The organism is Methylobacterium frigidaeris, assembly GCF_022179185.1.
Classification (GTDB): domain Bacteria; phylum Pseudomonadota; class Alphaproteobacteria; order Rhizobiales; family Beijerinckiaceae; genus Methylobacterium; species Methylobacterium frigidaeris.
Map to the genome: position 1 here is coordinate 146,279 of NZ_BPQJ01000003.1, position 55,076 is coordinate 201,354.

At 71.0% G+C, this 55,076-nt stretch carries 55 protein-coding genes and 1 pseudogene (2 of these 56 running past the window's edge); 25 read left to right on the forward strand and 31 right to left on the reverse strand.

All coding sequences use genetic code 11. The features are described from left to right. Both zwf and pgl read left to right on the forward strand, forming a co-directional pair. On the forward strand, positions 1 to 31 hold the 3' portion of the coding sequence (zwf, locus tag MFF64_RS04220) for a glucose-6-phosphate dehydrogenase (RefSeq protein ID WP_099899314.1). It extends 1,502 nt beyond the left edge of the window; 31 of the gene's 1,533 nt are visible here — the last part of the coding sequence; its start codon lies beyond the left edge, outside the window; it ends in the stop codon at positions 29 to 31. Positions 32 to 42: 11 nt separating this feature from the next. After that, positions 43 to 762 carry a 6-phosphogluconolactonase gene (gene pgl, locus MFF64_RS04225; RefSeq protein ID WP_099899316.1) on the forward strand — a complete coding sequence of 240 codons (720 nt, stop codon included), beginning with the start codon at positions 43 to 45 and terminating at the stop codon, positions 760 to 762. A gap of 56 nt (positions 763 to 818) precedes the next feature. Here the strand turns inward: pgl and MFF64_RS37790 are convergent. The 3 genes and pseudogenes from MFF64_RS37790 to MFF64_RS04240 all read right to left on the reverse strand — a co-directional run. Then, positions 819 to 1,045, reverse strand: a pseudogene (locus MFF64_RS37790) (methyl-accepting chemotaxis protein); the annotation flags it as partial. A gap of 249 nt (positions 1,046 to 1,294) precedes the next feature. Continuing rightward, positions 1,295 to 2,380 (reverse strand): 2'-deoxycytidine 5'-triphosphate deaminase, encoded by a 1,086-nt coding sequence (locus MFF64_RS04235; RefSeq protein WP_099899318.1) that lies wholly within the window; start codon positions 2,378 to 2,380, stop codon positions 1,295 to 1,297. Between the two features lie 60 nt (positions 2,381 to 2,440). Then, the gene (locus tag MFF64_RS04240) at positions 2,441 to 2,959 is read right to left on the reverse strand and encodes a hypothetical protein (RefSeq protein ID WP_099899320.1); all 519 of its coding nucleotides are present in this window, start codon (positions 2,957 to 2,959) and stop codon (positions 2,441 to 2,443) included. Positions 2,960 to 3,091: 132 nt separating this feature from the next. Here MFF64_RS04240 and apaG point away from each other — a divergent pair, with 132 nt between their 5' ends. The 3 genes from apaG (at position 3,092) to argE (ending at position 6,376) form a co-directional block, all read left to right on the forward strand. Beyond that, positions 3,092 to 3,484: a Co2+/Mg2+ efflux facilitator ApaG/CorD gene (gene apaG, locus MFF64_RS04245; protein WP_099899322.1), complete on the forward strand. Its 393-nt coding sequence runs from the start codon at positions 3,092 to 3,094 to the stop codon at positions 3,482 to 3,484. 457 nt (positions 3,485 to 3,941) lie between these two features. Then, a complete protein-coding gene (locus tag MFF64_RS04250; RefSeq protein WP_238189760.1) occupies positions 3,942 to 4,739 on the forward strand; it encodes a class I SAM-dependent methyltransferase in 798 nt (265 codons plus the stop codon). Between the two features lie 452 nt (positions 4,740 to 5,191). Further along, positions 5,192 to 6,376, forward strand: coding sequence for an acetylornithine deacetylase (gene argE, locus MFF64_RS04255; RefSeq protein WP_099905194.1), 1,185 nt, complete (start codon positions 5,192 to 5,194; stop codon positions 6,374 to 6,376). Positions 6,377 to 6,404: 28 nt separating this feature from the next. Here the strand turns inward: argE and MFF64_RS04260 are convergent, their stop codons facing one another. From MFF64_RS04260 to MFF64_RS04280, 5 genes are all read right to left on the reverse strand, one after another. Next, entirely contained in the window at positions 6,405 to 7,016 is a 612-nt protein-coding gene (locus MFF64_RS04260; RefSeq protein WP_099905196.1) for a LysE family translocator, read from the reverse strand. A 68-nt stretch (positions 7,017 to 7,084) separates the two neighbouring features. Next, a complete protein-coding gene (locus MFF64_RS04265) occupies positions 7,085 to 7,636 on the reverse strand; it encodes a PRC-barrel domain-containing protein (RefSeq protein ID WP_099905197.1) in 552 nt (183 codons plus the stop codon). Positions 7,637 to 7,754: 118 nt separating this feature from the next. Further along, the gene (locus MFF64_RS04270; protein WP_099905199.1) at positions 7,755 to 8,756 is read right to left on the reverse strand and encodes an Hsp33 family molecular chaperone; all 1,002 of its coding nucleotides are present in this window, start codon (positions 8,754 to 8,756) and stop codon (positions 7,755 to 7,757) included. 372 nt (positions 8,757 to 9,128) lie between these two features. Beyond that, a complete protein-coding gene (argF, locus tag MFF64_RS04275) occupies positions 9,129 to 10,076 on the reverse strand; it encodes an ornithine carbamoyltransferase (RefSeq protein ID WP_099905201.1) in 948 nt (315 codons plus the stop codon). Further along, a complete protein-coding gene (locus MFF64_RS04280; protein WP_099902049.1) occupies positions 10,076 to 11,269 on the reverse strand; it encodes an aspartate aminotransferase family protein in 1,194 nt (397 codons plus the stop codon). The genes argF and MFF64_RS04280 overlap by 1 nt, the downstream gene beginning before the upstream one ends. Before the next feature lie 313 nt (positions 11,270 to 11,582). On the opposite strand from MFF64_RS04280, the gene MFF64_RS04285 reads away from it, so the two are divergent. Together MFF64_RS04285 and MFF64_RS04290 are read left to right on the forward strand one after the other, a co-directional pair. Then, positions 11,583 to 12,056: a RidA family protein gene (locus MFF64_RS04285; RefSeq protein ID WP_099902051.1), complete on the forward strand. Its 474-nt coding sequence runs from the start codon at positions 11,583 to 11,585 to the stop codon at positions 12,054 to 12,056. Between the two features lie 3 nt (positions 12,057 to 12,059). Then, a complete protein-coding gene (locus MFF64_RS04290; protein WP_238189762.1) occupies positions 12,060 to 12,815 on the forward strand; it encodes a glycerophosphodiester phosphodiesterase in 756 nt (251 codons plus the stop codon). A gap of 45 nt (positions 12,816 to 12,860) precedes the next feature. Here MFF64_RS04290 and MFF64_RS04295 read toward each other — a convergent pair whose 3' ends face one another. The 4 genes from MFF64_RS04295 to MFF64_RS04310 all read right to left on the reverse strand — a co-directional run bounded on the left by MFF64_RS04295 (position 12,861) and on the right by MFF64_RS04310 (position 17,186). Continuing rightward, a complete protein-coding gene (locus tag MFF64_RS04295) occupies positions 12,861 to 13,109 on the reverse strand; it encodes a hypothetical protein (protein ID WP_207768250.1) in 249 nt (82 codons plus the stop codon). A 289-nt stretch (positions 13,110 to 13,398) separates the two neighbouring features. After that, the gene (locus MFF64_RS04300; protein WP_099908023.1) at positions 13,399 to 13,629 is read right to left on the reverse strand and encodes a hypothetical protein; all 231 of its coding nucleotides are present in this window, start codon (positions 13,627 to 13,629) and stop codon (positions 13,399 to 13,401) included. Positions 13,630 to 13,782: 153 nt separating this feature from the next. Next, positions 13,783 to 14,670, reverse strand: coding sequence for an MBL fold metallo-hydrolase (locus MFF64_RS04305; RefSeq protein ID WP_099908021.1), 888 nt, complete (start codon positions 14,668 to 14,670; stop codon positions 13,783 to 13,785). A 497-nt stretch (positions 14,671 to 15,167) separates the two neighbouring features. Beyond that, a complete protein-coding gene (locus tag MFF64_RS04310) occupies positions 15,168 to 17,186 on the reverse strand; it encodes a protein meaA (RefSeq protein WP_099908019.1) in 2,019 nt (672 codons plus the stop codon). A gap of 185 nt (positions 17,187 to 17,371) precedes the next feature. Here MFF64_RS04310 and ccrA point away from each other — a divergent pair, with 185 nt between their 5' ends. The 3 genes from ccrA (at position 17,372) to MFF64_RS04325 (ending at position 20,771) form a co-directional block, all read left to right on the forward strand. Then, entirely contained in the window at positions 17,372 to 18,667 is a 1,296-nt protein-coding gene (gene ccrA / locus MFF64_RS04315; RefSeq protein WP_099908017.1) for a crotonyl-CoA carboxylase/reductase, read from the forward strand. 124 nt (positions 18,668 to 18,791) lie between these two features. Continuing rightward, a complete protein-coding gene (gene leuD, locus MFF64_RS04320; RefSeq protein WP_099908015.1) occupies positions 18,792 to 19,394 on the forward strand; it encodes a 3-isopropylmalate dehydratase small subunit in 603 nt (200 codons plus the stop codon). A gap of 177 nt (positions 19,395 to 19,571) precedes the next feature. Beyond that, entirely contained in the window at positions 19,572 to 20,771 is a 1,200-nt protein-coding gene (locus MFF64_RS04325; RefSeq protein ID WP_099908013.1) for a lytic murein transglycosylase, read from the forward strand. Between the two features lie 46 nt (positions 20,772 to 20,817). Here the strand turns inward: MFF64_RS04325 and MFF64_RS04330 are convergent, their stop codons facing one another. The 13 genes from MFF64_RS04330 to MFF64_RS04390 all read right to left on the reverse strand — a co-directional run bounded on the left by MFF64_RS04330 (position 20,818) and on the right by MFF64_RS04390 (position 32,701). Then, entirely contained in the window at positions 20,818 to 22,038 is a 1,221-nt protein-coding gene (locus MFF64_RS04330; RefSeq protein ID WP_238189765.1) for a CynX/NimT family MFS transporter, read from the reverse strand. Between the two features lie 137 nt (positions 22,039 to 22,175). Continuing rightward, positions 22,176 to 22,601 (reverse strand): helix-turn-helix domain-containing protein, encoded by a 426-nt coding sequence (locus MFF64_RS04335; RefSeq protein WP_099908009.1) that lies wholly within the window; start codon positions 22,599 to 22,601, stop codon positions 22,176 to 22,178. Further along, positions 22,598 to 24,298 (reverse strand): apolipoprotein N-acyltransferase, encoded by a 1,701-nt coding sequence (gene lnt, locus MFF64_RS04340; RefSeq protein ID WP_099908008.1) that lies wholly within the window; start codon positions 24,296 to 24,298, stop codon positions 22,598 to 22,600. The genes MFF64_RS04335 and lnt overlap by 4 nt, the downstream gene beginning before the upstream one ends. Positions 24,299 to 24,453: 155 nt before the next feature. Continuing rightward, complete coding sequence (locus tag MFF64_RS04345; RefSeq protein ID WP_238189767.1) at positions 24,454 to 25,494, reverse strand: hemolysin family protein; 1,041 nt, start codon at positions 25,492 to 25,494, stop codon at positions 24,454 to 24,456. A 33-nt stretch (positions 25,495 to 25,527) separates the two neighbouring features. Further along, a complete protein-coding gene (gene ybeY, locus MFF64_RS04350) occupies positions 25,528 to 26,013 on the reverse strand; it encodes an rRNA maturation RNase YbeY (RefSeq protein ID WP_099902294.1) in 486 nt (161 codons plus the stop codon). Then, positions 26,010 to 27,140 (reverse strand): PhoH family protein, encoded by a 1,131-nt coding sequence (locus MFF64_RS04355; RefSeq protein WP_099902292.1) that lies wholly within the window; start codon positions 27,138 to 27,140, stop codon positions 26,010 to 26,012. The genes ybeY and MFF64_RS04355 overlap by 4 nt, the downstream gene beginning before the upstream one ends. Positions 27,141 to 27,151: 11 nt before the next feature. After that, entirely contained in the window at positions 27,152 to 28,528 is a 1,377-nt protein-coding gene (miaB, locus tag MFF64_RS04360; protein WP_238189771.1) for a tRNA (N6-isopentenyl adenosine(37)-C2)-methylthiotransferase MiaB, read from the reverse strand. A gap of 67 nt (positions 28,529 to 28,595) precedes the next feature. Then, positions 28,596 to 29,465 (reverse strand): lysophospholipid acyltransferase family protein, encoded by an 870-nt coding sequence (locus MFF64_RS04365; RefSeq protein WP_099906361.1) that lies wholly within the window; start codon positions 29,463 to 29,465, stop codon positions 28,596 to 28,598. Between the two features lie 114 nt (positions 29,466 to 29,579). Next, positions 29,580 to 30,002: a hypothetical protein gene (locus MFF64_RS04370; protein WP_099906359.1), complete on the reverse strand. Its 423-nt coding sequence runs from the start codon at positions 30,000 to 30,002 to the stop codon at positions 29,580 to 29,582. An 87-nt stretch (positions 30,003 to 30,089) separates the two neighbouring features. Continuing rightward, complete coding sequence (locus MFF64_RS04375) at positions 30,090 to 30,572, reverse strand: GNAT family N-acetyltransferase (RefSeq protein ID WP_099906357.1); 483 nt, start codon at positions 30,570 to 30,572, stop codon at positions 30,090 to 30,092. Positions 30,573 to 30,583: 11 nt separating this feature from the next. Continuing rightward, positions 30,584 to 31,282 (reverse strand): tRNA (adenosine(37)-N6)-threonylcarbamoyltransferase complex dimerization subunit type 1 TsaB, encoded by a 699-nt coding sequence (gene tsaB / locus MFF64_RS04380; RefSeq protein ID WP_099906355.1) that lies wholly within the window; start codon positions 31,280 to 31,282, stop codon positions 30,584 to 30,586. 216 nt (positions 31,283 to 31,498) lie between these two features. Continuing rightward, entirely contained in the window at positions 31,499 to 32,065 is a 567-nt protein-coding gene (locus MFF64_RS04385; protein ID WP_099906353.1) for a NifU family protein, read from the reverse strand. A 132-nt stretch (positions 32,066 to 32,197) separates the two neighbouring features. Continuing rightward, a complete protein-coding gene (locus MFF64_RS04390) occupies positions 32,198 to 32,701 on the reverse strand; it encodes a universal stress protein (RefSeq protein ID WP_099906351.1) in 504 nt (167 codons plus the stop codon). Positions 32,702 to 33,157: 456 nt separating this feature from the next. Between MFF64_RS04390 and MFF64_RS04395 the strand changes: the two genes are divergently transcribed. The 4 genes from MFF64_RS04395 to MFF64_RS04410 are packed head-to-tail and all read left to right on the forward strand — an operon-like array spanning position 33,158 to position 36,712. Beyond that, complete coding sequence (locus MFF64_RS04395) at positions 33,158 to 33,712, forward strand: SiaB family protein kinase (RefSeq protein WP_099906349.1); 555 nt, start codon at positions 33,158 to 33,160, stop codon at positions 33,710 to 33,712. Between the two features lie 11 nt (positions 33,713 to 33,723). Next, positions 33,724 to 34,110 (forward strand): DUF1987 domain-containing protein, encoded by a 387-nt coding sequence (locus MFF64_RS04400; RefSeq protein WP_099906347.1) that lies wholly within the window; start codon positions 33,724 to 33,726, stop codon positions 34,108 to 34,110. Next, positions 34,107 to 35,039, forward strand: coding sequence for a GGDEF domain-containing protein (locus MFF64_RS04405; protein WP_238189774.1), 933 nt, complete (start codon positions 34,107 to 34,109; stop codon positions 35,037 to 35,039). The genes MFF64_RS04400 and MFF64_RS04405 overlap by 4 nt, the downstream gene beginning before the upstream one ends. Beyond that, on the forward strand, positions 35,036 to 36,712 hold the full coding sequence (locus MFF64_RS04410) for a SpoIIE family protein phosphatase (RefSeq protein WP_238189776.1): 1,677 nt from the start codon (positions 35,036 to 35,038) through the stop codon (positions 36,710 to 36,712). Before MFF64_RS04405 ends, MFF64_RS04410 begins: the two co-directional genes overlap by 4 nt. A 49-nt stretch (positions 36,713 to 36,761) precedes the next feature. On the opposite strand, the gene MFF64_RS04415 is transcribed toward MFF64_RS04410, so the two are convergent. Continuing rightward, the gene (locus tag MFF64_RS04415) at positions 36,762 to 37,058 is read right to left on the reverse strand and encodes a GCG_CRPN prefix-to-repeats domain-containing protein (protein WP_099904472.1); all 297 of its coding nucleotides are present in this window, start codon (positions 37,056 to 37,058) and stop codon (positions 36,762 to 36,764) included. Positions 37,059 to 37,322: 264 nt separating this feature from the next. Between MFF64_RS04415 and rplS the strand changes: the two genes are divergently transcribed. Further along, the gene (gene rplS, locus MFF64_RS04420) at positions 37,323 to 37,721 is read left to right on the forward strand and encodes a 50S ribosomal protein L19 (RefSeq protein ID WP_093567864.1); all 399 of its coding nucleotides are present in this window, start codon (positions 37,323 to 37,325) and stop codon (positions 37,719 to 37,721) included. Between the two features lie 74 nt (positions 37,722 to 37,795). Here the strand turns inward: rplS and MFF64_RS04425 are convergent, their stop codons facing one another. Beyond that, positions 37,796 to 38,608 carry a WecB/TagA/CpsF family glycosyltransferase gene (locus MFF64_RS04425; RefSeq protein WP_099904474.1) on the reverse strand — a complete coding sequence of 271 codons (813 nt, stop codon included), beginning with the start codon at positions 38,606 to 38,608 and terminating at the stop codon, positions 37,796 to 37,798. Positions 38,609 to 38,856: 248 nt separating this feature from the next. Between MFF64_RS04425 and MFF64_RS04430 the strand changes: the two genes are divergently transcribed. From MFF64_RS04430 to MFF64_RS04455, 6 genes are all read left to right on the forward strand, one after another. Continuing rightward, entirely contained in the window at positions 38,857 to 39,348 is a 492-nt protein-coding gene (locus MFF64_RS04430) for an acyltransferase (protein ID WP_273557138.1), read from the forward strand. Beyond that, positions 39,345 to 40,376 (forward strand): Gfo/Idh/MocA family protein, encoded by a 1,032-nt coding sequence (locus MFF64_RS04435; RefSeq protein WP_238189779.1) that lies wholly within the window; start codon positions 39,345 to 39,347, stop codon positions 40,374 to 40,376. Before MFF64_RS04430 ends, MFF64_RS04435 begins: the two co-directional genes overlap by 4 nt. Then, positions 40,376 to 41,491 carry a DegT/DnrJ/EryC1/StrS family aminotransferase gene (locus MFF64_RS04440; RefSeq protein ID WP_099903675.1) on the forward strand — a complete coding sequence of 372 codons (1,116 nt, stop codon included), beginning with the start codon at positions 40,376 to 40,378 and terminating at the stop codon, positions 41,489 to 41,491. Before MFF64_RS04435 ends, MFF64_RS04440 begins: the two co-directional genes overlap by 1 nt. Further along, entirely contained in the window at positions 41,475 to 42,500 is a 1,026-nt protein-coding gene (locus tag MFF64_RS04445) for an NAD-dependent epimerase/dehydratase family protein (protein ID WP_099903677.1), read from the forward strand. Before MFF64_RS04440 ends, MFF64_RS04445 begins: the two co-directional genes overlap by 17 nt. After that, on the forward strand, positions 42,497 to 43,657 hold the full coding sequence (locus MFF64_RS04450) for a DegT/DnrJ/EryC1/StrS family aminotransferase (RefSeq protein WP_238189781.1): 1,161 nt from the start codon (positions 42,497 to 42,499) through the stop codon (positions 43,655 to 43,657). The genes MFF64_RS04445 and MFF64_RS04450 overlap by 4 nt, the downstream gene beginning before the upstream one ends. An 859-nt stretch (positions 43,658 to 44,516) precedes the next feature. Beyond that, positions 44,517 to 45,278: a response regulator transcription factor gene (locus tag MFF64_RS04455; RefSeq protein ID WP_133123430.1), complete on the forward strand. Its 762-nt coding sequence runs from the start codon at positions 44,517 to 44,519 to the stop codon at positions 45,276 to 45,278. Positions 45,279 to 45,703: 425 nt separating this feature from the next. On the opposite strand, the gene MFF64_RS04460 is transcribed toward MFF64_RS04455, so the two are convergent. After that, positions 45,704 to 46,843 (reverse strand): hypothetical protein, encoded by a 1,140-nt coding sequence (locus MFF64_RS04460; RefSeq protein WP_133123727.1) that lies wholly within the window; start codon positions 46,841 to 46,843, stop codon positions 45,704 to 45,706. Positions 46,844 to 47,109: 266 nt separating this feature from the next. Between MFF64_RS04460 and MFF64_RS04465 the strand changes: the two genes are divergently transcribed. Further along, positions 47,110 to 48,183, forward strand: a complete 1,074-nt coding sequence (locus MFF64_RS04465; protein ID WP_165795875.1) for a glycosyltransferase family 4 protein — start codon at positions 47,110 to 47,112, stop codon at positions 48,181 to 48,183. A 204-nt stretch (positions 48,184 to 48,387) separates the two neighbouring features. Here MFF64_RS04465 and MFF64_RS04470 read toward each other — a convergent pair whose 3' ends face one another. After that, the gene (locus MFF64_RS04470) at positions 48,388 to 49,587 is read right to left on the reverse strand and encodes a glycosyltransferase family 2 protein (protein WP_099908126.1); all 1,200 of its coding nucleotides are present in this window, start codon (positions 49,585 to 49,587) and stop codon (positions 48,388 to 48,390) included. A gap of 77 nt (positions 49,588 to 49,664) precedes the next feature. After that, complete coding sequence (locus MFF64_RS04475; RefSeq protein WP_238189793.1) at positions 49,665 to 50,408, reverse strand: exopolysaccharide biosynthesis polyprenyl glycosylphosphotransferase; 744 nt, start codon at positions 50,406 to 50,408, stop codon at positions 49,665 to 49,667. A gap of 404 nt (positions 50,409 to 50,812) precedes the next feature. Between MFF64_RS04475 and MFF64_RS04480 the strand changes: the two genes are divergently transcribed. Beyond that, positions 50,813 to 52,198 (forward strand): polysaccharide biosynthesis/export family protein, encoded by a 1,386-nt coding sequence (locus MFF64_RS04480; protein ID WP_099908130.1) that lies wholly within the window; start codon positions 50,813 to 50,815, stop codon positions 52,196 to 52,198. Positions 52,199 to 52,349: 151 nt separating this feature from the next. Here the strand turns inward: MFF64_RS04480 and MFF64_RS04485 are convergent, their stop codons facing one another. Next, positions 52,350 to 52,730, reverse strand: a complete 381-nt coding sequence (locus tag MFF64_RS04485; RefSeq protein WP_425324418.1) for a hypothetical protein — start codon at positions 52,728 to 52,730, stop codon at positions 52,350 to 52,352. A gap of 113 nt (positions 52,731 to 52,843) precedes the next feature. On the opposite strand from MFF64_RS04485, the gene MFF64_RS04490 reads away from it, so the two are divergent. Next, positions 52,844 to 54,064, forward strand: coding sequence for a GNAT family N-acetyltransferase (locus tag MFF64_RS04490; protein ID WP_099908132.1), 1,221 nt, complete (start codon positions 52,844 to 52,846; stop codon positions 54,062 to 54,064). Positions 54,065 to 54,149: 85 nt separating this feature from the next. Beyond that, positions 54,150 to 55,076, forward strand: the 5' portion of a protein-coding gene (locus tag MFF64_RS04495; protein WP_099908134.1) for a serine hydrolase domain-containing protein. It continues 435 nt past the right edge of the window; the window shows 927 of its 1,362 coding nt (coding positions 1-927); the start codon lies at positions 54,150 to 54,152; the stop codon falls past the right edge of the window.

Below are 55,076 nucleotides of genomic sequence, written 5' to 3' on the forward strand. Positions count from 1 at the left end.
CGCATGGCGCTCGCTGGAGCATCAGCCATGAGCGCAGTAGCCATGAGCGCAGTCCCCGCAGGCCATCAGGTGCTGCCCGATGCAGACGCCGTCGCCCGGGCGGCGGCCGAGAGGCTGGTCGCGGTTGCGTCCGCGAGGCAGGGGCGGCTCGGGATCTGCCTGTCGGGCGGCTCGACCCCGAAGCTCCTCTACCGGCTGCTCGCCGGGCCGGAGTTTCGCGAGGCCCTGCCGTGGGAACGCCTGCACTGGTTCTTCGGCGACGAGCGCATCGGCGACGGGCCGGAGGCCGGCAGCAACCGGCGCCTGGCGGAAGAGGCATTCGGGGATCTCGTACCAGGAGGCCATCTGCATCCGATCCCGACCGACCGCACACCGCAGGCCTGCGCCGAGGCCTACGCGGCCGAGCTCGTGTCCTGGTACGGCGCCGACCAGCTCGACCCGGCCCGGCCGCTCTTCGACCTCGTGCTCCTCGGCCTCGGCGAGGACGGACACACCGCCTCGCTGTTCCCGGGCAAGCCCGAGGCGCAGGAGACGGAGGCGTGGGTGGTGGCGGTGCCGGAGGCCGGCCTCGCCCCCTTCGTGCCGCGGGTGAGCCTGACCCTGCCGGCACTGGAAGCGACTCCGCTCGCCCTGTTCCTGGCGACGGGGGCGGGCAAGCGCGCTCCCCTCGCTCGCCTCGCCGCCGGCGAGGACCTGCCGGCGGGCCGGGTGCGGGCCCGGGGCGAGACGGTGTGGCTCCTGGACGCCGGTGCGGCGGGGTAGGCGCCGCGAGCCCCTTCCCTCTCAGGCGGTCCGGGCCGAGCGGTCTGGGCAGAGACTTGGCCGGTGACGCCCTGGACTTGCGCGATCGGCTTCGCGATCCGGTCGGGCGCCCGGGAGGTCTGGCTGGCGGGCTCCGTCATCCCCGCCCCGCCGTCATCACCGCGGAGCCGCGCCCGGCCTCGCCGGCCCGGGCGGCCGCGATCGTGGCGTCGAGCGCCAGCAGGTTGATCTGCCCGGCGATGGTCGAGATCAGGCCGACCACGTCGCCGATGCGGGCGGCGGCCTGAATATGGGCCGGATTGAGCGAGATCAGTGCGGGGCCGACAATCCAGGCCCGGCCACGCACCAGGCAGGAAACCGCAATCGTTGTCCCCGTGGGACGGAATTACCGGCGCGCCAGGCCTCCGAACGCGAGCGGCCTCGGCCGTCGCTACGGCACGTGACATCGCGCGACCCGAGGACCGGTGCGGCCGCCCGGTATCTGTGGCGTTTCGATCCGGACGAGACCTGTCCGGATCGAACGGCGATTCCGTCAGACGAAATGCTTCGAGAGCTTCAGCCCCTGCGCCTGGTAGTTCGAGCCGGCGGCGCTGCCGTAGAGGGCCGTCGGCCGCTGGGCCATGCGCTCGTAGACGAGGCGGCCGACGATCTGGCCGTCCTCCAGCATGAACGGCACGTCGCGGGAGCGCACCTCCAGAACCGCGCGGGCGCCGGTGCCGCCGGCCTCGGCATGGCCGAAGCCGGGATCGAAGAAGCCGGCATAGTGGACGCGGAACTCGCCCACCAGGGGATCGAACGGCACCATCTCGGCGGCGAAGTCCGGCGGCACCTGCACCGACTCCTTCGAGGCGAGGATGTAGAACTGGCCGGGGTCGAGGATCAGGGTGCCGGAGCCGTCGGCCCGCAGGGGCTCCCAGAATTCCGAGGCCGGGTAGGACCGCGGCCGGTCGACGTCGACGAGGCCGGTATGGCGCTTGGCGCGGTAGCCGATCAGGCCGTCGAAGCCGGAGAGGTCGACCGAGACCGCGACGCCGCCCTGGAACGACGGGTCGGCGGCGTCGACCAGCGGCGTCGTCGCGTGCAGGCGCGCCAGGGCGATATCGTCGAGCCGCACCGCGCCGCGGCGGAAGCGCAGCTGCGACAAGCGCGATCCGGTGCGCACCAGCACCGGAAAGGTGCGCGGCGAGATCTCGGCGAAGAGCGGTCCGGCATAGCCGGCCTCGACCATGTCGAATTCCCGCGCCTGGTCGGTGATCACCCGGGTGAACACGTCGATGCGTCCGGTCGAGCTTTTCGGGTTGGCGCTGGCGGCGAGGTCCGGTGGCAGGGCCAGACCCTCCTGCAACTCGGCGATGTAGACGCAGCCGGTTTCGAGCACGGCGCCCTGGCGCAGGTCGATCTCGTGCAGCTTGAGCTTGTCGAGGCAGGCGGCGACGTCGCGGGTGCGTCCCGGCAGGAAGCTCGCCCGCACCCGCCAGGCCCGGGCGCCGAGGCGCAGGTCGAGGCTCGCCGGCTGGATCTGGTCGTCCGCGAAGGCGGCGGCGGGCCGGATCACACCGGCGGCGGCGAGCGCCGCGATGGCCTCCGCCGATTGAATCCCGTCCTCGAGCTTCACCATGACCTGTCCATCCTCGGTGGGCTAGTGTCCTAGGCCAGGGTTTCGACGAGGTGAAGAGGATCAGGCCTCGTCGCGGATGCCCCTGACGACGGCGAGGGCGAGGCTCGCCCGCGCGATCGCCCCCATGGCGGTGAGGCCGGCGAGCGCGCTGGCGATCAGCGGCAGCCGGTCCGGCCACAGGATCAGGGCGGCGAAGGCCAAGGCTGCGACGATGTCCGCAGCCCGTCCGCCGGCGAGAATCAGCGAGTGCAGGTCCGGGCCGGGAAGCGTGGCTCCGGTCCGGGCAGCGGCGAGAGCCGTCAGCCGCGCCACCGCGATCTCGAGGAGGAGCGCCGCGGCGAACGCCGCTGCCGGCCCGCCGGGCGCCCGCCAAGCCAGCGCGAGGGCCAAGGCGACGCGGATCCAAGGTCCTCCCGATCCTCCCAGCGCTCCCTCCCCGGTCGCGTCCCGCCGTATCGCGAGCAGCGCCAGCCCGCACCAGAGGGCGAGCAGGACGAGGGCGGCCACGTCGGCGTGGAGCGCCAGCGCCGCGGCGGCGGCGAGCCCCGCGACGGCTGTGGACGAGCGTAGAAGCCTCATGGCGGGGATGGATGCGCCTCGTGCAGGATTACCGACCGTGATCGCCGGTGATTGACGATCCGGGAGGCCGGACGTACCACGACCCCCGTCGGCCGTCGCGCTTGCCCGCGGTCCGCCAGCGGAGGTTCCCTGATGTACAAGGCCGAGACCCGCGGCATCAGCGTGTCCGTGCAGCCGCGCTTCGTCGAGGAGGAATCCTCGCCCGATAGCGGCCGCTACTTCTTCGCCTATACGGTGGAGATCACCAACAACGGTGACGAGCAGGTGCAGTTGCGCTCCCGCCACTGGCGCATCGTCGACGGCCGTGGCGAGATGCAGGAGGTGCGCGGCGCCGGCGTGGTCGGCAAGCAGCCGGTGCTCGGGCCCGGCGAGTCGTTCAGTTACACCAGCGGCTGCCCCCTCACGACGCCGGACGGCACGATGGAGGGCACCTACACCATGGCGACGTCGGACGGCCGCAGCTTCGAGGCGGCGATCCCCGCCTTCTCGCTCGACTCGCCTCATGTCCGCCGGGTGATGCACTAGACGTCAATTCGATCGCGCCACGATCGGCTCGGTGCGAGTGCCCCCGGTCAGGTGGGCGAAAGATCGCATGGGGCCAGGGAAGCGAAGCTGTCCGGCTGCATGGGCAGTCGATTGCGCGCTGAACCCTCGGGATCAAACATCCCGCCCTGCCGCGTTCTGCCGGCGGTGCCGCAGGCCACCGGACGGCGCTTCTGCCGACGATCGTACCATCGGCAGCCTTTTTCCCGGTTGCCAGAGGGGCGCGCCTATCGGTAGCGTCCGTTCGTAGCCGAACGGAGCATGTTCGAGGCTTCCTGTCGATCGATCTGGAGCGCCATAACAATGCATGTCGGATGCGTCGGTCTGTGTGTGTCTCATACGAATCGAGCCCGCACTCCGTCCGCATAGATGGCAATATTGTTGGGGTTGTGTTCGGCTATCGACTGGCGAGCTTATCCTAGAATGGGCGGGCAGGGCGATGAAATTTCTCGATAATATATTTAATAAGCCGAAATTAAAAAATGAACAGGCGACTGTTATTCCTATCGTCCGGAGAAATCCAGGTCCTAATGACCCCTTCTTCGATCGGATTTTTCCGGACAATTTCTGGTCATCGATGGATCGAAGCCGCTTCATCACTCATGAGCACAGCATGCTCGCAGATGAGCCAGTTTTTGAATGGTTGATCAAGACTGTACGTCCAGAAACCATCGTTGAGCTTGGCTCCTGGCAAGGTCACTCGGCCAACCACATGGCCGACATCTGCAAAGCGGAGGGCCTCGATTCGCGCATCGTCTGCGTCGATACGTTCCTGGGCGGCCCGGAACACTGGGTGCTGGGCGACACGATCGAGACGATGCGTCGGCGCAACGGCATGCCGACGATCCTCGAAGCGTTTCTGGGCAACACGGTCGCCCGCGGCAACGAGGGGCGCATCTTTCCCTTTACCGTCGACACGGCGACCGGCTGGCAGGTGATGCGCGATCTCGGCTTCAAGGCCGACCTGATCTATGTGGATGCCGGTCATGCCTATCACCAGGTGGTGGATGAGGTTCACGGCTATCTGCCCCGCCTGAACGAGGGTGGCGTGATGTTCGGCGACGATTACTACTTCGAGCCCGTGGCCCGTGCCGCCCAAGACATGGCGAAGCACTACGGGTTCAGCCTGGGCGTGCTGCAGCGCCGGAAATGGGTCTTCATGACCGATCGACTGATGCAGAACCCAGCGCCTGAGGAACTCGGCTTCGAAATCCGGACAGAGCCCTATCCGGACTGATGCCGGGTCCCGCTGTGTGGCGGTTGACGACGGGCCCCGCATGGTGGGACACGCCACGGGGCGGGTCTCCGCGGCGGCGCCGCAACGACCGGGCATCCGTCGAGCCGTCCGAATCCGTCGACCGAGCCTGAGAGCGGCGTCCGTGCGCCATGGTGTCGGCCCGACCACCGTGAAGAGGTCGCGCTCGCGCCGGACCCGCACGGATGCTCAGATGGAGAAGGAGCCTCGCTCCGGCGTGCAGAGCCCGGACAGGCGGTCATGGTCGCCATCCGGCGTGACAGTCTGCTGCCGCTCGGCGACGGCCTCTACGCGCTTCGGGCCGCTCCTTCGCATCGTCTCGCCGACCGTACCCGTGCTCAGGCGTCTGGGGGTGCCTGCATCCGATCGGCTGTCGAGGACCAGGAGCTTGGGCTATGACACGGCCTCCCTCCCGCGTGAGACAGCCCGCCCCGATGACCAAGACCGGCCCCCGCCTGACCCCGCTCGAACTCCTCGCCCGGCTGGTCTCCTTCGACACCGAGAGCCAGAAGTCGAACCTGCCGCTGATTCGGTGGGTGGGAGAGTACCTCGACGCCTGGGGCGTGCCTTACGTCCTCGCCCCCAACGAGACCGGCGACAAGGCGGCGCTCTTCGCCACGATCGGGCCGATGCGGGACGGCGGCGTGGTGCTCTCCGGCCATACCGACGTGGTGCCGGTGGCCGGCCAGTCCTGGACCAGCGATCCCTACACGCTGCGCGTTGCCGACGGCCGCGCCTATGGCCGCGGTGCCGTCGACATGAAGGGCTTCGACGCGCTCTGCCTCGCCCTGGTGCCGGAGATGCTGGCGGCCGACCTCAGGACGCCGATCCACATCCTGCTCTCCTACGACGAGGAGTTGACCTGCCTCGGCGTCGCCGACGTGATCGCACGATTCGGGCGCGACCTGCCGCGGCCGGGCGCGGTGATCGTCGGCGAACCGACCGACCTCGACGTCGCCGACGCCCACAAGAGCATCTACACCTACCGCACCACTGTCCACGGCCACGAAGCGCATTCCTCCAAGCCCGCGCTCGGCGCCAACGCCGTGATGGCGGCGGCCGAGCTGGTGGCAGGGCTGAACCGCATCGCCGACCAGATGGCGGCGCGGGGCGACGCCAGCGGGCGGTTCGATCCGGGCTACACCACGGTCCATGTCGGGGTGATCGGCGGCGGCACCGCCCGCAACATCCTGCCGAAGGCCTGCGAGTTCCAGTGGGAGTTCCGCGGTCTGCCGGACCTGCCGCCCGACGAGATCCCGGATCTGTTCGCCGCGGAGGTCGAGCGGGTGACCCGCGAGCGGCTCAACCGGTTCGGCGCCTATGGCCATATCGCGACCGAGGAGGACGCGGCTGTGCCGGGGCTGGCGCCGGAGCCCGGCTCCCCCGCCGAACGCCTCGCGCTGCGCCTCGCCGGCCGCAACCACACCATCACGGTGCCCTACGCCACCGAGGCCGGCCGCTTCCAGCTCGCCGGCCTGCCGACGGTGGTGTGCGGCCCGGGCTCGATCGATCAGGCGCACCAGCCGGACGAGTACATCACGCTCGCGGCCCTGGAGGCGGGGGAGGTTTTCCTGCGGCAACTGGTGCGGGATTGTGCGGCGGGGTGGAGCCCGGCGTGACGGCTCGATCACCCGCTTCTTGATCGCCTCACGGTTTTCTCGCCAGCGCCAGACCCACCCCCGCCCCGAGGAGCAGCCCGCCGGTCACTCGGTTGCGCCAGCGCCCGCGCGCCAGCACGACCCGCGCCCGGCCCGCGAGCAGCGCCCAGACCACGTCGCCCGCGATCGCCAGCACCAGGAAGGTCGCGGCCAGCAGCATGAGCTGCCCGAACGGCGCGGCATCGCGGCTGACGAACTGAGGCAGGAAGGCACCGAAGAACAGGAGCGTCTTCGGGTTGGTCAGCGCCACCAGGAAGCCGCGCAGGGCGATCGCCCGGACCGCCCGAGGCTCGGGCGCCGTCTGCGCAAGGTCGGTCGCCGGGGCCCGCCAGGCACGGACGGCGAGCCAGGCGAGGTAGGCGACGCCGAGCCAGCGCAGCACCTCGAACCACGTCGCCATCACGGCCAGCATCGCCGAGAGACCGGCGACCGTGAGGGCGAGCTGCACGGTGAGGGCCGCCCCCACGGCCGCCACGGTGACGAGGCCGTAGCGGCTGCCATGGGCGACGCTGTTGGCCACGATCAGCGCAACGTTCGGGCCCGGGATCAGGATCAGCACGAGCGTCGCGGCGACGAAGCCGAGATAGAGGTCGAGGGGCATGGCGGGGCTTCCGGTCGTGAACCGGACGGCACCGTGCCACGCACGACGCCGCCCCGCCAGGCTCGGGCCTACTGCTGCGCCGGCTGGGTCGCGGTGGTGCCGGTGGCGGCGGGAACGTCCGACTTCTGGGTGTCGGTCTTCTGGGAATCGGTCTTGGCCGTCTCCGCCTTGGCCGCCTCCGCCTTGGCCGGCTGCTGGCCGAGATAGACGTATTCCGGCGCGGCGCGGAGCTGGTCCTTGTCGGTGTTGATCACCGCCTTCAGGGTCTTGTCGTCGACGCGGGTGACCTGCAGCGCCTCACGCGCCACCGAGACGTACTTGGTGCCGAGACCGAGGAAGCCGCCGACGCCGACGACGTAAGATTTCACGGCCAGATCAGGCCCGAGCACGATGTCGGCGATCGAGCCGATCGTCTCGTTGGCCCCGTTCTGGATGCTCTGGCCGATCAGCTTCGTGGCGACGAGGTCGCTCGGCTCCTGGGCGACGAAGGTCGGCCGCAGGTTGTCGCTGAGAGTGGCGGGGGCGCCCGGCACGGGCTTGGGACCGCCTGCATCCTGCGCCAGGCTGGCGCCGGCGCCGGCGACGAGGAGGAACGCGGCGGCGAGGAGGGGGCGGGACATCGATGGCTCCGACTTCGTGCGCCCGACACGCTCGGGCGCATGATGAGTCGGTTGCGGTGCGAAAGGTTCCCTCGCGCACCCGCATTCCCGGAGCTGGGCCTGCATCCAGGCCCGGACTTCACGCCTCTTGGCTGCGGGCGATCTCGGCCTCGACCTCGGCCGGATCGAGGTCGTAGTGGCGCGAGCAGAACTCGCAGGTGATGCCGATGCGGCCGTCCTCGCCGACGATGTCGCGGCGCTCCTCGGCCGAGAAGTTGCGGACCATCCCCATCACCCGCTCGCGCGAGCAGCGGCAGGCCTCGTGCACGCCCTGCGCCTCGAACACCCGCACGCCGCGCTCGTGGAAGAGGCGGTAGAGCAGGCGCTCGCTCGACACGGTGGGATCGACGAGCTCGTGATCCTCGATCGTCGCGATCAGGGATTTGGCCTCGACCCAGGCATCGTCCTCCTGCCGCCGGCTGTCGTCGAGCAGCGCGTGCCCCTCCGGCAGGTCGCCGGGCGGCAGGTCGGCGAGGCGGGCGCGGTCGGGCGAATGGGGCAGGAACTGCACCAGCAGACCACCGGAACGCCAGGCTTGACCTGCGCCCTCGACCTGCTCGGCGACGGCGAGGCGCACCCGGGTCGGGATCTGCTCCGACTGGCGGAAATACTGGTGCGCCGCCTCCTCGAAGCCCTGGCCCTCCAGGGCCACCACGCCCTGGTAGCGGCTCTGGGCCGAGCCCTGGTCGATGGTCATGGCGAGGTGGCCGCGGCCGAGGAGCCGGGCGGTATCGGCGCGGGGCCCCGCCTCGGCGACGCGTCCGGCATCGAAGCGGGCGGTGGCGCGCACCCGGTCGGGCGCCTCGAAATCCACCACCACCATTTCGACCGGGCCGTCGGACTTGGTCTGGAGCTGGAACCGCCCCTCGAACTTGAGTGAGGAGCCGAGCAGCACGGTCAAGGCCGCAGCCTCGCCAAGCAGCCGCGCGACGGTGTCGGGGTAGCCGTGACGGCGCAGGATGGTGTCGACGGAGGGGCCGAGGCGCACGACGCGACCGCGCACGTCGAGGGGCTCGACCGCGAAGGGCAGGATCGCGTCGTCGCGGCCCTCGGGGCTCTGGGAAGTGGTCGTCTCGGACATGCTCTCACCGCAACCGACCGCCCCGATGCGGGAAGCCGGCACTCGTGCAGGACGATGAAGGTCTCCCGGCGAGGCGCCTTCCGCGCGAGCCGCGGCGCATGCCCTCAGACGGAGCGGGCAGGCGGAGCGATGGGGCAGGAGACGCCGCGGCGAGAGACCGGCGTACCCCGCTATATGGTGGTCCGGGCAGCGATGTCGAAGGGCTGCTGCCTGGGCTGGATGGGCGATGTTGTCGAGGGGGTTATCGCCCGAGCCGAGGCGGCTGAGCCCGCTTGGCTGGATCCGACGGCATCGACGGCTACTCGGTCATCCCGCGGCGCGGCCCCGGGTTGACCAGGAGGGTGTCGATACCGTCAGCCTGGTAGCCCGCCGTCAGGACACGGCGCCGAGGCACCAGGCCAGGATGCCCTTCTGGGCGTGCAGCCGGTTCTCGGCCTCGTCGAACACCACCGATTGCGGCCCGTCGATCACCTCGGCGGTGACCTCCTCGCCGCGATGGGCCGGCAGGCAGTGCATGAACACCGCGTCCTTGGCAGCGGCCGCCATCAGCCGGCCGTTGACCTGGTAGGGCATCAGCAGGTTGTGGCGGTGCGCCTCGTCCTCGTCGCCCATCGAGACCCAGCAATCGGTCACGACCGCGTCGGCCCCCGCCACCGCCTCGAACGGGTCGGTGGTGATGGTGAGCTCCGCGCCCTCGGCCTTGGCGCGGGCGATCAGGCTCTCCGGCACCGGCAGTTCCGGCGGGCAGGCGACGTTGAGGCGGAAGTCGAAGCGGGCCGCGGCGTGGGCCCAGGAGGCCAGCACGTTGTTGGAATCCCCCGACCAGGCGACGGTGCGGCCCTTGATCGGGCCGCGATGCTCCTCGAAGGTCAGCACGTCGGCCATGATCTGGCACGGGTGCGACTCCTTCGTCAGGCCGTTGATCACCGGGATGGTGGCGTACTCGGCCAGTTCCAGCATCATGCCGTGGTCGAGGATGCGGATCATGATCGCGTCGATGTAGCGCGACAGGACCCGGGCGGTGTCGGCGACGGTCTCGCCGCGGCCGAGCTGCATCTCCCGGCCGGTGAGCATCAGCGTCTCGCCGCCCAGCTCCCGCATCGCCACGTCGAACGAGACGCGGGTACGGGTCGAGGGCTTGTCGAACACCATGCCTAAGAACTTGCCGGCGAGCGGGCGCTCGGCCGGCGGCTCGCCCTTGCGGCGCCGCCGCTTCAGGTCGGCGCAGGCGTCGAGGACCGTGCGCAGCTCGGTGCTGGAGAAATCGGTCAGGTCGAGGAAATGCCGGGGAGCCGGCGCGATCTTCACGGGCGCATTCATCACTCGGCGGCCCTCCGGCCCCTCGTCTCCATGGCGGCGCAGGCCGCCTCCAGCTTGTCCAGTGCCGCAGCCACCTCGGCCTCGCCGATGATCAGCGGAGGCAGCAGGCGCACGACGTTGTCGCCGGCCGGGATCACCAGCAGGTGCTCGTCCCGGGCGGCGGCGGCGAAGTCGGTGTTCGTCACGACGAGGCGCAGGCCCATCATCAGGCCCTCGCCGCGGATCTCGTCGACGATGTCGGGGTAGCGGTCCTTGAGCGCGGCGAGGCGCTGCTTCAGGAGCAGGCCGGTCTGGCGGACATGCTCCAGGAAGCCGGGCGCGAGGATGATGTCGAGCACGGCGTTGCCGACGGCCATCGCCAGCGGGTTGCCGCCGAAGGTGGTGCCGTGGGTCCCCACCACCATGCCGCGGGCCGCCTCGCGGGTCGCGAGGCAGGCGCCCATCGGGAAGCCGCCGCCGATGCCCTTGGCCGAGGACAGGATGTCCGGCGTCACGCCCGACCATTCGTGGGCGAAGAGCTTGCCGGTGCGGCCGATGCCGGTCTGGACCTCGTCCATGATCAACAGGAGGCCGTGCTCGTCGCACAGAGCCCGCAGGGTGCGCAGCCACTCGTGCGAGACCACCCGCAGGCCGCCCTCGCCCTGGATCGGCTCGATCATCAGGGCGGCGGTCTCGGGCGTGATGACCGCCTTCAGGGCCTCGAGGTCGCCGAACGGCACCTGGTCGAACCCGTCGACCTTCGGGCCGAAGCCCTCGATGTATTTCTGCTGGCCGCCGGCCGCGATGGTGGCGAGGGTGCGGCCGTGGAAGGCGCCCTCGAAGGTGACGATCCGGTAGCGCTCCGGGTGGCCGTCGGCGGCGTGGTACTTGCGCGCCATCTTGATGCAGGCCTCGTTGGCCTCGGCACCGGAATTGGCGAAGAACACCACGTCGGCGAAGCTCGCCTCGGTCAGCCGCTCGGCCAGCCGCTCGGCCTCCGGCACCTCGAAGAGGTTCGAGACGTGCCAGACCTTCTGGGCCTGCTCGGTCAGTGCGGCGACCAGGTGCGGGTGGCCGTGGCCGACCGAGTTGACCGCGATGCCGGCGCCGAAGTCGAGATATCGCGAGCCGTCTCGGGCGACGAGCCAAGCGCCCTCACCGCGCTCGAAGGACACCTTGGCCCGGGCGTAGGTCGGCAGCAGCGAGGAGGTCACGATCTCGTCTCCGTCGCGGTCGAGTGAGTCGGTCGACCGGAAAACAAAGCGCCGCCTCGAAGGGCGGCGCGCGCGGATACTATGGAATGAGAGCGCTGTGTCAACGCCGCGCAACGAAGATGACGCCGAGATGACACCGAGATGCCCGCTCGATGCCGCTGGCCCGGGGTTGCGGCCGGACTTCCTTCGGGGCACAGACCCTCGGGCGGCCGGTCCCGGCCGCACCGCGGCGGGGTGCCGCGGGACGACGGACCGGCCCGAGACGCCCGGCGGATCGACGCCCCGGGGGCGGGCCTGGTGGGAGACCAGACAGATGAGCGCGACCCTCGACCGCCTGAAGGAGCTCGGCCTCACCCTGCCGCCCGCCGCGGCACCCGTGGCGAACTACGTCGGCTTCCAGCGCAGCGGCAACCTGGTGGTCATCTCGGGCCAGCTGCCCTTCGGCGCCAACGGCCAGATCGACCCGGCCCACAAGGGCAAGGTCGGCGCCGCGGTCTCGCCGGAGGCCGCGGCGGAAGCGGCCCGGCACTGCGCTCTCAACGTGCTGGCGCAGCTGCGCGCGGCGGCCGGCAACCTCGACGACGCGGTGGTGTCCTGCCTGCGCCTCGGCGGCTTCATCAACACGGCGCCGGGCTTCTCGGCGGTGGCGGGCGTGATGAACGGCGCCTCCGACCTGATGGTGCAGGTGCTGGGCGAGCGCGGCCGCCACGCCCGCTCGACGATCGGCGTCGCCGAGCTTCCCCTCGACGCCGTGGTCGAGGTTGAGGGCATGTTCGAGGTTCGCTGAACGATGACAGACCGCCTCGCCCCCGGCTGGCTGATCGCCCGCCCGATCGCCCATCGCGGCCTGCACGACAGGGCCGCCGGCATCCCCGAGAACACGATCGCTGCCGCCGAGGCCGCGATCGTCGGCGGCTACGCGATCGAGTGCGACGTGCAGCTCAGCCGGGACGGCGAGGCGATGGTCTTTCACGATGCCGGCCTCGGCCGGCTCACCGGGGCCGACGGCCTCGTGCGCGAGCGCGACGCCGCCGATCTCGGGCAGCTGACGGTGCTCGGCAGCGCCGAGCGCATCCCCACCCTGGCGGAGTTCCTGGAAAAGATCGCCGGCCGCACGCCCCTCGTCATCGAGGTGAAGACCCGGCACGACGGCGATCTGGCGCTCGCCCGCCGCACCGCCGAGATCGTCGCGGCCTATGACGGTCCGGTGGCGCTGAAATCGTTCGATCCCGTCATCGTCGGGGCGCTCGCCGATCTCGCTCCCAAGATCCCGCGCGGCGTCGTGGCGGAGAGCCGCCACGATGACCCGGCTTACGCCAACCTCACCGAGGCGCAAAGGCACGGGCTGGCGAACCTGCTGCATGTGTCCGAGAGCCGACCGGACTTCCTGTCCTGGCGCGTCGACGACCTGCCGAACGCCGCGACGCATCTCTGCCGCCTGCTCGGCCGCATGCCGGTGATGACCTGGACCGTGCGGACCGAGGCGCAGGTGCGGCTCGCGCGGGCGCATGCCGACCAGATGGTGTTCGAGGGCTTCCGGGCCTGACCGTTCCAGGATGTGCCGGGCCCTGATCAAGGCCTGGCAGGTTGATCAAGGCCTGGCAGGGGCCTGGAACCAGGCGAAGCGGGGCATGATCCCGGTGAGTGAGGCGGACGGGATCTCAAGGCTCAACGCATCCGCGACGGCATCGGCTTCGTCCATGTCGAGCCCGACCTGCAGCACCCCGTCGATCACCGCGATGGCGCCGGAGCGCACGTCGTAGACTGTCCAGCCGGCGCGGTCGCGGCGTATATCGTAGCGGATCAGGTCGGCATGGGGAGACATGACGGGCTGGGACATGGTGTACGTCCTGTTGGTTTATCTCTGATTAGTCCTGCAGGGGCGCGGTTACTGTGCCGGCGCGCACGCGATGCGTCGGATGGCGGGGTGGCGAGATGCAGCTGGAGCGCGATCCCCCTTTTGTGGCGGAGAGTGCCCCGTGGAGCAGGCGGGAGACGGGAAACACGCCTCCAGAAATAACCGAACTGGCGTGCGGGGCGCCCTCCGGATCGGCGTCGTGCCGCCCCTCCCCCGGCTCGCTGCGCCCCCCCCACTCTCCGCAGAGGCGGGAGGGTTCGGGCGGGCGGCGTCAGGGCCAGTCGCCCCGCCCGATCGGCCCCGCCCGCACGTATCCCCGCGAGATCAGCCGATCCCGCTGGCGCGTCCGCCGCTCGGCCTCGCCGAGATCCGCGAGGGCGTCGGCGATCGCCCGGCGAAGCGCCAGGCCCGCGTCGCCCCCGGCGGCGGCGAGATAGGCGGTCGCGATCGTCTCGACGCCGGGCGCCCGCCCGTCCCATCGTTCCGCCGGCTCGTGACTCATGGATCCTGGCTCACCGCTGCACGCCGCCGGCCACGGCCGACTCACGTTAGAACATAACGTGAACAAGCCACGGCGAGGCTGGTGCGGTCAAGCTGCGTTCTCGCCTTGGGAGCCGGCTGGCGGCGCGATGTGGATAGCGGGGAGAGAGGCGCCTCACGGCGTCCGCGTCGCCTCCGGCTCGCCGGCGCGGACCGGCGCCTCGACGTAGCGCCCCTTCTCCGGCACCGCCACCGCGGCGAAGTTGCGGGCGAGATCGTGCAGGGCTTGGCGCAGCCCCGGACCGCGGAGGGGTCGGCCGTGACCGGTGAGCGCCAGCTCAGGCTCGAGCTGCGCCAGGGCCTCGACCGAGCGCCCGGCGGCCTCCCAGTCGATGGTGAGGTAGCGCGGCGGTCCGTGCATCTCGGGCGCCTGGGTCGCGACGGCGTAGACCGATTCCTGGGCCGTGGTGACGAAGGCGTCCCCGGCGATGAGCGTCCGGTCGGCGGCGCGCCAGAGCGAGACATGGCCAGGAGAGTGACCCGGCGTGTGGATCCAGCGCCAGCCCGGCAGCGGCGGCACGTCGCCATCCTCCGGCAGGAGACGAAGGCGGGCGCCGACATCGACCGGGCGCGTCGGGAACAGAGGCGAGAGCCGGGCGAGAAGGCCGCCGCCGACACTCGGATCCGGGGGCGGATAGGCGGCGCTGCCGTCGAGATAGGGCCGTTCCAGGGGATGGGCCCAGACCGGGACGTCCCAGGCCTCGGCCAAGTCCTCGATCACGCCGACATGGTCGAAATGGCCGTGGGTGAGCACGATCGCCGCCGGCCGGGCGCCGGCCCCGAACCGGGCGGCTGCGGCCGACTCGATGGCGCCGCGCGATCCCAGGATCCCAGCATCGAGCAATACCCAGCCGCGGTCGCCGGCCCCGGGCACGCCGAGATAGGCGACGTTGACGATGGCGTGGCGCTGGTAGGCGAGGTCCGGGCGCAAGGCATGGGTGCCGTCCGGGCCGGCGGGCTCGTCGGCGACCGAATCGGGGCCGATCGGAATCTGCTGGGTCATGCCGGCACCTCGCGACGGGGACGCCCGGCTCAATGCTCCCAAGGAGTATCAGTTCCCGCTGACGCGCCCGGCACGCGCCGGTTTCCTGACGCTTCTGCCACAGCGCATTGCCGGCCGCGCCTCCTTGGGCGTGATCGAGAGCGGCTTCGGCGGCCGCTGTGCTGGCATGGACCCCCGGGCCGGCTGGTCGCCGACTTCGCGAAGCGTCTGGATGTCTGCAGCAATGCAAAGATGGAGCCGCTCCGCGGCACTTTCTCTGCCGGATCCTGGATCTCCTTCCGCTATCGCGGCTGTCGCGCGGGAAAGGGGAAGTGCCTCATCATGAACCGTTCGCCCGCCGGCACGGCCAAGGCTTTCTGTCACTGACTGTCATGATCCGGTGGACGGCCCCTGATACGCTGCCCGGATCGGAAGACCGGGTCAGGGAATCACCCGTCCCGATCCGAAGAAGGTGCCTCGAGGGAGCCCTGACCTGGCTCCCCCGAGACATCCTTCCCTCAGAACACCTCTTCCCGCCGCGGCGCCGCATCCTCCGCCTCGCGCCGGGCGATCGACCGCTCGACCACCTTGGCGAGGCCGACCATGATCGTGTCGAGGGCGTAGTCCTTCGGGGTGTAGATCGCCGCCACGCCCATGTTCTTCAGCACCAGCTCATCCTCGGGCGAGATGATGCCGCCGACGACGACCGGGATGTGGTCGAGGCCTTCCTGGCGCAGGCGGGCCCGGACCTCGCGCACCAGCGGCACGTGCGAGCCCGACAGGATCGACAGGCCGATGATGTGAGCATTGCGCTCGCGGGCCTTGGCGACGATCTCGGACGGGGTCTGACGGATGCCGTCATAGGTCACGTCGAAGCCGACGTCGCGGGCGCGCAGCGCGATCTGCTCGGCGCCGTTCGAATGGCCATCGAGGCCGGGCTTGCCGACGACGAGCTTCGGTGCCTCGCCCAGGCGCTCGCCGAGATCGGCGATGAGCAGGCGCGCCTCCTCGGCCGCCCCCGAGGTGACGGTCTCCGGGGTCACGCCGGTCGGCGCGCGGTACTCGCCGAAGACCTGGCGCAGGCGCTCGCCCCACTCGCCGGTGGTGACGCCGGCCTTGGCGCAGGCGATCGAGGCCGGCATCACGTTGCGGCCCTCGCGTGCCGCGGCCTCGAGTTCGTCGAGCGCCGCCGCGGCGGCGCTCGCATCGCGCTGGCTGCGCCAGGTCTTGATGCGGCTCTGCGCCTCCATCTCGACCGTCTCGGAGACGGTGAAGATCGCGCCGTCCCCGGCGGTGAGCGGCGAGGGCTCGCCGTTCTGAAACTTGTTGACGCCGACGACGACCTGCTCGCCGCGCTCGATCGCGGCGATGCGCTTCGCGTTCGATTCGACCAGCGCCCGCTTCATCGTCCCGGTCTCGATGGCGGCCACCGCGCCGCCGAGCGCGCCGATGCGGGCCAGTTCCGCCCGGGTCTCGGCCTTCAACGCCTCGACCTTGGCGTCGACGACGACCGAGCCGTCGAAGATGTCGTCGTATTCGAGGAGATCGGTCTCGAAGGCGAGGATCTGCTGCATCCGCATCGACCACTGCTGGTCCCACGGTCGCGGCAGTCCGAGCGCCTCGTTCCAGGCCGGCAGCTGCACCGCGCGGGCGCGGGCGCGCTTCGAGAGGGTGACGGCCAGCATCTCGATCAGGATGCGGTGGACGTTGTTCTCGGGCTGCTGCTCGGTGAGCCCGAGGGAGTTCACCTGCACGCCGTAGCGGAAGATGCGCTTGCGCGGATCGTCGATGCCGTAGCGGTCGCGGGTGATCTCGTCCCAGAGATCGCAGAACGCCCGCATCTTGCAGATCTCGGTGACGAAGCGCAGGCCCGCATTGACGAAGAACGAGATCCGCCCGACCACGTCGGCGAAGCTCGCCTCGTCGAAGGCCGGATCGTCCCGCACCGTGTCGAGGACCGCGATGGCGACCGCCAGCGCGTAGGACAGCTCCTGGACCGGCGTCGCCCCCGCCTCCTGCAGGTGGTAGGAGCAGACGTTCATCGGGTTCCACTTCGGAACCTGGCTCGTCGTGAACAGGATCACGTCCTTGGTGAGCCGCAGCGACGGACCGGGCGGGAAGACGTAGGTGCCCCGCGACAGGTATTCCTTGATGATGTCGTTCTGGGTCGTGCCCTGGAGGGCCGAGAACGGCGCCCCCTGCTCCTCGGCGACCGCGAGATACAAGGCCAGCAGCCAGGGGGCCGTGGCGTTGATGGTCATCGAGGTGTTCATCTGGGAGAGCGGGATGTCCTGGAACAGGGTCCGCATGTCGCCGAGATGCGCGATCGAGACGCCGACCTTGCCGACCTCGCCGCGGGCGAGCTCGTGGTCGGGGTCGTAGCCGGTCTGCGTCGGCAGGTCGAAGGCGACCGAGAGGCCGGTCTGCCCCTTGGCGAGGTTTCCACGGTAGAGCGCGTTCGATTCCGCCGCCGTCGAATGGCCCGCATAGGTGCGGATGATCCACGGCTTGTCCCGCTTGACGTCCGGTTCGCCCATCTGCGCCCTCGCCCCTCGTTGCCCGGCCGCCCGCCTCGGCGCCAGGATGGTAACCTCACCCGACTTGACCGTCATCCATGACGTAAGGCCGACAAGTAGGCCACGTCGCCAAAAGGGCTATTGAGGCCCCCTGGAACGACGCTAGAATTCACGGTGCAGTGCATCATTTCAAGGGAGGGTCCGCGATGGCAGCGAGCGCCGCGTTGGAACCGGTGGCAAAGGGTGGCCCCCAGGTGAAGGATCTCTACGAGATCGGCGAAATTCCGCCGCTCGGCCACGTCCCGTCGAAGATGTACGCCTGGGCGATCCGGCGCGAGCGCCACGGACCGCCGGAACAGTCGATGCAGATCGAGGTCCTGCCGACCTGGTCGATCGGCGACGACGAGGTGCTCGTCCTCGTGATGGCCGCCGGCGTCAACTACAACGGCGTCTGGGCCGGACTCGGCGAGCCGATCTCGCCGTTCGACGTGCACAAGGCCGACTTCCACGTCGCCGGGTCCGACGCCTCGGGCATCGTCTGGGCGGTCGGTGCCAAGGTGAAGCGCTGGAAGGTCGGCGACGAGGTCATCGTCCACTGCAACCAGGACGACGGCGACGACGAGGAGTGCAACGGCGGCGACCCGATGTTCTCGCCGTCCCAGCGCATCTGGGGCTACGAGACTCCGGACGGCTCCTTCGGCCAGTTCTGCCGGGTGCAGTCGCGCCAGCTGATGCGGCGGCCCCAGCACCTGACCTGGGAGGAGAGCGCCTGCTACACGCTCACCCTGGCCACCGCCTACCGGATGCTGTTCGGCCACGCGCCGCACACGATCAAGCCGGGCCAGAACGTGCTGATCTGGGGCGCCTCCGGCGGCCTCGGCGTGTTCGGCGTGCAGCTCTGCGCGGCGGCCGGCGCCAACGCCATCGCGGTGATCTCCGACGAGTCGAAGCGCGACTACGTCATGAGCTTAGGGGCCAAGGGCGTCATCAACCGCAAGGACTTCAACTGCTGGGGCCAGCTGCCGAAGGTCAACTCGCCCGAGTTCAACGAGTGGACCAAGGAAGCCCGCAAGTTCGGCAAGGCGATCTGGGACATCACCGGCAAGGGCAACGACGTCGACATCGTGTTCGAGCACCCGGGCGAGGCGACCTTCCCGGTCTCGGCGCTGGTGGTGAAGCGCGGCGGCATGGTGGTGTTCTGCGCCGGCACGACCGGCTTCAACATCACCTTCGATGCCCGCTACGTCTGGATGCGGCAGAAGCGCATCCAGGGCTCGCACTTCGCCCACCTGAAGCAGGCCGCCGCCGCCAATCAGTTCGTCATCGACCGCCGGGTCGATCCCTGCATGAGCGAGCTGTTCCCCTGGGACAAGATCCCGGAGGCCCACACCAAGATGTGGAAGAACCAGCACGCGCCGGGCAACATGGCGGTGCTGGTGAACTCGCCGCGCCCGGGCCTGCGGACCTTCGACGACGTGCTGGAGCTGTCGGGGTCGCGATAGCGACCCGCGTCGCGGTAACGCGCCGACGCGCTTCCCGCCGCACGGGCGACTTGCTAGAACCCGTCCGAACTGACGCCGCGCGGACATCCGATCCGCGCGGCGCGCTGCCCGGACGAAGAGTCAGATGGAAAAGTTCACCGTGCTGGAGGGCGTCGCGGCGCCGCTGCCGATCGTCAACGTCGACACCGACCGCATCATCCCCAAGCAGTACCTCAAGACGATCAAGCGTACCGGCCTCGGCAAGGGCCTGTTCTCCGAGATGCGCTACCGCGACGACGGCTCGGAGAACCCCGACTTCGTCCTCAACCAGCCGGCCTACCGCAACGCCAAGATCCTGGTCGCGGGCGACAATTTCGGCTGCGGCTCGTCGCGCGAGCACGCCCCCTGGGCGCTCGCCGATTTCGGCATCCGCTGCATCATCTCGACCAGCTTCGCCGACATCTTCTTCAACAACAGCGCCAAGAACGGCATCCTGCTGATCACCGTGAAGCCGGAAGACCTGGAGAAGCTCCTCGACGACGCCAATCGCGGCGCCAACGCGACGCTGACGATCGATCTCGAGAACCAGGTCATCAAGGGGCCGGACGGCGGCACCCTCCACTTCGACATCGACCCCGCCCGCAAGCACAACCTGCTCAACGGCCTCGACGATATCGGCCTGACCCTCGAGAAGGCGTCGTCGATCGACGCCTACGAGCAGAAGCTCGCCGACCGGCCCTGGGCCTGACGGTGCCAGGTACCGTTCGGGGCGCGACGGTTAGCCTCGAACGATAATCCCGCGAGGCCGGCGGGCGGTTCGCCGCGGCGGATCGCCCTCCGGTCGCCGATTCCATCAGGTTTTCCTTAACCCTGATGACGCCCTATTCCGGTGCTTGGATCGGCGAAACGGGAGAGACTTCTGCTCATGACGCGGCGCGCGACCCTCAAGGCCGCCACCCTGCTCTGCCTCGCCGGATTCGGCCTGCCGCAGGCGGCGCTGGCGGATTTCCGCTCCTGCCTCGCCGGGATCGGCCAGGATGCGGCGGCGGCCGGCGTATCGCCGGCGGCGTTCCAGGCGGCGACGGCCGGCATCACCTTCGACGACAAGGTGATCGAGCTGTCCCAGGCCCAGCCCGAGTTCAAGACCCCGATCTGGGACTACATGGCCGCCCTCGTCGACGACGAGCGGGTCGATGACGGCCGCGCCGCCATGCGCCAGCACGCCAGCGCGCTGGCCCAGGCCGAGGCGCGCTACGGCGTCGACCGCTACACCATCGCGGCGGTGTGGGGCGTCGAGTCGAATTTCGGCAAGAACCTCGGCAAGATGCCGCTGGTGCAATCACTCGCCACGCTGGCCTGCGGCGGCACCCGCCGGCGCGAGTTCTTCCGCAGCGAACTGATCGCGACTCTCAAGATCATCGCCAAGGGCGACATCGCGCCCGAGCGCCTGACCGGCTCCTGGGCTGGCGCCTTCGGCCAGACCCAGTTCATGCCGACCACCTACCATCGCCTCGCGGTCGACCTCGACGGCGACGGGCGGCGCGACGTGGTCGATTCGGTGCCGGACGCCGTCGGCTCCACCGCCAACTTCCTGCGCGTCGCCAAGTGGCACAACGGCCAGCCCTGGGGCTACGAGGTGCGGCTACCCTCCGGCTTCAACGTGTCGGCGGCGGGCCGCAAGAACAAGAAGCCGGTGACGCATTGGGCCTCGCTCGGCGTCACCCGGCTCGACGGGCGGCCGCTCTCGGCCGAGGGGCCGGTCGGCATCCTGGCCCCGGCCGGCGCCAACGGCCCGGCCTTCCTGGTGACGAAGAACTTCGACGCGATCTACTCCTACAACGCCGCCGAATCCTACGGGCTCGCCATCGCGGTCCTGTCCGACCGGCTGCGCGGCAAGGCCGGCGTGCAGACCGCCTGGCCCACCGACGACCCGCCCCTGTCGCGGGCCGAGCGCCGCAGCCTGCAGAGCGCGCTCGCCGCCCGCGGCTACGATGTCGGCGAGCCGGACGGCCGGGTCGGCGCCAAGACCCGCGAAGCGATCAAGGACATCGAGCGCCGGCTCGGCATGCCGCAGACGGGGCGTCCCGGCGCCAAGGTGCTCGAGGCGCTGGTCCGCAGCAACTGAGGGTCCTCACGCCCTCGGGCAGACCGGCTACGAGGGCGCGAGACGTTCAGATCCGGACCGTCCGGTCCCGCGCGGCGAGCAGCCCGAAGCTCGCCGCTCCGAGGCACAGGGCGGCGTAGAGCGCCGCCGGCAAGCCCCAGCCGCCGCTCAGGTCGTGCACGATGCCGACCAGGAACGGTCCCAGCGCCGCGCCGCAATAGCCGACGCCCTGCGCCATGGCGGAGAGCTCGGCGGCGGCGCGGGGGTCCCCGGCCCGCAGCACGATCAGCGTCAGGGCGAGGCCGAAGCAGCCGCCGAGCCCGAGACCCAGCAGCAGCGCGAAGCCCCAGGCGAACGCCAGCGGCCCGACCAGGAGCCCGGTGAAGCCGATGAGCGGCAAGGAGATGACCAGCACCACCCAGGGCCGCTGATCCGGGCGACGCGCTGCCAGCGTCGGCACCACGAGGGCGAGCACGCCTTGCGCCAGCGCCGAGACCGAGGCGACGAGGCCGGCCGCCACGATGTCGAGGCCCCGATCGACCAGGGCGGCGGGCAGCCAGCCGAACACGATGTAGGCGAGGGAGGATTGCAGCCCCATGAAGCCGGTGACCTGCCAGGCCAGGGGATCGCGCCACAGCCGGCCTGACGGGCGCGCGGCCGAGGCGGAGGGCAGCGGCCGGGCGTGCACGAAGGGCAGCCAGCAAGCGGCCGCCACGAGGGCGGGCGCCGCCCACAGCATCAGGGCCCCTTCCCAGCCGAGGTCGAGGGCGCGGCGCGCCGGAACCGTGAAGCCGGCACCGGCAGCGGCGCCGAGGCAGAGGAGCGCGGTGTAGAGGCCGGTCATCAGCCCGGCCTGGTCGGGGAAGTCGCGCTTGACGATGCCGGGCAGGATCACCCCGACGATCCCGATCGCCGCGGCAGCGACGACCGAGCCGAGAAACAGCAGCGGCACCCCGCCGAGGCCGCGCAAGACGAGGCCAAGGGCCAGCACGACCAGGGCCGCCAGCACGCTGGCATCCGGCCCGAGGCGCCGCACCAGCACCGGCGCGAGGCGGCCGAAGACCCCGAGACACAGGACCGGCACGGTGACGAGAGCCCCCGCCAGGGCGCCGGAGAGGCCGGTCTCGGCCCGGATGCCCGGCAGGAGCGGGCCGATGCTCGACAGGGCGGGCCGGAGATTGAAGGCCACCAGCATCAGCCCGAGTCCGATCAGGACCGGATGGAAGCCCGCCTCCGCCTTCTCCGGACGCGCGATCCCGGCGCCCGGCTCCCGTTCGATGCTCCGCAAGGCCGTCCCCCCTGTCGCGCTGACGCGCGAGACTGTCGCGCATTGGCACGCGTTCGGGAGGGTCATACAACCGCGGCGTCAGGGGGGGCAGCGAAACCTTTGCAACCCCGTCCCCCGGGAATCGTCGCTGGATATCGTCACTCCGCGCCGTCGGGCGGCGCTCCGCTGGTGCCGATCGCCTCGACCAGGCTGATGATGCGCCGGCGCAACTGGTGGTCGGTGATGCGCTGGAAGGCGCGCACCAGCTGCAGGTCCTGGCTGGTCCAGAACACGTCGTGGGCGGCGGTGTCGGAGGCAGGCTCCGCCGCCACCTCCTCGCTCCGCCCACCATCCTGGCGCGGCGCCCCCTCGTAGAAGAAGCTCACCGGGACGTTCAGCATGTCGGCGATCTGGCGCAGCCGGCTGGCGCTGATCCGGTTGGTCCCCTTCTCGTATTTCTGGATCTGCTGGAACGTCACGCCGAGGGCGTCGCCCAGCTTTTCCTGGCTCACGCCGACGAGAAGCCGCCGGACGCGCACGCGGTGCCCGACATGACGATCGACCGGATCGGGTGCCTTCTTCACATCGACGCTCCGCGGGGCGGGACAGGCGCGCGACGAGTGCGCGCCGCAAGGGCCATGAGCCAGCACCCTAAGAGCATGACGATGAAAAAAACATCGCCGAATCGTACGTACGCCGTACTTTCCCTAAGGTTCTTCGGGAGGTTTCGATCGAGCACGCCTTCGGTGCCCACCGACAACATCCCGGTCACCCGCCCATAAGGATCAACCACCGCGCTGATTCCGGTGTTCGCGGCCCGCACGAGAGGAACGCCTTCCTCTACGGCACGGAGACGCGCCTGGGCGAAGTGCTGACGCGGGCCGGGCGTGTCGCCGAACCAGCCGTCATTGGTGACGTTGAGGAGCAGCCCCGGATGCTCCCGGCGCGAAGCGACGGCGCCGGGGAAGATCGCCTCGTAGCAGATCGAGGGCGCCACCGGCGGCAGGCCCGGAACCGCGAGCGGCGGCCGTTCCTGCGCCTCGCCCGCGGTGAAGCCCCCCGGCACGGCCACGAACTGCTTGAGACCGAGCGTCCGCAACAGGCGGTCGACCGGTCCCGGCAGGTACTCGCCGAACGGCACCAGGTGGAGCTTGTCGTAGCGCCCGCCGACGAAGCCGTCCTGCCCGATCATCAGGATCGAGTTGTAGAAGTGCAGCCGCTCGCCGGGCAGCGGCTCGTCGGCCCGCGCCGCGCCGGTGACGAGAAGCGTGCCAGGCGGCAGCGCGGTGCCGATCCGCCGCAGGGCCTGGGGATCGCGCTGGATCAGGAACGGGAACGAGGATTCCGGCCAGATCAGGTGGGTGACGTCCTGCAGGCCCTGGCGGTCCGGCGCGGTGGCGCTGTCGCTGAGGCCGAGGTAGCGCTCGAGGATGCCGTCCCGGTTGCGCGGGTTGAAGCGGGCATCCTGCGGGATGCTGGCCTGGACGAGGCGCAGGCGCACGCCGGGCACCTCCGGCATCGGGCCGGCCGGTACCCGCAGCGCGCCGCCCGCGCCGAGGCCGGCGAGGACGAGGAGCGCGGCGATGGGTGGCCCGAAGCGCCGCGACGGCCCGCCCGCATCGGCGAGGGTGGCCGGGGCGGCGCAAGCCAGCACAGCCAGCACGGTCAGCCCGTAGAGCCCGACGACGGACGCCGCCTGCATCAGCCAGAGATTCTGGCCGAGCGCCATCCCGAGGGCGTTCCAGGGAAAGCCGGTGAACAGGTGCCCACGCAGCCACTCGGCGGCGGACAGCCCGAAGGCCAACGCAGCGATCCGACCCGGTCCCGGCGACCAGAGCAGCCGGGCGGCGGCGAAGCCCACGCCGTAGAACAGCCCGAGGGCCGCCGGCAGGCCGAGCACCCCGAGCGGCATCAGGTAGGCGAACTGGTCGGCCTCGACGAGGAAGGCGGCGCCGAGCCACCACAGGCCGGCGGTGAGATAGCCGAAGCCCCAGGCCCAGCCGATCACGCCGGCGGCGAGCGCCGTGCCGGCGCGCCGCCCGAGGCGCGAGGGGGCGGTGGCCGCCCCGTCGAGCAGCCAGACCGCCGGCACCAGGGCGACGCAGAGGGCGGGCAGGAAGCCGAAGGGCGGCATCGCCAGGGCCCCGCAGGCGCCAGCGAGCCAGGCCAGGGCGAGACGGGTCCAGCCGGCGGTGAGGGCGATGCGGTGGGCGAGCGGCGCGAGGCCGAAGGGCGCCGCCGGGGCAGCGAGCGGCGCCCCGTTCGAGTCGATGTCGTGCATGGGCGGGCTCGCGGGACGGCACTCGGGCGGACAGTCATCGCGCCTGTCCGCTTCATCTGTTGTTGGAGCATCGTGATCTGCCGAAGCGGCGACCGCTTCGGCACCGGCCGTCTTGCGGCCGGCGGCGCGATGCTCGCGGGGCTCAGCCAGGCGGATCAGGCGGCGGAATCGGTTCGCAAGCTGGCCTCGCCGTCGGGCGGCGGCAGGGCCAGGGGCGTCTCCGGCCCCTCGAGCCGGGCGAGACCGCGATGCATGCGCAGGCGCTTGATCCGCCGCGGATCGGCATCCAGCACCTCGACCTCGAAATCGCCCGGCACGGCGATGACCTCGCCCCTCGCCGGGACCCGGCCGGCGATGGTGACGATCAGGCCGCCGAGAGTATCGACCTCCTCGGCCGCCTCTCCCACCGCCGCCACGAGGTCGACCCCCGTCGCCTCGGCGACGTCGTCGAGGCTCGCCCTCGCGTCGGCGACGAAGATCTCGCTCTCGCCGTCGACCTTGAGGACGCGGTGGCCCTCGGCCACGTCGTGCTCGTCCTCGATGTCGCCGACCACGACCTCGATCAGATCCTCGATCGAGATCAGGCCGTCGGTGCCGCCATACTCGTCGATGACGAGGGCCATGTGGGTGCGGCTGGCCTGCATCCGGGCGAGCAGGTCGATCGCCGGCATCGAGGGCGGCACGAACAGCACCGGGCGCAGGATGCGGGTGGTGGCGAGCGTCGCCGTCAGATCCACCCCGGCGAGGTCGGGCAGGCGGTCGCCGCCGGCCTCGGCCCGGCTCGCCATGTAGTCGACGAAGTCGCGGATGTGGACCATGCCGCGGGGGTCGTCCAGGCTCTCGCCGTAGACCGGCAGGCGGGAATGGCCGGCGCCGCGGAACACCTTCAGCAGCTCGCCGAGCGCGGTGTCGATCGGGACCGCCACCACGTCGGACCGGGGGATCATCACGTCGTCGACCCGCACCCGGTGGAGGCTGAGCACGTTCTTGAGCATCGCCTGCTCGACCGGGGAGACCGGGTGGTCGCCGTTCTGCACCTCGGCCAAGGCATCCGAGAGGCCGTCGCGCTGGGCGTCGCGCGGCTTCAGGTGGAAGATGTTCAGAAGGCGATCATACCAGGGTTCGCGCCCCGGACTGTCGTCCTCCGGGATCGCCTGCGCGGTCGCGGCGGCGCTGCGACTTCGATCGTTGCTCATGTCTCTCGCGTCTGGGGTGAGGGCGTCCGCGGCTCAACCGGCCACGTCGCCGTACGGGTCCGGCACGCCGAGGCGCCGCAGGGCCGCGACCTCCAACGCCTCCATGGCGTCGGCCTCGGCGTCGCCGAGCTCGTGGTCGTGACCGAGGAGGTGCAGCGTGCCATGAACCACGAGATGGGCGAGGTGGTGGTCGAGGGGCTTGGACTGCTCCCCACTCTCGCGCAGCATTGTGTCATACGCAAGAACCACGTCGCCGAGGAGGCGCGGCCCGCCGCCATGCGGCTGCTCATTGGGGAAGGACAGCACGTTGGTCGGCTTGTCCTTGGCCCGCCAGGTGCGGTTCAGCTCCTGCACCGCGGGATCGTCGGTGAGCACGATGCTGATCTCGATCGGTCCGCCCGGCGGCACGATCGCGAGCGCCGCCTCGACCGCGCGGGCGACGAAGGCCTCGAGGTCGGGCACGACGGCCTCCCAGCGCGGGTCCTCGACCGCGACGTCGATCTCGTCATGCTCGCTCACGGCAGCGGTCCCCGGCGCGACGGCGTCGGCCGCTGGGGTGCCTCGTCACGATTCTCCTGGGCGTCCGCCTCGTAGGCCGTGACGATCCGGCGCACCAGATCGTGGCGCACCACGTCGACGTCCCGGAAGGTGACCCGGCCGATGCCCTCGACGCCATCGAGGATCCGCACCGCCTCGACGAGGCCGGATTTCTGGCCCTGCGGCAGGTCGATCTGGCTCGGATCGCCGGTGACGATCATCCGGGAATTCTCGCCGAGCCGGGTCAGGAACATCTTCATCTGCATCGAGGTGGTGTTCTGCGCCTCGTCGAGGAGCACCACCGCATTGGTGAGCGTGCGGCCGCGCATGAAGGCGAGCGGCGCGATCTCGATCATGCCGGTCTGGAGGCCGCGATCGACGTGGCGCGCCTCCATGAAGTCGTAGAGCGCGTCGTAGATCGGCCGCAGGTAGGGATCGACCTTCTCGCGCATGTCGCCGGGCAGGAAGCCCAGCCGCTCGCCGGCCTCGACCGCCGGGCGCGACAGGATCAGCCGCTCGGCATGGCCCTGCTCGAGCAGCGAGACGGCGTAGCCGACGGCGAGCCAAGTCTTGCCGGTGCCGGCCGGCCCCTCGGCGAAGACCAGTTCGTGGTTGCGCAGGGCCTTGATGTAGGCGTCCTGTGCGGCGTTGCGGGCCCGCACGCCGCCGCGGCGGCGCGTGGCGATCTGGTCGAAGGACGGCCGCTCGCCGTTGGTCGGCGCCTCGTCGGCGGAGAAGAGGTTGCCCTGCAGCGACGATTCCTGGATCACCCCGTCGACGTCGCCGAGGGTGAGCGGCGCCCCTCCCCCGTCGCGGACGCGGGCGTAGAGCAGCTCCAGCACCCGGCGCGCCCGCTCGGTCGAATCAGGCGGGCCCTTGACCACGACGTGGTTGCCGAGCGCCGTCGCCACCACGCCGAGGCGACGCTCGAGGTGGGCCACGTTCTGGTCATACTGGCCGAAGACCAGGCTCGCCAGGCGGTTGTCGTCGAAGGTCAGGGCGACCTCGGCCGCCTCGCTCAGGCCCGCGACCGCCCGCGGGGCGAGTTCCCGCTCGCGCGCGGGGTCGCGCCCTCTCGGCCCGCGGCCGCCCGCCTCTCCCGTCGCCATCCTGTCGTTCCTCACGCGGCGACCGTCGTCGCGGTCGCACCGGCCGTCATTGCAGGGTCCGCCGATTCGGTGACCGCCTCGCCGAACAGGCTGTTCGAGCCGGCCCGGGTGATCCGCACCGGAACGATCGTCCCGATCGCGGCCGTGTCGCCCTCGATCTGCACCGCCTGGAGATAGGGCGACTTGCCGGCGACCTGGCCCGGATGGCGGCCGGCCTTCTCAAGCAGCACCGGAACGGTCTGACCCACCGTGGCGTGGTTGAAATCCTGGCGCTGGCGCTCGAGCAGCTCCTGCAGCTCCGCGAGCCGCGCGCTCTTCACCGCCTCCGGCACCGCGTCAGCGCTCTCCGCCGCCGGCGTGCCGGGACGCGGGCTGTACTTGAACGAGAACGCGCTGGCGAAGCCGACATCCGCGATCAGCCGCATCGTCTCGGCGTGGTCGGCGTCGGACTCGCCCGGGAAGCCGACGATGAAGTCCGAGGAGAGCGCGATGTCGGGCCGCGCTGCCCGCACCCGGTCGATCAGCCGGCGGTAGGTGTCGGCATCGTGCTTGCGGTTCATCGCGTGGAGAATCCGATCCGAACCCGACTGCACCGGCAGGTGCAGGTAGGGCATCAGGGCCGGCAGGTCGCGATGCGCCGCGATCAGGGCCTCGTCCATGTCGCGCGGGTGGCTCGTGGTGTAGCGCAGGCGCAGGACGCCCGGGATCGCGGCGACGCGGTGGAGCAGCTCACCGAGCGTCCAGTCGCGGCCGTCCGGGCCCGTGCCGTGATAGGCGTTGACGTTCTGGCCGATCAGCGTCAGCTCGCGGGCGCCGGCCGACGCCAGTCGCTCCGCCTCCGCCACGATCTTCTCGACCGGGCGCGATACCTCGGCCCCGCGGGTATAGGGCACGACACAGAAGGCGCAGAACTTGTCGCAGCCCTCCTGCACGGTGAGGAAGGCGGAGACGCCCGGGGTGCGCCGCGCCGGCAGGTGATCGAACTTGTCCTCGACCGGGAACTCGGTGTCGACGACGCGCCCGTCCTTCGACGCCGCCAGCAGCTGCGGCAGGCGGTGGTAGCTCTGCGGGCCCACTACCACGTCGACGCCGGGCGCGCGGTTCAGGATCTCGCGGCCTTCCGCCTGCGCGACGCAGCCCGCCACCACCACCGTGGTGTCGCGTCCGGCCTCCGCCCGCTCGCCCTTCAGCACCCGTAGCCGGCCGAGCTCGGAATAGACCTTCTCCGCCGCCTTCTCGCGGATGTGGCAGGTGTTGAGGACGACGACGTCGGCCTCCTCCACGGCGCCGGTCTCGACGAAGCCCTCGCGGCCGAGCAGGTCGACCATGCGGGAGGCGTCGTAGACGTTCATCTGGCAGCCGTAGGATTTGACGAACGCTTTCTTCAACGAACCGGCCCTGAGCGGAGATGATCGGAGGTGGCGGGGGCGGCCCGATGGAGCCGCTTCCCGTCATTTAAGCCGTCGCGGCCGGAATGAGAATAGGCGGCGACTCGTGCACGGGGCGGGGGACGGGCGCCGGCTGGGGTACGGGCGGGCGGCCGGTCACCGCCTCCTGGAGGGCGCGGCGCACCGAGGCCTCGGCGAGCGCCGTCGCGGCCTTGCGGTCGGTGCCGGCCGCGAAGGCGATCGGCTCGCCCCAGGTCACCTGGACGTCGATCGGCCCGCGCTCGAAGAACAGCTTGACGCTGGGGCCCAGCTCCATGTCGCCGTACCAGGCAATGTCCGGGCGCTCGGCCCGGGTGAGCGGCAGGCCGTTGCGGCGGGTATAGGCGATGCAGAGCGGCTGGAGCCGCACCCGGTCGAGCCCGCCCTCGGTGATCGCCGCCCGGGCGGCGCCGACGAGGGAGGTGCGGAACGGCAGGAGCCGCGTCCCGTCGCCGGTGGTGCCCTCGGCGAACAGCACGATCAGCTCGCCGTCGCGCAGGCGCCGGCTCATCTCGGTGTTGACCACCGCGGTGTGGCGCTTGCGGGCGCGGTCGATGAACACCGTGCGCTGGAGCCGCGCGAGCGTGCCGATCACCGGCCAGCCGGCGATCTCGGACTTCGCCACGAAGGAGAGCGGACGCAATGCCCCGAGCACCGGAATGTCGAGCCAGGAGATGTGGTTGGCGATGACGAGCGCCGCCTCCCGCGGGGCCGGCGGCGTGCCGGTCACGGTGATGCGGATCTGGAACAGGCGTAGGAAGGCCCGGTGCAGCAGAGCCGGCGCGTGCCCGGCGAGGCTGCCCCGCCCGAGCTTCAGGATCAGCCAGTGCGGCCCGGCAAGGAGCGCGAAGGCGAGGGCGTAGGCGAGGAGCCGCAGGCCAGCGACGAGGTACGTCATGGTTCGGACGGCGGGGGCTCGGCTCGGGAAGGTCGTCTGGCGGGCCGCACGTGGGCACCGCGCGTCCCCCGCCGCATACCAAGTCCGGCCCGGAGCGTCCACCGCGCCGGATCGTCAGTGCGCCAGGGCGAAGCCCGCCGGTGCCTGCGTCTCGTCGTGGCCGGGATGATACATGTCCATGTAGACGACCGCCTCGCCGGCGCCGGCACAGCGCACGGCGTATCCGTCGATGATCGACTCGTAGGGGCCCGCACCGAAGGAGCCGATCCGGTGGAAGGCGGGCGCGTCGCCGGCCGGGCAGCGCAGGCGCGCCAGGAAGGCGCGCTCGCCGTGCGGGCCGAGCACCCGCACCGGATTGTCCCGGCTGCCGAGCGGAAAGGTCCCGGCAGTCGCGACCCGGCTCGCCAGTTCCTCCCCCGAGACGCGGCCGCTCATCTGCATCAGCAGATCGACGTTCGGCGCCGCGCCGGATTGCGCGACGGCCGGTCCGGCGAGGCAGAGGACGAGCACCAGCGAGGCAGGCAGGCGACCGGACATCGGGGCGGCTCCATCCCGGCCGCGCGCATCCCGGCAACCGGCCACAACCCACTATTCTGACGTTGCGTCAGAATTGCGGTCGCGGCGTCAGCCCAAAGCCACCTGCATCATGATCGCGTTGGCGCGGCTCCCGTCGGGCCGCGCGTAGTAGCTCGCCCGGCGGCCGGTTTCGGCGAAGCCGAACCGGCGGTAGAGGGCGAGCGCCGGGGCGTTGCCGTCATCGACCTCGAGATGGACCCGGCGCACGCCCGCATCCTCGAGGGCGACGAGGTGCGACCGGAGGAGCTGGCGGCTCAGGCCGGCGCCGCGGGAGGCGGGACCGAGCACGATGGTGAGGATCTCGGCCTCGTCGAGCACCTGGCGCGAGAGCACGAAGCCGCCGATCACCGTGCCCAGCATCAGGGCGTGGGCGGCGTGGCCGCGCTCGCACAGCATGCGCTCGAACTCGTCCGCCTCCCAGGGCCGCGCGAAGGCGGTGGCGTGGAGCGCCGCGAGCTCCCCGGCCCGGTCGGCCGAGATCAGGGGCGCGACATGGGCGGTCGGGGGGGAGCGGAACGGCATCCACTTCATCGGGGTCTCCGTCAGCGGCGGGCGAGGCGGGCATGGTCCTGCGGCTGGGCGTCCGGCCCGCGCAGGTAGAGGGGACGAGCGAGCGCATGAGCCGGGTCGGCGACGAGGCCGAGGGAGGCCACCCAGGCGATCTGCGGGGCGATATGGCCCTCCGGCACCACGGCGCGGTTCCCCTGCGCGGCGGCAGCCGCCGCCAGCGCCGGGGCGGCCGAGCCGGCGAGCGCCGCGGGGCCTGGCCCGAGGAGCCGCACAGCCTCGGCCAGCGGCAGCAGGGTCGGCGGCACGGCGATGCCGCCGTCCTGGCTCAGGGCCTGGAAGTAGACGTGGCCGTGGCGGGCATCGATCGCGGCGGCGAGCAGGTAGCCCTGGCCGAGATAATCCTCCTCGGCGGCGAGCAGCGGCGCCAGCAGGGCCGACAGGGTGGTGACGCCGACGACCGGGATGCCGCAGGCGAGCCCCACCGCCCGGGCGGCCGAGAGGCCGACCCGGAGTCCCGTATAGGAGCCGGGGCCCACCGTGACGGCGACCCGGTCCAGGCTCTCGAACCCGCCCTCGACCCGGGCGATCACCCGCTCCACGAGGGGCAGCAGCGCCTCGGCATGGCCGCGCGCGAGGTCCATGCTCTCCTGCGCCAGGGGCTCGGGCGAGTCGTCCGCCATGATGCAGGCCGCGCAGCGCTCGAGCGCCGTGTCGATGGCCAGGATACGCACTGCCTCAGGCTCCGCCCTCTCGCGCCCGCGGGTTCGAACGCCGCGGCCGGGTCCGTGCCGCTGCTGGAGTCCCAGCTTGGCACGCACAGGTTAACACAAGAAGGACCGCCCCGCGTATGGCGGGGCGGCCCGGTTCGGCTCAGCCTTTAGATCATCCGCCGCGGCGGGGGAAACCGCCCGGCGGCGGAAACGCGACGTCTCAGACGCCGCGCGGGCTCACGAGACGGCCTGGACCTCGCGCACGTCCGGCAGGAAGTGGCGGAAGAGGTTCTGCACGCCCTGGCGCAGGGTAGCGGTGGAGGACGGGCAGCCCGAGCAGGCACCCTTCATCTCCAGGAAGACCACGCCATCGCGAAAGCCCCGGAAGGTGATGTCGCCGCCGTCGCCGGCCACCGCCGGGCGCACCCGGGTCTCGAGCAGGTCCTTGATGGTGGCCACCGTATCGGCGTCGGCCTCGTCGAAGAACTCCTCCGCCGCCTCCTCGGGGGCGTGGCCGGCCTCGAGGACCGGAGCCCCCGACATGAAGTGCTCCATGATGGCGCCGAGCACCGCGGGCTTGACCTGCGGCCAGCCGGGCTCGCCCTCGGCCTTGGTCACCGAGATGAAGTCGTGGCCGAGATAGACGCCGGAGACGCCGGACACGCCGAACAGGGCGCGGGCGAGCGGCGAGCGCGCCGCCGCGCCCTCGTCCCGTGCCTCGAAGGTGCCGTCGGCCAGCACGACCTTGCCGGGCAGGAACTTCAGGGTGGCGGGGTTCGGGGTGGCTTCGGTCTGGATGAACATCGGTGATCCTCGAAAAGTTCTCTGCGCCGGTTCAAGGCCGGCCGGGAACGGCGCGCGACCGTCAGGGGCCGCCGCGCCTGCCGGCAGATGTGGACCCGAACGTGCGAAAGCTCAATGGATCCGCGCGGCTTCTCACCCGGCGAGTGCTGTGATCTCCGCCTCGCTCAAGGCTCCCGGCACGATGACGACCGGCACCGGGAAGCTGCCGGCGCTGCGCCCGGCGATCGAGGTGACGAGGGGGCCTGGCCCGTCGCTGCCGGCGGCGGCGCCGAGCACCAGGAAGGCGATGTCCTCGTCGGCCTCGATCTGACGCAGGATCGCGTCGGCGCGCTCGCCAGTGCGCACCACTAACTCGGGATCGACACCTGCGGCCTGCCGCGCCGCCGCCGCCAGCGCCTCCAGGCGCTCGGTCGTCTCGGCCTCGGCCTCGGCCCGCATCGCGTCGCCGACCCCGAGCCATTCCATCGTCTCGGGCGGCTCCGCCACCGCCAGCATCACCACCCGGGCCCCGAGCCGCGCCGCCCGGCGCACGGCGAAATGCACCGCGCGGTCGCATTCCGGCGTCTCGTCAACCAGCACCATGAACTTGAGCCGATGCCCGGCCTCGAAGGACCGGCGCCGCTTGATCTCGACCATGCCCGGACGCGCTCCGCCGACGATGCGATGCTGCCCGGCGATGCTGCCCGCGCGGCCGCCCGCCCGCAAGGGGGCGGGGCCCTGCGGGCATGGGCGCGGGTGCGGGCGTCTCGGCGACGTCCCGCGAATCACCCGAACGAATCAGGGGGACAAACCCGGGGAGGACGCTTCGCCGGCGGCCTGCCATCGGCGTTGGCTGCGACGCGATTGAATCGCCCGGGGCGTACCCTGCAGCAGGATCGACGTAGATTGCACAACCGGCAAGCAAGTCGCAGGGTTTTTCAGCACATTCTGGACGGGAAATCACCCTCCGGCGATCGCGCGACGATTTTTTCTTCGATTCCGGGCGGGACTTCCCTCCCTCGACGCAGTAACACTCTGGTCAGCCCCAGCGGGCTAACATGTCGTCTGGCCGGCCCAGGGCCGAACCAAGGGCGGCTCGGGCTGGAGAGAGCGGTGCTCGCAACTGACTTCATGGCGTTCCACGAGGCGTCCCGGCGCAACGGGATCATCCTGTCGTTCGGCGGCGACCTGTCCGAGAACGTGCTGTTCTCCCTCGGCGAGGTGCTGAAGCTGCGCATGCAGCAGGGCGCCACCGACGCGGCGGTGTCCAAGCGCGTCTTCTCGATCTTCGTCGAGCAGGTCCAGAACGTCATCCGCTACTCCGCCGACAAGCTCGTGCCTCACGGCTCTCCCGAGGGTGGCATGGTGAGTGCCGGCCTGATCGTGGTCGGGATCGAGGCTGGGCGCTTCTTCGTCGCCTGCGGCAACGAGGTGCCGGGCGAGCACGTCACGAGCTTGCGCGCCCGGCTCGACCACATCGCCGGCCTGTCGGGAGAGGAGCTGAAGAAGTACTACCGCGAGCGGCTGCGCCAGCCCGCCGACGAGGGCAGCCTCGGCGGCAGCATCGGGCTGATCGAGATCGCCCGGCGCTCCAGCGCCCCGGTCGAGTACGACTTCCAGGCGCGCGGCGATGATCGCTGCTTCTTCTGCCTCAAGGCCTTCATCTGAGGCGCGCGACGATGGACCGGATCCAGATCCCCGCCACCAGCCGCTCGCCGCTGGTCGATTTCGACTTTCCCGCCGGGCGCCTGCTCCTGCGCGGCGAGTCCTACCCGGAAGACGCCGCCGCCTTCTATGGCCCGCTGCTCCAGGCCCTGCGCGCCTGCCTGGACGAGGAGGGCGGGCCGCTGATCGTCGACGTGGCCCTGTCGTACTTCAACTCGTCGAGCGCCAAGGCCTTGATGAACCTGTTCATGCCCCTCGAGGATGCCGCCGAGGAGGGCCGGGAGGTGACGATCCGCTGGCTCTACGCCCAGGGGGACGACACCATCGCGGAGGCCGGCGAGGATTTCGCGGCAGATTTCTCGCATGCCCGGTTCGAGATGGTGCAGGAGACGGCGGCATGACGACCAGGCCGGGCCCGGGGCGCATGGCGGGCGAGACGCCCCCGGAGCCCGATGCGAGAGAGAGAGAGGCGGACGAGCGGGACGCGGGCAAGAGGAGTGACGGCGGCAAGCGCGCCGGCCGACCGGCCAACGTCTTCAGCCTGTTCGACAACGAGGAGGCCGTCCTCGACCGGACCGAGGTGATGCTGACCCAGCTCGCCGCGGTGGCGGACGGGGTGAAGGTGCTGGCCGAGGCCTATCGCCGGGGCTACCGCGAGCAGCGCCGGCTGGTGCGCCTGAGCGACCGGATGCAGGCCGACCTGCAGAAGGCCAACAAGCGCCTCGCCGAGCAGCAGCGCGACCTGCAATCCCTCAACCACGCCCTCTCGGACGAGATCGAGACCAGCGCCCGCCTGGAGGCGGAGCTGCGCCGGCTCGCCGATACCGACCCCCTGACCGGGGCCCTCGCCCGCCGGCGCTTCCTGGAGGTCTGCGCCCGGGACTGGCCGCGCCGCCCCGGGCAGAATGCCTGCCTGCTGATGCTCGACCTCGACCGGTTCAAGCTCGTCAACGACAGCCACGGCCACGCCGCCGGGGATGCGGCGCTGATCGCCTTCGTCTCCGCCTGCCGCTCGGCCCTGCGCTCCCTCGATGCCGTCGGGCGGCTCGGGGGCGAGGAATTCGCGGTCCTGCTGGTCGAGACCGGACCCGAGGACGGGACGGCGATCGCCGAGCGCATCCGCGCCGCCGTCGCGGCGAATCCGGGCGCCACCGAGGCCGGGCCCATCGGCATCACGGTCAGCATCGGCCTCGCGGCGGCCGCGCCGGAGGAGAGCCTGCAGGCGGCGATGCGCCGGGCCGACGCCGCGCTCTACGCAGCCAAGCATGGCGGCCGCAACCGGGTGGAGCGGGCGCCCTGTCCGGACACCGCGCCGGAGACCGCCCGTTGAGCGGCGAGCCGCTGGCACAGGGCACGTCCCGCCGCGGCGGCTCCCTGCGGGGCGCCGGGCCGATGCGCCGGGGCGACGCGCTCGCCGATCTCGGCTTCACCGAGGTGCCGACGACGCAGGATGGCGGCGCCGACACGATGCGCCCGGGGGCGCTGCGCGGCGCTGCCCGCGGCCGCAACCTGGACGGGCTCGCCCATGCCCTGTTCCTGCGCCTCTCGCCGGTGATCGCGGCCGTGGTGCTCGCGACTCAGGTTGTGATCGCCTGGGTCAATTACGGCGATCAGATCCGGATCGAAGGCGTGCGGGCCCAGATGATGGCGGACATGACCGCCCGGGCCCTCGCCCGGCCGGGCTGGGCCACCGCCTATGATCCCCAGCTTCAGGCTCTCGCGCTCGATCCGGCCTTTCGCTACGCGGTTCTGCGCGACGCGTCCGGCAGCATGGTCGGGCGGCTCGGCGAGGAGCCGCGGGGGCGCAACTTCGAGCGGATCCAGGTCTCGGCCGAGATCAATCCCGGCCCGGCGGACCAGCCCGCCGGCAGCCTGACCCTGGCCCTGTCGGCGGAGGGCCTGCGGGCCAATGCCGAGAAGCAGTTCGTGATGGTGCTGGGTGCCAGCCTGGCGCTGATCCTGGCTTTCGCGCTCGCCTTGCGGCTGGCGGTGGGGCGCCATGTCCTGGCGCCCCTGCGCCGGCTCCTGTCGGCCATGGGGCAGGTCGAGCATAAGGAGTGGGTCACGGTCGACCTCGCCGGCCGCCATCGGCCGAGCCGCGAGATCGCCGACATCTCCGCCGCCTTCAACCGCATGGTCGAGGGCCTGAGGAGCGGCGACGAGGCCCGCCACCTGCTGGCCGAGCTGGAGCGCACCCATGCGCGGCTCGCCGAGGCGAACGGCCTGGTGATGGAGAGCTTAGGGTATGCCCGCCGCATCCAGCAGGCGGTACTGCCGGGGGCCAATGCCCTGCGCGAGGCCGGGCTCGAGGTCGCGGTGCTCTGGGAGCCGCTGCACGTCGTCGGCGGCGACTATTACTGGCTCGAGGAGATCGACGGCCTCGGCATCGTGGTGGTGGCCGATTGCACCGGCCACGGCGTGCCCGGCGCCTTCCTGACCCTGATCGTCGCGACCGCTCTCGACCGGATCCTGCACGACCAGGGCTTGCGTCGTCCGGAGGCGATCCTGGCCGCCCTTGATGGCGTGGTGCGGGCGCGGCTGCGGCAGGACGCGGGGGCGTCCGGGGGAGCGCCGGACGGGTCGGATGACGGTCTCGATTGCGGGATCTGCGTCATCGACCGGGCGAGCGGCACGCTCGACTTCGCCGGCGCGGGCCTCGCCCTGACGATGCTGGTCGATGGGGAAATCACCCGGATCAAGGGCCGGCGCCACGGCCTCGGCTACCGGCGCACCGGGCGGGAGGAGGCGCTGGCCGGTACGACCGTCCGGCTCCGCGACGGCCAGACCTTCTTCCTGATGACGGACGGGGTCAGCGACCAGATGGGCGGGATGTCCCGGCGGCTCCTCGGCCATCGCGGTGTCGCCGAGATCCTGGGGAGGCACCGGGACCTGCCCCTCGCCGAGCAGGTGGCGGCCCTGGAGACGGCGCTCGCCGTCCATCGCGGAGCAGAACCTTGCCGGGACGACATGGCCCTGGTGGCGTTCCGGCCAACGATGGGATGAGCCAAGGCGGGGAGCCATCGAGGTCCCCGCCCGAATCACGCGTCGCCGATCAGAACCGGCAGATCCGGCGCGGCCCGTACGGTGTCGGGCGGACGAAGCAGCGGCGGCCATAGACCCGCGGCGGACCGTAGAAGCGGCGACCGTATATCGGCCGGCAACGGCCGTAGGGCCCACGGGCGAAGCCGGGGCCGCAGCCCTGGGCGACCTGCGTCACGGGCGCCTCGGGGGCCAGCAGGCCGGTGAGGCCGGTGAGGCCGGGCCCGGCCGGGGCGGCGTTCGCGGGAGCAGCAGCGAGACCGCCGAACGCCAGGGCAGCGAGACCGACGATCTTCCAACGCATCAGCATGGCGGATGGTTCTCCGTGTGGTCCTCGGACCTCAAGGGTCCTCGGAGCGGCCGGCACCGGGGCAGTACCGCGCCGAGCGGAGGCAACACGGCCGGCGCCGCTCGGTTCCCGTCTCGCCGTCGCGCCTCATGAAAAATGCCGTGCCGGCGCGTGTCGACAAGCCGCGGCCGTTCCTGTAAGGAGCCGGCAACTCACAACAGGACGCCGAAATCCTGACGCCGGAACCCATCCCGGGGCGCGGCGGCGACGGCAGGAGTTTGACCGATGAACATCATCCAGCAGCTCGAGCAGGAGCAGATCGCTCAGCTCAACAAGACGATCCCCGACTTCGAGCCCGGCGACACGGTCATCGTGAACGTCAAGGTGAAGGAAGGTGAGCGCAGCCGCGTCCAGGCCTACGAGGGCGTCGTGATCGCCCGCTCGGGCGGCGGCATCAACGAGAGCTTCACCGTCCGCAAGATCTCCTACGGCGAGGGCGTCGAGCGCGTCTTCCCGATCTACTCGCCGAACATCGATTCGATCAAGGTGGTCCGCCGCGGCAAGGTGCGTCGCGCCAAGCTGTATTACCTGCGCGATCGCCGCGGCAAGTCGGCCCGCATCGCCGAGCGCGCCGAGCGCGGCGCCGAGAAGGGCAAGACCAAGAAGCCCGCCGCCGCCGAGTAAGAGCCTTCGCCGTCATCGCGAAGCCGAAGAGGCCGCCTCCCCCACCGGGTCGAGGCGGCCTTTTCGCGTGTGAGCTACCCGGCTCCCAGGGCCCCGGGCCCGAACCCGGCCTTGCGCGCGAGGCCCGCCTCCTGCCGGAACTGCAGCTGCAGCCCGCCGACCTTGAGCGCGCCGGAGCGGGTGAGCCGGGTCAGCGGCCCCAGCATCGACAAGAGGAAGCCGGCATCCGAGGCGTAGCGGCCGGCCAGGCGCCGGGGATTGCTCGCGAGCCGCCAAGCCCATTCGAGGCCGGTGCGGCGCAGGAAGGCCGGCGAGCGGGTCTGCTTGCCGAGCGCGAACTCGAAGGCGGCGCCGCAGCACAGGATCGAGGGCTCGACGAGGCCGGCGCGGCGCAGGCGCAAGGCCAGCATCTCGCTCTGCGGCGCACCGACGGCGATGAACACCATGTCGGGCGCGGCCTCCCGCACCCGGGCGATCACCTCGGCCACCGCCGCCGGGTCGTGGATGAAGCCGAAGGGCGGGCGCACCACGTCAAGGCGCCGGCTCGCCATCACGGAAGCCGCCTCTTCTGCCGTGATGTTGCCGATCACCAGGACCGAGCGGTCGCGCAAGCTGCGCCGGGCCGAGAGATGCTGCACCAGGTCGCTGCCCGTTGCCACGGTCATGCGCCGGCGCAGGAAGCAGGTGTTCAGGAGATTGCTGTCGAGGGTGACGATCGAGGCCTGGCGGTAGCTCTCGCGGAATTCCGGCTCCCGTGCCAGGAGCCGCATATGCATCATGTTGAGGGTGAAGACCGTGGTGCGGCCCCTACCCAAGGCCGTCGCCAGGGCGTCGAAGCTCAGGCCCCGGACCACGCAGGTCGGGGCTTTGTCCGCTAAGGTCGGCATGAGGGTGCTCCTTCGCGGACGAGTGTCGGAATCTGCCCCCTCCCCTGCCCAGAGCGGAAAACGGCGAGGCACTGCTCCCCGCCGGATTGGTCGTGATCGTGGAGTTTACGTCCGAAGCGGTAGCAAGACCGGACCGTTCTGGCGTCGATCGGGGTGATTAGGGTGTAACGCGTACCCTCGCATTGGCACGATTACTTGGCCGCGCCGGCCGCCTAGCGTCCCAGCACAGTGATGTGACGGGGGACGGAATGCCGGTCGTGAATGCGAGGATCGATGCCAGCGCCGAATTGGCCGATCCCGCCCTCGTCAACGTCTATGGCTGCACGGTCGGCCCGGGCACGCGGATCGAACCCTTCGTGGAGATCCAGCGCGGCGCCTCGGTCGGGGCGCGCTGCCGGATCGGTGCCAACGCCTTCCTGTGCGAGGGCGTGAGCCTGGAGGACGACGTCGCGATCGGTCCCGGCGTGATGTTCACCAACGACCGCCATCCCCGCGCCGTCACGGCGGCCGGCACCCTGATGGGGCCGGAGGACTGGACGCTTGAGGCGACCCGGGTCGGGGCCGGCGCGGTCATCGGCGCCAATTCCACGATCTTGTGCGGCCTCTCGATCGGCGCGGGTGCCTGGATCGCACCCGGATCGGTCGTCACCCGCGACGTGCCGCCCGGCGCATCCGTCGCCGGCGTGCCCGCCACCCCCTCTCACCCCTCTTCCCTGCTCAACCCCGCGGAGGCGTCATGATCGGGATCGGAGTCATCGGTTACGGCTATTTCGGGCCGAACATCGCCCGCTGCGTCGCGGAGGCGAACGGCACGACCCTGAAGGCGATCGCCGATCCGTCGCCAGCCGCGCAAGCACGCGCCGCCACCCGCCATCCGGGGGTGACGATCGACGACAGCTGGCAGCGCATGCTGACCGATCCGGAGATCGACGCGGTCGCCATCGCGACGCCGACCCGGCTGCACTACGAGATCGCGCTCGCCGCGCTCATGGCCGGCAAGCACGTGCTGGTCGAGAAGCCGATCACGCCGACCTCCCGCGAGGCGGCCCGCCTCGTCGCCGAGGCGGCCAAGCGCCGCCTCACGCTCATGGTCGATCACACCTTCGTGTATACCGGCGCGGTCCAGAAGATCCGCGAGCTGATCGATACCGGTGTCACCGGTGACCTGTTCTACTATGACTCGACGCGGATCAACTTCGGCCTGTTCCAGGACGACGTGAACGTGATCTGGGATCTGGCGGTCCACGACCTCGCCATTCTGGACTACCTGCTGCCGGCGGAGACGCTGGCGATCTCGGCGACCGGCGCCGGCCACATCAAGGGCAGCCCGGAGAACCTCGCCCACATCACCCTCTATCTCGAGGGCGGGGTCACCGCGCATCTGAATGTCAACTGGCTCGCCCCGGTGAAGATCCGCCGCACCCTGATCGGCGGCAGCCGCCGGATGATCGTCTTCGACGACATGGAGCCGAGCGAGAAGGTCAAGGTCTACGACCGCGGCGTCGAGTTCCACGACAAGCCCTCGCCGGAGGAGATCCGGCGCATCCTGCCGGCCTACCGCATGGGCGACGTCTGGACCCCGCACATCCCGGTGAAGGAGGCGCTCGTCACCGAGGTCGAGCACTTCGCCCGCTGCATCACCCAGGGCGAGACCCCGCTCACCTCCGGCGAGAGCGGGCTGCGCGTGGTGCGCCTGCTCGAGGCCGCCTCGCAGTCCCTGGCCCAGCGCGGCCATCCGATCGACCTGTCTCCCCTGAGGGCTGCCTGATGATCCCGCTTCTCGACCTCGAGGCCCAGTACCGGGCCGTGCAGGAGCCCCTGGAGGAGGCGGTGCTGGCGGTGCTCCGCAGCGGCGCCTACGTGCTCGGGCCCCAGGTCGCCGCCTTCGAGCGCGATTTCGCGGCCCATTGCGGGACCGCGGAGGCCGTGTCGGTGAGCACCGGCACCGCTGCCCTCCATCTCGGGCTGATCGCCGCCGGGGTGCGCCCCGGCGACGAGGTGATCACCGTCGGCATGACCTTCGTGGCCACCGTCGCGGCGATTCTCTATGCCGGCGCCAAGCCCGTCCTGGTGGACGTCGATCCCCAGACCTACACCATGGATCCGGCGGCGTTCGCGGCGGCGATCACGCCCCGCACCCGCGCCGTGGTGCCGGTCCACCTGCACGGGCGGCTCGCCGACATGGCGGCGATCGGTTCGATCGCCGAGCGTCACGGCATCACGGTGGTGGAGGATGCTGCCCAAGCCCACGGCGCCGAGCGGGGCGGACAGCGGGCCGGTGCCTTCGGGACGGTCGGCTGCTTCAGCTTCTACCCTGGCAAGAATCTCGGCGCTTGCGGCGAGGGCGGGGCGATCACCACCTCCGATCCCGACATCGCCAGGACCCTGCGCTCACTGCGGGATTGGGGCCAGGAGGGACGCTACAACCACGTCCGCCCAGGCTTCAACTATCGCCTCGACACCGTGCAGGCGGCGGCTTTGGCCGTGAAGCTGCGCTACCTCGACGGCTGGACCGACGGGCGGCGGCGGGCGGCCGCGCGCTACGACGCGCTCTTGACCCAGGCCGGGCTCAAGGCCCCGAAGGCCGGCGGGCGCGACCACGTCTATCACGTCTACGCCGTGCGGGTGCCGGACCGGGACGCGGTGCGGGCCCGGATGCAGGAGGCGGGCGTTGCCACCGGCATCCACTACCCGAAGGCGGTGCATCATCAGCCGGCCTATGCCGACCGGGTGCGCCTCGGCACGCCCTGCCCGGTCTCGGAGGCGCTGGCCGGCGAGTGGCTGTCCCTGCCGCTCTTCCCCGAGATCACCGAGCGCCAGATCGCGACCGTCGTCGCGGCCCTCACCGACAGTCTGGGAGACGGTTATGCTGAAGCCGTGTGAGCCCTCTCGCGAACTGGGCCGCGTCCTCGTCACCGGCGGTGCCGGCTTCGTCGGCTCCCACATCGTCGACCTCCTGGTCGCCCGCAGCTGCCGCGAGATCGTGGTGGTCGACAACCTGGTCCGGGGCCGGACCGAGAACCTGTCCGGCGCCATGGCCTCGGGCGCGGTCGAGCTCGTCATCGGCGACATCCGCGACCGCGACCTGATGGCCGGGCTGGTGGCGGGCTGCGACACCGTCTTCCACCAGGCGGCGCTCCGCATCACCCACTGCGCCGCCGAGCCGCGCGAGGCGATCGAGGTGATGGTCGATGCCACCGCCTCCCTCGTCGAACTCTGCGTCGCGGAAGAGGTGGGCAAGGTAGTCTACGCCTCCTCGGCCTCGGTCTACGGCATGGCGACGACCTTCCCGACCCCGGAGACCGAGCCGCATTCCGGCAACCGCACGCTGTACGGCGCGGCCAAGAGCTTCGGCGAGGGCCTGCTGCGATCGTACAACGACATGAACGGACTCGACTACGTGGCATTGCGCTATTTCAACGTCTACGGCCCGCGCATGGACCTGCACGGGCGCTACACCGAAGTCCTGATCCGCTGGATGGAGCGGATCGCCAGGGGCGAGCCGCCGCTGATCTTCGGCGACGGCCTGCAGACCATGGACTTCATCGACGTGCGCGACGTCGCCCGGGCCAACATCCTGGCGGCTCTCTCCTCGGCGAGCGACGTGGCGCTCAATATCGGGCGAGCCGAGGAGACCTCGCTCCTCGAACTAGCGCAACGCCTTGCCGCGGTGATGGGCCGGCCGGACCTGGTGCCGGTCCACGAGGCCGAGCGCAGCGTCAACCCGGTGCCCCGGCGGCTCGCCGATGTGCGCCTCGCCCGGGAGCTCACCGGCTTCCAGGCCGGAATCGGTCTCGACGAGGGCCTCGACGCCCTGGTCGCCTGGTGGCGGGCCAACCGCACACCGGCGTCGACCCCTCGCCCCGCCCCCGTGATGGAGCTCGCCTCGTGATCCCGATCATCAAGCCGAGCCTCGGCGAGGCCGAGGTCGAGGCGGCGAGCGCCGTCATCCGCTCCGGCTGGCTCACGCAGGGGCCGCAGGTCGCCTCCTTCGAGGCCGAGTTCGCAGCCGCGGTCGGTGCGCCCCACGCCTGCGCGGTCTCGAACTGCACCACGGCCCTGCACCTAGGCCTGCTCGCCGCCGGCGTCGGGCCCGGCGACGAGGTCATCACCGTCAGCCACACCTTCATCGCCTGCGCCAACGCCATCCGGCAATGCGGGGCCGAGCCGGTGCTGGTCGACATCGATCCCGTCACCCTCACCATCGACCCGGACCTGGCGGAAGCCGCGGTCACGCCGCGCACCAAGGCGATCCTCGCGGTGCACCAGATCGGCATGCCCTGCGACATGGGCCGGCTGGTCGGCATCGCGCGACGGCACGGCCTGCGCCTCGTCGAGGACGCCGCCTGCGCCATCGGCTCGGAGATCCGGGTCGACGGGGAGTGGCAGCGGATCGGCCGGCCGCTCGGGGACGTCGCCTGCTTCTCGATGCATCCGCGCAAGATCCTCACCACCGGCGAGGGCGGCATGCTGGTCACCCGCCACGCCGCCTGGGACCGGCAATTCCGGCTCTGGCGCCAGCACGGCATGGGCGTATCGGACGTTGCCCGCCACGCCAGCCGCGCCGTGGTGTTCGAGGATTACCCCACGACCGGATACAACTACCGATTGACCGACCTTCAGGCGGCGATCGGCCGGGTGCAGCTCGCGCGGCTCGACGCCATCGTGGCGGAGCGCCGGCGCCTCGCCGGCCTTTACGCGGAGGCGCTGGCGGGCTTGGCCCTCGCGGTCCCGGCCGAGCCGGACTGGGCCCGATCGAACTGGCAGAGCTATGCCGTGCGCCTGGGCGAGGGGGCCGATCAAGTTGCGGTGATGCAGGGCCTGCTCGACCGCGGCATCGCCAGCCGCCGCGGCGTGATGTGCATCCATCTCGAGCCGGCCTATGCCAACCTGAGCTTGCGCGCGCCCCTCCCCCATTCGGAGGCCGCGCGCGACCGCTGCATCCTGCTGCCGCTCTATGCCGGCATGGGGGAAGAGACCGTCCACGCCGTCGCGAGCGCCCTGGCGGACGCCCTGGCGGGTCGCCCAGCCCTGCCCCTCAGCGCCTAAGCCCCTGGTGCCTCGCCGAGACGCAGCAGCGGCGGGCGTGAGCCCGCCGCTTTTCTTTTCTGGTCTGGATCGACGCGTTGCAACAATTACCGTTAAAAATTATCAAACGATATGGTTGACTGAACATGCCTCTGATGATTGTTGAGCACGGCTGAAGCGCGCTGCCTTAGAGCGGCAATGTCAGATTATATACATAGATTAGTGTATGGGGGCGACGATGAGATGGATCGAGGACGACGGGTGGATGCCGTTCTCCGCCTGCTTCCTGCCAGGATCGGCGCATGCTGCGCCGTTCTGGAAGCCGCCGTCCGAGAACCGGGCCGCCGCTGACGCGCGGCGGTGCTGATCCGTCACGGTCCAGACATGTGCCGACAGCCCGTGGCACGAGGGGCTTCACGCCGATTCGTCAAACGTTGAAGACAAATATTATCTGAGTATAAGACGCCCGGGGACAATCCGATGTCCTGTCGGGCGTCTTTGCGCGCTTGCACAACATGCTGTAACGTCAATACTGTTCCTGGGTGGATCGCGCAATACACGTCTTGCGTGTGTATCAAAGAGCTGATTTTTGGCGTGGATCAATCAAAGCTGCAGCACTCATCAGTGCAAGTCGGCCTAGATCACCATATTAAGGATTGTAACTGTTCTTTGGGCGTGTTAGGACTGAAATCAGGAGGGGCGGGCGGATGCGGCGGCCAGATCGACTGGATCATGCAGTCGAGGGCTCGGTGGCGCCGGCTGCCTTCACAGATCGGTTCCGGAAAAGGGATGGCATCGCGCGGTTTTGCCGTGTCGTGACCATCGCTCCGAGAGACGCATCCAACAATAATGATCGATCGTACAGTGGTGGAGGTGAAGCATGTCGACGCCTGCTCTCGTTGATTACGGCCTCGCTTCGCGGGGCCGCAGACTGGTCGAAGTGAGTGACACCGTGGTGGAGGCGTTCGAGTCCGGCGAAGAGGTCGGCTTGAAGCCTGCCATCGCGATCATCGAGCCGCGGCAGCTGGTGCGGGAATGCCTGCGCAACTGCCTCGCCGAAGCAATCCCGGACCACGACGTCGTGACCTTCGCGTCGATCGACGAGTGGGAGCGGGGCAACGTCGGCCACAAGACCGGCGACCTAGTGGTGCTCTACTACGATCCCCGCGAGGCCGGCCGCGGCGCCGCCCAGCGCGAGGCCGCCCTGCGCTCGCGGATCGGGCCGAATACCAGCCTGGTCCTGCTCTGCGACAGCGAGGATCCGGGCGAGATCGTCGAGCGCCTCAACGAGGGCGCCCGCGGCTACATCCCCACCAATGTCAGCCTGAAGGTGGCGATCGAGGCGATGCGCCTGGTGCGGGCCGGTGGCGTCTTCGTGCCGGCGAGCTGCCTGCTGCAGCGCCGGGGCGGGCCCGAGGAAGCCGGCACGGCCGATCCCCGCAGCCAGTTCACTCCGCGCCAGACCGCGGTGCTGGAACAGCTGCAGAAGGGCAAGGCGAACAAGATCATCGCCTTCGAGCTCAACATGAAGGAGAGCACCGTCAAGGTGCACGTCCGCAACATCATGCGCAAGGTCGGCGCGACCAACCGGACCGAAGTGGCGATCCGGGCATTCGAATCCCGCACCGACCTCAAGCTGTAGCCCAGGGGGCGCGGGGGAGATCTTCCGCGCGGTCCCGCCCGGGGCGAGTCCCCGCTATCCCATCGTGTTGCCCGTCCTCCGACGCGGTCGAGCCGGCCGGCGTCGGATTATCATTTCATCGCTGAGCAGCCGCGACCTGATGGTGCTCAACGTCATCGATCCGGGATGGGCTCTCTTTATAGTTTCAGTCGGTAGATCTACGGCTCTTCTGAACGGGCTGATCATTCATCGTGATCCTACCCTTTCCCGGACGACCGCAGCGCCAGCGCACGGAGATCCGGAATCCGGCCGTCAGACCTGCCGCGAAGCGGCTCCCCCGGTGGCAGACGTCAGGACGCGTCGCGACTTCCTGCGCTGGATCGCGTGCCGCTTCGCTGCCGTCGTCCGGGAGCGGGGGCGGAACGACGAGAAGTCCGGCAGGCTCCTCACTCGCCCTTGAGCGGCGGCGGCGGGGCGGTCACGCGGGGGCCGGGGCCGCCCGGATGGGCGGCGTCGTTGTTGGTCACCATCGCCAGGACCGACAGGATCTTGTCCTTGTCCGATTGCAGGTGGTTGATCTGCTGCTCGGTGCAGCCCTCCTCCAGGTAGGCGATCACCAGGGTGCGGGCGGCGGTGTCGGTGATGTAGCCGCCGAAATCCTGGAACGCCCGGGCGAGCGCCCGCCCCTCCGGGGTCGTGAGGCCGAGGCGGCCGAGATCGACCTGCGGCGGGATCGCGAACAGCGCCCCCATCGGGATCACGCCGGTATGCGCATTGTGCCCGCCCCCGTCGGTGGAGGAGGCCGGCCAGACGATACGGGTCGGGCTCGCCTGGCTGGTGCTCGCCGCCATCGCGATGGCGTGGCGGATCTCGCCCCGGTCGAGCTCGGCCCGGCGCACCAGGCCGCCGACGAGCGAGCCGCCGAAGGCGCGCACGCCCTCCGCGGCGCCGGGCGTCGCGGCGATGCCGCTGCCGCGCAGGTCGGTGCGGACGAGGTACTGCGCCGAGTAGAGGTTGCGGGCCGGGTCGTGGGCGCCGAGCCACATCTCGTAGGCGTAGCGGCCCTCCGCGTCGACGAGCACCGCGTGCCGGTCGGTGCCGCCCAGGAACGCGATGCCGGGCGGGGTGCGCAAGGTGAACCGGCCGCCGCCCGGGCTGCCGCCGTGGGGCCAAGGCACGGTCGGCGGTCGTCCGCGATAGGTCCAGGTCCGCTCCGGGTCGTTCGGCCCCTGGCGGTAGATCCCGAAGGCGTGGCCGCCGATCCACGCATAGGCCCCCGCCGGCCCGCCGGCATTCTGGTTGCGCAGGAGCGCCGTCTCGGCGGCGTCGCCGGGCTGGAACGTGGCCCCGCGGCCGAGCGGCGTGTTCCAGATGCTCGTCGACGCGAAGGGCTGCGCCACCGGATCGCGGAACGGGTCTTCGGCCCGCGCAGGGGCGGTCAGCAGGGCGAGACCGAGCGCCAGGCAGGCCTGTGTCGGCAGGCCGACGCTTCGTCCGCCGAGGGTCCTGCCGGGTCGCGGATCCCGGTCGCAGAACCGGCCGCCACGTCTGCGGAATCGGCTTGTGGCGGCAGCGGAACGGTGCATCGGCGCGGATCTCCCGGCAGCAACGACGGCAGGGTAGCGGGCCGGCGCGTCGCGCGAAGCGTCGCCTTCGGGGCGCCTGCCGCCCCGGATCTCAACCGGACGGTGCGCCGCCTCTGCACCTTTCGGTGGTACCCGCCGCCTTTCTCGGGGGACGAGCCGCCGGATTGTCCCGCTCCGGCTCAGTCTGGCGGCGATTAAGCTCCCCGGTTGCGGCCTCGGCCGTGCTCGAGCGAGGAAGCGGGTCGACCATGACGGCAGGCGGTTCGATGCAGTGGATCCTCGCGGTTCCCTTCCTGCAAGACGAGGGCGGCGACTGGATTCCCCGCCATGTCGGCGGGCCCCATCGCTTCGTGACGGCACCGGCGCCCTATTCCCACGACCGTTCGCGGGCCGTGACCGGCGCGTCGGAATGGTCCGACTACCTGCGCCACGCCTGGCAGGCCTGGCGCCTGGTGCGGGCGGCGCCCCGGGGCAGCGCCGGCCTGATGACCGGCTTCCCGCAGCTCGCCGTGACCGCGGCCCTGCTCAAGCGCATCCTCGGGCGGCGGGACGTGCCCCTCGTCGCCTGGTGCTTCAACCTCGGCCGGACGCCGGGGGGCTGGAAGGCGCGCCTCGCCCGGGCGGTGCTGGACCAGGTCGACGTGTTCGTGGTGCATTCCCGCCGCGAGGTCGCGCTCTACGCCGAATGGCTGAACCTGCCCCGCGACCGGTTCGTGTTCGTGCCCCTGTCGATCCACGACGAGCCGCGCGAGACGCACGAGGACGAGGCCGCGCCCTTCGTGCTCGCCATGGGCTCGGCCAACCGGGATTACGCCACCCTGGCGGCCGCGATCGCGCCGCTGGGCCTGCCCACCGTGATCGTCGCCGGCGCTCACGCCGTCGCGGGCCTCGATCTCCCGCCGAACGTCACGGTGCGCAGCGGCCTCACCATCGCCGAGTGCCACGACCTGTGCGGCCGGGCCCGGGTCAACGTCGTGCCCCTGCGCAACACCGCCTTCACCTCGGGCCAGGTCACGGTGCTCGAGGCGATGATGCTGGGAAAGCCCGTCGTGGCGACCCGCGCCGCCGGGACCGAGGATTACGTGATCGAGGGCGAGAACGGCTTCCTGGTGCCGCCGGAGGACCCCGCTTCCCTCGCCGCCGCCATCGCGGCCCTGTGGGACGATCCCGCCGCCCGGAGCCGCCTCGGCGCGGGCGCGCGCCGCACCGTCGCGGAGGGCACCACCTTCCCGGCGGTCGCACCCGCGATGGCGGCGGTGCTCGAGACGGCGCGGGTACGGGCGGCGGGCCTGCCGGGCCCCGCGGTATCGGGTGGTTCGTCGCGGATCCAGGTCGGTTGACCGACGCCCGAGAGCCTTGATCGCTTCGAGCGGCGCTTCGTTCAAATCTTCAAAGTCGTTCCGGGGCCGCGCGGCGGAGCCCCGGAACGACTTGGATAGGCGTCAACTCTGTCCGTGCGAGCCGGACCGGGTTCGAGCAAGCGTGCCGGGGACCTTTCATCCCCGACGCCATGGCCCTACCCCCATGGCCCTACCCCCATGGCCCTACCCCATTGTGGGCCCCTCCCCGGCCCGCTCGGTCCGCACCCAGTCCGTCTGCCTCCGGACCGCGAAGCGCGCCAGGATTCCGGCCTTGCCGGCGACGAGGCGCGGCGCGGCCGCGAGGTCCTGCCACCGCACCAGGCCACGGCCCCAGCGCCGGGCCGCGAGACAGAGGGCGAGGACGAGGATGGCGAGGCTGGCCGCCGTGATCAGCAGCGGCCCCGCCCCGCCGCCGAGGGCCCACCAAGCGAGGGCGAGGCCGGCGAGCCCGGCCTCCGCCAGCGCGAGGGTCACCAGGGGCAGAACGCAGAGGTCGAGGGCCATGGCGGCGAGCCGGGCATCGCCGCGGTGCAGGGCGGCGCGGAGAAGCCTGCCGGCATAGGGCAGGATCAGCGACAGGTGGCCGTGCTCCCAGCGCGTCTGCTGCGCCCGCCGTGCCGCCGCGCCGGCGGGGAGCGCGCTCGTCACCTCGGCCTGCGGACAGAAGCGGGGTGGATGGCCGGCCAGCGCCAGGTCGAGGCCGAGCTTGAGGTCCTCGGCGAGGTGCCCGTTCGCCAGCCCGACCGTGGCGAGGAGGCGGGTCGGCACCGCGAAGCCGGTGCCCGAGATGCCGCAGGGCCAGCCGAGGCGGCTCCCCCCCAGGGGGCGGCCGATCTGCTTCACCACCGTGGCGAAGGTCGCGAGGCGCAACGCGGAGGAGGCCTGCGGCGGTGGCTCGAGACGGTAGGCCGCCTGGACCGGCCCGTCGAGGGCGGCGCTCAGGCGCGCGATCCGGTCGAGAGCGGCCGGCGCCAGGGCGCAGTCGGCATCCACCACCACCAGGGTCTCGGGCAGGCCGGTGCGGGCGAGGTGGCGATAGCCGGCATCGAGGGCGTAGCCCTTGCCGCGCCGCTCAGGGTCGTGGCGCTCCACCACCTCGGCCCCGGCGGTTCGGGCGGCGACGGCGGTGGCGTCGCGGCAATTGTCGGCCACGACCAGGAGGCGGTCGCCGGGGCCGAGGCCGGGGCGGAGGGCCGCCACCGTGGCGGCGATCTGTCCGGCCTCGTCATGGGCCGGGACCAGCACGGCCAGGGACGGCCGGCGCGCGGCCATCGGCGCAGGGCGCAAGGGCGGCAGCGAGGCCACCACCTGCGCGGCGAGGACCAGGACCGGCACCGCGGCGGCGAGCGCCAGGGCGCAGAAGAAAAGATCGATGAGGGTCATCGGGGTCAAAAATCCTCGAACCAAGAATCCTCGCCCGGCCACGCGGGCGCGCAGCCGGGACATGACGGCATGGCGATTCAGTAGGCGGCTTGCGGGCGGAAGATCTCGCGCAGCGTCATCCCGAGGATGATCAGGTCGAGCAGCAGCGACCAATGCTCGATATAGGCGAGATCAAGATCGACTCGGCGCTGCATCGCGGCGGCGTTCGGCGTCTCGCCGCGGCAACCGCGCACCTGGGCCCAGCCGGTGATGCCCGGGCGCACCGCGTGGCGCTCGGCGTAGCGGGCGACGGTGACGGTGAATTCCGCGTCATGCGCCATCGCGTGGGGCCGCGGCCCGACCAGGGACATCGATCCGAGGAGCACGTTCACGAGCTGGGGCAGCTCGTCGAGGCTGGTGCGGCGCAGGACGCGGCCGATGCGGGTCACCCGCGGGTCGTCGCGCCGGGCCTGGCGGATCACGCTGCCGTTCTCGCAGCAGGTCATGGTGCGGAACTTCCACACCCGGAACGGCCGGTTGCCGAGGCCGATGCGGCTCTGGCGAAACAGCACCGGGCCGGGTGAATCGCACTTGATCAGCACCGCAATGACGAGGAAGAACGGCAGCAGCAGGATCAACCCGAGGACGGCGCCCACCACGTCGAGGACGCGCTTGGCGACCAGGCCCGCCCCGGGCCGGCGTGCGATCGCCGGACGGGCTCGGGCGACGACCGGCGCGGTGCCGGCCTCGACCGCCGGCGTGAGCGCCAGGGTCCCGGAGCTCAGCGCTCCCGGGGTCAGAAGCCCCGGGGCGAGCAGGAGCGAGAGGCCGCCGGCCGGCACCGCCCCCCCGATCCCGCTCCCGGCAATCCCGTTACTGCCAAGTTCATCACCACCGCCCACGCGGGATTGCGGTCGTGCTCCACGAGCCATGCGCCGTCTCCACCGTTAACGAGCGATTAACGATAGGCAGAGGCGCGATGGTCAGGTCAATTTCACCACAATATCACACAGATATACGTTGCTTTATCTTATGGTACCTCGTTCGGATGCAGGTATCTCACCAGAAGAAGCGAACGTGAACGTGGGTCGAAGAGGCAAGGCGCGGGGGGCGATGCGGCACCTACCGCTTATTGGGAGGCTGCGCCGTTGCGCCGGACGGACGAGGGTTCCGGCATTATCCAGTACGAGCCCGGCATGGCGCGTGCCGGGCTGAGAGCCTGCCTGGACGAGAAGGCCTGATCCGCATGCGAGCAGCACACCGTCTTCCCGCCTCCCTCCGGCGCGGGCTCCTCCTCGGCGCGATGTGCCTGCCGGCCGGGCTCGCGGGCGCGGCGAGCGGGCCGCGTCCCGCGATCTCCCCCGCTCCGCCCCCGCCGCCGGCCGCCACGAGCAGCCTTCCGAGCAGCCCTGCCGGCTACGCCCTCGGGCCGCTCGACCGCATCCGGCTGCGAGTGTTCGAGTGGCGGGCGAGCCGCGACGAGATCTTCGCCTGGACGGCGCTCAACGACGAGTTCACCATCGGGGCCGACGGCACGCTGTCCCTGCCGATCATCGGCGACATCCCGGTGGCCGGCCTGCCGACCCGCGAGGTCGGCCGGCTGGTGGCCAGGCGCCTGCGCGACCGGATGGACCTGGCGGACCCGCCCGATACCGCGGTCGAGATCGCCGTCTACCGGCCGTTCTACATCAGCGGTGCCGTCGACAAGCCCGGGGAATACGCCTTCCGGCCGGGGCTCACCGTCGGCAAGGCGGTGGCGCTGGCCGGCGGACCGCCGCGGGTCACCGATGGCGGGCTGCTGCGCCTGGAGCGCGACGCGATCACCGCGCGCGGCGACCTCGCCGGCCTGCAGAAGGACCGCGACCAGCTCACCCTGCGGCTGGCGCGCTTCGCCGCCGAGCGCGACGACAAGCCGAAATTCGAGCTGCCGAAGGAGCTGACGGGGCGCCCGGATCCCGGCTTGCTGGCGCTCATCGACCGCGAGACCTCGATCTTCGAGGCGCGGCGCAAGGCGCTGGCGACCCAGGTCGACGCCATCGAGGATCTCAAGCGCTTCCTGCGCCAGCAGATCGACGCGCTCAACGGCCAGCTCGCCACCATCGACACCCAGATCAAGCTGATCGCCACCGAGATCCGCAGCAACGAGCAGCTCGCCGAGCGCGGCCTCGCCACGCAGCAGCGCACCATCGCGGCAGGCCGCTCGATGGCGCAGATGGAGAGCGAGAAGCTGCGCACCACCACCGACCTCCTGCGGGCCCGCGAATCGATCTCGCGCGCCGACCTCTCGATCCTCGACCTGCGCAGCCGGCGCGCCACCGAGGTCACGGCTGAGATGCGCGACACCCAGCGGATGCTGGAGCAGCTGAAGCCCCGGATCGAGGTGGCCGAGCGGCTGATCATCGAGGCCGAGGTCTCCGCTCCGCGCTTCCTCACCGACCGCGCCCAGGCCCGCCGCGCCAAGCCGACCTACCGCGTCAGCCGCCAGACCGGCACGGCAGTGCAGGAGATCGGCGCCGACGAGACCACGACGCTGATGCCGGGCGATTCCGTGAGCGTCGAACTGCCCAACATCGACCTGCCGGCCGTGTCCTGGCCGGCGCCGCGGACGGGGGCGATGACGTCGTTGAATTAGCGGTTCAACGCGTGAAGAGTGACGAAACTCTTCATACCGCCCCGGTCGTCATAAAGCTTCGCGTCATTCCGGGGCCGCGCAAGCGGACCCCGGAATCCGGACACCCAGGTGGCGAAGGTCGCGTGCTCCCGGCGGCGGATGCGTGACCGCGTCACCGCCGCCCGCGCCACCACGCGACGACGCGCGCCCACTTCGCCGCCAACCACCGGGCCGACCGCTCCAGCGCCGGCTTCATGCCCGGCAGGTCCTCGCTGAGGAGGGCGAGCCCCAGCGGCAGCATCCACAGGCCGAAGATCGGCAGGATCGCGAGGAAGCCGCCCAGGATCAGCAGCAGGGCAGCCGGGATCCTGACCCAGCGCCGGGACGGCGCGCGCAGCCAAGCGATAGAATCGCCGACCCGCTTGGGCAGGAGGTCGAGCAGCCGGGCGATCCGGTCGTCCCAGGCCTGGGCCAGCGGATTCGGGGAGCCTTGCGAGGATGTCGGCATCGCCGTGGGGACGCGCGGGCGCGCCGAGGTGTCGTCGGGGATCATGGTGCGAAACAAAGCGGCAAGGTGGCCGGACGGTTCCCAATCCTGCGGGTCACCGGGCCTGCGAGGCCGCGCCGCATTGCCGAGACACGGCCTGCGACCTAACTCCAGGTCCCATGGAGAAGACCGGCGAAGCAGGGTGCGGCGCCACCCCGGCGGCGGGCGCCTTGCAGGTCCGCGTCGTCCAGCGCATCTCCGAGATCGCGGCGGCCGATTGGGATCGCTGCGCCCTCTCGGCCGAATCGCTCGCGGGGGCGGCCGAGAGCCACAACCCCTTCGTCAGCCACGCCTTCCTGTCGGCGCTGGAGGATTCCGCCTGCGTCGGCGGCCGCACCGGCTGGCTGCCGCTGCACGTCGCCGCCGAGCGCGATCGCCAGGTCATGGGTTACGCGCCCTGCTACCTGAAATCCCACTCCCAGGGCGAGTACGTGTTCGATCACGGCTGGGCTGACGCGTTCGAGCGCGCCGGCGGCCGCTACTACCCGAAGCTCCAGGTCAGCGTACCGTTCACGCCCGTGACGGGGCCGCGCTTCCTGATCGCCCCGGGCGAGGACCCGGAGGAGGCCACCGCCGCTCTCGTCGCCGGCCTGCGGGCGTTGCGCCGGCAGGTCGAGGCCTCGTCGATCCACGCCACGTTCCTGCCCGAGGTCGAGGCCGAGCGGGCGGGCGAGCTCGGCTTCCTGCGCCGGGTCGACCAGCAGTTCCACTGGGACAATGCCGGCTATTCCAGCTTCGACGATTTCCTCGGGGCGCTCGCCTCGCGCAAGCGCAAGGCGATCAAGCGCGAGCGGCGCGACGCGCTCGCGGCCGGGCTCACGGTCGAGTGGGTCACCGGCTCCGACCTGACGGAGGCGCATTGGGATGCCTTCTACCGGTTCTATCGGGATACCGGCTCGCGCAAATGGGGCCGGCCCTATCTCAACCGGCGCTTCTTCTCGCTCATCGGCGAGCGCATGCCGGAACGCATCCTGCTGGTGATGGCCCGGCGCGAGGGGCAATACGTGGCCGGTGCCATCAACCTGATCGGCGACCGCGCCCTCTACGGCCGCAACTGGGGCTGCATCGAGGACCATCCGTTCCTGCATTTCGAGGTCTGCTATTACCAGGCGATCGACTTCGCGATCAGCCGCGGCCTCGCCCGGGTCGAGGCCGGCGCACAGGGCGAGCACAAGCTCGCCCGGGGCTACCGCCCGGTCATCACGCACTCGGCCCACGACATCGCCGATCCCGGCCTGCGCGCGGCGATCGCCGACTACCTCGCCCGCGAGGCGCGCCACGTCGAAGCGGCGGCGGAAGCCCTCGACTCGGCGACGCCGTTCCGGAAGGGCGAGGACTAACAGCACCGTAGCGCACCGTCTTCCAGGCAGCTACGCTCGCCGAACGGGGCCCGCAAAGAGGCTCCGGTTCGGGAGCGACAACGTCATGCGGACGAACGAGGGAGGGCGCGGATTCGCGTCCCGCCGATTCCTGCTGGGCTGCATCGGGGCGGTCGTCACCGCGCTCGCCACGCCGGCCCTGGCGGATCAGGCCCTGAGGCCACGCGGCGGCGAGGCTCTGGCGCCGGCCCGGCCGGAGGAGGTCGGGCTGTCCTCCGAGCGGCTCGGCCGGATCAGCCACGTGATGCAGGAGGAGGTGGCGGCCGGCCGCCTGCCCGGCGCCGTGGTGATGATCGCCCGGCGCGGCCGCCTCGCCTATGCCGAGAGCTTCGGGTTCCGCGACAAGGCCGCCGGGGCGCCGCTGGCCAAGGACGCGATCTTCCGCATCTACTCGATGACGAAGCCGCTCGCCTCGGTCGCCGCGATGACGCTGGTCGAGGACGGCCGGCTCCAGCTCACCGACACGGTCTCGAAATACCTGCCCGAGTTCAAGGACCTGAAGGTGGCGGCAAGCCGCCCCAACGCGCTGGGCGAAGCCTCGCCCGACCTCGTGCCGGCGGAACGCGCGCCGACCGTGCAGGACCTCCTGCGCCATACTGCCGGCCTCGCCTACGGCGAGATCACCACCAACCCGGTGGTGAAGGCAGCCTACGCCAAAGCCGGCCTGTTCAAGCCCGACTTCGACTACAACACCACCGACCTCACCCCGGAGGAATTCACGACGCGGATCGCGGCGGCGCCGCTGGCCTACCAGCCGGGCACGGTCTGGCAGTACAGCTTGGCCGTCGACGTGCTCGGCCGCGTCGTCGAGAAGGCCTCGGGCCAGCGCCTCGGCGACTACCTCGCGGAGCGGGTGCTGCGGCCGCTGAAGATGAGCGAGACCGGCTTCTCGGTGCCCGCCGAGAAGACCGGCCGGATCGCCCAGGCCCTGCCGAACGATCCCGCCACCGGGGCGCCGAACCGGCTCATCGAC

Excerpts from the sequence above, each read along its gene's own strand:
- apaG (WP_099899322.1), top strand. The coding sequence starts at position 3,092 with ATGTACAAGGCCGAGACCCGCGGCATCAGCGTGTCCGTGCAGCCGCGC.
- MFF64_RS04260 (WP_099905196.1), bottom strand. The coding sequence starts at position 7,016 with ATGCCCCTCGACCTCTATCTCGGCTTCGTCGCCGCGACGCTCGTGCTG.
- MFF64_RS04455 (WP_133123430.1), top strand. The coding sequence starts at position 44,517 with ATGTCGACGCCTGCTCTCGTTGATTACGGCCTCGCTTCGCGGGGCCGC.
- MFF64_RS04265 (WP_099905197.1), bottom strand. The coding sequence starts at position 7,636 with ATGTCCCGCCCCCTCCTCGCCGCCGCGTTCCTCCTCGTCGCCGGCGCC.
- MFF64_RS04390 (WP_099906351.1), bottom strand. The coding sequence starts at position 32,701 with ATGGTCGAGATCAAGCGGCGCCGGTCCTTCGAGGCCGGGCATCGGCTC.
- MFF64_RS04430 (WP_273557138.1), top strand. The coding sequence starts at position 38,857 with ATGCCGGTCGTGAATGCGAGGATCGATGCCAGCGCCGAATTGGCCGAT.
- MFF64_RS04490 (WP_099908132.1), top strand. The coding sequence starts at position 52,844 with ATGGAGAAGACCGGCGAAGCAGGGTGCGGCGCCACCCCGGCGGCGGGC.
- MFF64_RS04400 (WP_099906347.1), top strand. The coding sequence starts at position 33,724 with ATGGACCGGATCCAGATCCCCGCCACCAGCCGCTCGCCGCTGGTCGAT.
- argF (WP_099905201.1), bottom strand. The coding sequence starts at position 10,076 with ATGAATGCGCCCGTGAAGATCGCGCCGGCTCCCCGGCATTTCCTCGAC.
- MFF64_RS04345 (WP_238189767.1), bottom strand. The coding sequence starts at position 25,494 with ATGAGCAACGATCGAAGTCGCAGCGCCGCCGCGACCGCGCAGGCGATC.
- MFF64_RS04240 (WP_099899320.1), bottom strand. The coding sequence starts at position 2,959 with ATGAGGCTTCTACGCTCGTCCACAGCCGTCGCGGGGCTCGCCGCCGCC.
- MFF64_RS04325 (WP_099908013.1), top strand. The coding sequence starts at position 19,572 with ATGACGCGGCGCGCGACCCTCAAGGCCGCCACCCTGCTCTGCCTCGCC.
- lnt (WP_099908008.1), bottom strand. The coding sequence starts at position 24,298 with ATGCACGACATCGACTCGAACGGGGCGCCGCTCGCTGCCCCGGCGGCG.
- rplS (WP_093567864.1), top strand. The coding sequence starts at position 37,323 with ATGAACATCATCCAGCAGCTCGAGCAGGAGCAGATCGCTCAGCTCAAC.
- MFF64_RS04375 (WP_099906357.1), bottom strand. The coding sequence starts at position 30,572 with ATGAAGTGGATGCCGTTCCGCTCCCCCCCGACCGCCCATGTCGCGCCC.
- MFF64_RS04300 (WP_099908023.1), bottom strand. The coding sequence starts at position 13,629 with ATGAGTCACGAGCCGGCGGAACGATGGGACGGGCGGGCGCCCGGCGTC.
- MFF64_RS04355 (WP_099902292.1), bottom strand. The coding sequence starts at position 27,140 with ATGGCGACGGGAGAGGCGGGCGGCCGCGGGCCGAGAGGGCGCGACCCC.
- MFF64_RS04295 (WP_207768250.1), bottom strand. The coding sequence starts at position 13,109 with ATGTCCCAGCCCGTCATGTCTCCCCATGCCGACCTGATCCGCTACGAT.
- MFF64_RS04290 (WP_238189762.1), top strand. The coding sequence starts at position 12,060 with ATGACAGACCGCCTCGCCCCCGGCTGGCTGATCGCCCGCCCGATCGCC.
- MFF64_RS04250 (WP_238189760.1), top strand. The coding sequence starts at position 3,942 with ATGAAATTTCTCGATAATATATTTAATAAGCCGAAATTAAAAAATGAA.
- MFF64_RS04385 (WP_099906353.1), bottom strand. The coding sequence starts at position 32,065 with ATGTTCATCCAGACCGAAGCCACCCCGAACCCCGCCACCCTGAAGTTC.
- MFF64_RS04305 (WP_099908021.1), bottom strand. The coding sequence starts at position 14,670 with ATGACCCAGCAGATTCCGATCGGCCCCGATTCGGTCGCCGACGAGCCC.
- MFF64_RS04485 (WP_425324418.1), bottom strand. The coding sequence starts at position 52,730 with ATGATCCCCGACGACACCTCGGCGCGCCCGCGCGTCCCCACGGCGATG.
- MFF64_RS04435 (WP_238189779.1), top strand. The coding sequence starts at position 39,345 with ATGATCGGGATCGGAGTCATCGGTTACGGCTATTTCGGGCCGAACATC.
- MFF64_RS04310 (WP_099908019.1), bottom strand. The coding sequence starts at position 17,186 with ATGGGCGAACCGGACGTCAAGCGGGACAAGCCGTGGATCATCCGCACC.
- MFF64_RS04480 (WP_099908130.1), top strand. The coding sequence starts at position 50,813 with ATGCGAGCAGCACACCGTCTTCCCGCCTCCCTCCGGCGCGGGCTCCTC.
- MFF64_RS04415 (WP_099904472.1), bottom strand. The coding sequence starts at position 37,058 with ATGCTGATGCGTTGGAAGATCGTCGGTCTCGCTGCCCTGGCGTTCGGC.
- leuD (WP_099908015.1), top strand. The coding sequence starts at position 18,792 with ATGGAAAAGTTCACCGTGCTGGAGGGCGTCGCGGCGCCGCTGCCGATC.
- MFF64_RS04425 (WP_099904474.1), bottom strand. The coding sequence starts at position 38,608 with ATGCCGACCTTAGCGGACAAAGCCCCGACCTGCGTGGTCCGGGGCCTG.
- MFF64_RS04365 (WP_099906361.1), bottom strand. The coding sequence starts at position 29,465 with ATGACGTACCTCGTCGCTGGCCTGCGGCTCCTCGCCTACGCCCTCGCC.
- MFF64_RS04470 (WP_099908126.1), bottom strand. The coding sequence starts at position 49,587 with ATGACCCTCATCGATCTTTTCTTCTGCGCCCTGGCGCTCGCCGCCGCG.
- MFF64_RS04465 (WP_165795875.1), top strand. The coding sequence starts at position 47,110 with ATGCAGTGGATCCTCGCGGTTCCCTTCCTGCAAGACGAGGGCGGCGAC.
- MFF64_RS04460 (WP_133123727.1), bottom strand. The coding sequence starts at position 46,843 with ATGCACCGTTCCGCTGCCGCCACAAGCCGATTCCGCAGACGTGGCGGC.
- MFF64_RS04440 (WP_099903675.1), top strand. The coding sequence starts at position 40,376 with ATGATCCCGCTTCTCGACCTCGAGGCCCAGTACCGGGCCGTGCAGGAG.
- ccrA (WP_099908017.1), top strand. The coding sequence starts at position 17,372 with ATGGCAGCGAGCGCCGCGTTGGAACCGGTGGCAAAGGGTGGCCCCCAG.
- MFF64_RS04405 (WP_238189774.1), top strand. The coding sequence starts at position 34,107 with ATGACGACCAGGCCGGGCCCGGGGCGCATGGCGGGCGAGACGCCCCCG.
- MFF64_RS04235 (WP_099899318.1), bottom strand. The coding sequence starts at position 2,380 with ATGGTGAAGCTCGAGGACGGGATTCAATCGGCGGAGGCCATCGCGGCG.
- MFF64_RS04285 (WP_099902051.1), top strand. The coding sequence starts at position 11,583 with ATGAGCGCGACCCTCGACCGCCTGAAGGAGCTCGGCCTCACCCTGCCG.
- MFF64_RS04445 (WP_099903677.1), top strand. The coding sequence starts at position 41,475 with ATGCTGAAGCCGTGTGAGCCCTCTCGCGAACTGGGCCGCGTCCTCGTC.
- pgl (WP_099899316.1), top strand. The coding sequence starts at position 43 with ATGAGCGCAGTCCCCGCAGGCCATCAGGTGCTGCCCGATGCAGACGCC.
- MFF64_RS04370 (WP_099906359.1), bottom strand. The coding sequence starts at position 30,002 with ATGTCCGGTCGCCTGCCTGCCTCGCTGGTGCTCGTCCTCTGCCTCGCC.
- MFF64_RS04270 (WP_099905199.1), bottom strand. The coding sequence starts at position 8,756 with ATGTCCGAGACGACCACTTCCCAGAGCCCCGAGGGCCGCGACGACGCG.
- argE (WP_099905194.1), top strand. The coding sequence starts at position 5,192 with ATGACCAAGACCGGCCCCCGCCTGACCCCGCTCGAACTCCTCGCCCGG.